Annotated in this window: 50 protein-coding genes (1 of these 50 cut by a window edge); 23 read left to right on the top strand and 27 right to left on the bottom strand. The window is 44.9% G+C overall.

Translation table 11 applies throughout. From position 1 onward, the window contains the following. The first annotated feature begins 475 nt into the window (after positions 1-475). Both OSC7112_RS21480 and OSC7112_RS21475 read left to right on the top strand, forming a co-directional pair. Positions 476-1,507, top strand: a complete 1,032-nt coding sequence (locus OSC7112_RS21480; RefSeq protein WP_015177874.1) for a glycosyltransferase family 2 protein — start codon at positions 476-478, stop codon at positions 1,505-1,507. Positions 1,508-1,635: 128 nt separating this feature from the next. Beyond that, positions 1,636-3,087, top strand: coding sequence for an NAD(P)/FAD-dependent oxidoreductase (locus tag OSC7112_RS21475; protein WP_015177873.1), 1,452 nt, complete (start codon positions 1,636-1,638; stop codon positions 3,085-3,087). Between the two features lie 60 nt (positions 3,088-3,147). Here the strand turns inward: OSC7112_RS21475 and OSC7112_RS21470 are convergent, their stop codons facing one another. From OSC7112_RS21470 to OSC7112_RS21415, 12 genes are all read right to left on the bottom strand, one after another. Continuing rightward, complete coding sequence (locus OSC7112_RS21470; RefSeq protein ID WP_223300662.1) at positions 3,148-3,426, bottom strand: HepT-like ribonuclease domain-containing protein; 279 nt, start codon at positions 3,424-3,426, stop codon at positions 3,148-3,150. 56 nt (positions 3,427-3,482) lie between these two features. Then, positions 3,483-3,830: a nucleotidyltransferase family protein gene (locus OSC7112_RS21465; protein WP_015177872.1), complete on the bottom strand. Its 348-nt coding sequence runs from the start codon at positions 3,828-3,830 to the stop codon at positions 3,483-3,485. A gap of 227 nt (positions 3,831-4,057) precedes the next feature. Continuing rightward, complete coding sequence (locus OSC7112_RS21460) at positions 4,058-4,540, bottom strand: hypothetical protein (protein WP_015177871.1); 483 nt, start codon at positions 4,538-4,540, stop codon at positions 4,058-4,060. Positions 4,541-4,659: 119 nt separating this feature from the next. Further along, positions 4,660-6,237 carry a GMC family oxidoreductase gene (locus OSC7112_RS21455; RefSeq protein WP_015177870.1) on the bottom strand — a complete coding sequence of 526 codons (1,578 nt, stop codon included), beginning with the start codon at positions 6,235-6,237 and terminating at the stop codon, positions 4,660-4,662. 54 nt (positions 6,238-6,291) lie between these two features. Next, positions 6,292-6,669 carry a hypothetical protein gene (locus OSC7112_RS21450; RefSeq protein ID WP_015177869.1) on the bottom strand — a complete coding sequence of 126 codons (378 nt, stop codon included), beginning with the start codon at positions 6,667-6,669 and terminating at the stop codon, positions 6,292-6,294. Between the two features lie 87 nt (positions 6,670-6,756). After that, positions 6,757-7,446 (bottom strand): alternative oxidase, encoded by a 690-nt coding sequence (locus OSC7112_RS21445; protein WP_015177868.1) that lies wholly within the window; start codon positions 7,444-7,446, stop codon positions 6,757-6,759. Between the two features lie 52 nt (positions 7,447-7,498). Beyond that, positions 7,499-7,780, bottom strand: coding sequence for a hexameric tyrosine-coordinated heme protein (locus OSC7112_RS21440; RefSeq protein WP_015177867.1), 282 nt, complete (start codon positions 7,778-7,780; stop codon positions 7,499-7,501). Between the two features lie 150 nt (positions 7,781-7,930). After that, complete coding sequence (locus tag OSC7112_RS21435) at positions 7,931-8,812, bottom strand: RNA polymerase sigma-70 factor (protein ID WP_015177866.1); 882 nt, start codon at positions 8,810-8,812, stop codon at positions 7,931-7,933. Next, on the bottom strand, positions 8,809-9,219 hold the full coding sequence (locus OSC7112_RS21430; protein ID WP_015177865.1) for a hypothetical protein: 411 nt from the start codon (positions 9,217-9,219) through the stop codon (positions 8,809-8,811). The genes OSC7112_RS21435 and OSC7112_RS21430 overlap by 4 nt, the downstream gene beginning before the upstream one ends. A 59-nt stretch (positions 9,220-9,278) precedes the next feature. After that, positions 9,279-10,226 carry an NAD-dependent epimerase/dehydratase family protein gene (locus OSC7112_RS21425; RefSeq protein WP_015177864.1) on the bottom strand — a complete coding sequence of 316 codons (948 nt, stop codon included), beginning with the start codon at positions 10,224-10,226 and terminating at the stop codon, positions 9,279-9,281. 103 nt (positions 10,227-10,329) lie between these two features. Then, entirely contained in the window at positions 10,330-10,851 is a 522-nt protein-coding gene (locus OSC7112_RS21420) for a GNAT family N-acetyltransferase (protein WP_015177863.1), read from the bottom strand. After that, entirely contained in the window at positions 10,842-11,138 is a 297-nt protein-coding gene (locus tag OSC7112_RS21415; RefSeq protein WP_015177862.1) for a type II toxin-antitoxin system TacA family antitoxin, read from the bottom strand. The genes OSC7112_RS21420 and OSC7112_RS21415 overlap by 10 nt, the downstream gene beginning before the upstream one ends. A gap of 326 nt (positions 11,139-11,464) precedes the next feature. Here OSC7112_RS21415 and OSC7112_RS21410 point away from each other — a divergent pair, with 326 nt between their 5' ends. From OSC7112_RS21410 to OSC7112_RS21400, 3 genes are read left to right on the top strand one after another with little or no spacing between them, the layout of a single operon-like run. Beyond that, entirely contained in the window at positions 11,465-12,826 is a 1,362-nt protein-coding gene (locus OSC7112_RS21410) for a branched-chain amino acid ABC transporter substrate-binding protein (protein ID WP_223300661.1), read from the top strand. Next, positions 12,793-14,103, top strand: coding sequence for a branched-chain amino acid ABC transporter permease (locus OSC7112_RS21405; RefSeq protein ID WP_015177860.1), 1,311 nt, complete (start codon positions 12,793-12,795; stop codon positions 14,101-14,103). The genes OSC7112_RS21410 and OSC7112_RS21405 overlap by 34 nt, the downstream gene beginning before the upstream one ends. A 47-nt stretch (positions 14,104-14,150) precedes the next feature. Continuing rightward, on the top strand, positions 14,151-14,417 hold the full coding sequence (locus OSC7112_RS21400) for a hypothetical protein (protein WP_006631847.1): 267 nt from the start codon (positions 14,151-14,153) through the stop codon (positions 14,415-14,417). A gap of 86 nt (positions 14,418-14,503) precedes the next feature. Here the strand turns inward: OSC7112_RS21400 and OSC7112_RS21395 are convergent, their stop codons facing one another. The 3 genes from OSC7112_RS21395 to OSC7112_RS21385 form a co-directional block, all read right to left on the bottom strand. Next, positions 14,504-15,556 (bottom strand): RNA-binding domain-containing protein, encoded by a 1,053-nt coding sequence (locus OSC7112_RS21395; protein ID WP_041623342.1) that lies wholly within the window; start codon positions 15,554-15,556, stop codon positions 14,504-14,506. 165 nt (positions 15,557-15,721) lie between these two features. Beyond that, positions 15,722-18,748: a tetratricopeptide repeat protein gene (locus tag OSC7112_RS21390; RefSeq protein WP_223300660.1), complete on the bottom strand. Its 3,027-nt coding sequence runs from the start codon at positions 18,746-18,748 to the stop codon at positions 15,722-15,724. 238 nt (positions 18,749-18,986) lie between these two features. Continuing rightward, a complete protein-coding gene (locus OSC7112_RS21385) occupies positions 18,987-19,559 on the bottom strand; it encodes a Uma2 family endonuclease (protein ID WP_015177857.1) in 573 nt (190 codons plus the stop codon). Between the two features lie 272 nt (positions 19,560-19,831). Here OSC7112_RS21385 and OSC7112_RS21380 point away from each other — a divergent pair, with 272 nt between their 5' ends. The 5 genes from OSC7112_RS21380 to OSC7112_RS21360 all read left to right on the top strand — a co-directional run bounded on the left by OSC7112_RS21380 (position 19,832) and on the right by OSC7112_RS21360 (position 24,799). Further along, positions 19,832-21,397 carry an ABC transporter permease subunit gene (locus OSC7112_RS21380; RefSeq protein ID WP_015177856.1) on the top strand — a complete coding sequence of 522 codons (1,566 nt, stop codon included), beginning with the start codon at positions 19,832-19,834 and terminating at the stop codon, positions 21,395-21,397. 143 nt (positions 21,398-21,540) lie between these two features. After that, positions 21,541-22,377, top strand: coding sequence for a class I SAM-dependent methyltransferase (locus OSC7112_RS21375; protein ID WP_015177855.1), 837 nt, complete (start codon positions 21,541-21,543; stop codon positions 22,375-22,377). A gap of 206 nt (positions 22,378-22,583) precedes the next feature. Further along, positions 22,584-23,351 (top strand): hypothetical protein, encoded by a 768-nt coding sequence (locus tag OSC7112_RS21370; RefSeq protein ID WP_015177854.1) that lies wholly within the window; start codon positions 22,584-22,586, stop codon positions 23,349-23,351. A gap of 11 nt (positions 23,352-23,362) precedes the next feature. Then, the gene (locus OSC7112_RS21365; protein ID WP_015177853.1) at positions 23,363-23,923 is read left to right on the top strand and encodes a hypothetical protein; all 561 of its coding nucleotides are present in this window, start codon (positions 23,363-23,365) and stop codon (positions 23,921-23,923) included. Positions 23,924-24,019: 96 nt separating this feature from the next. Further along, complete coding sequence (locus OSC7112_RS21360) at positions 24,020-24,799, top strand: ABC transporter ATP-binding protein (RefSeq protein ID WP_015177852.1); 780 nt, start codon at positions 24,020-24,022, stop codon at positions 24,797-24,799. Between the two features lie 238 nt (positions 24,800-25,037). Here OSC7112_RS21360 and OSC7112_RS21350 read toward each other — a convergent pair whose 3' ends face one another. Then, positions 25,038-25,880, bottom strand: a complete 843-nt coding sequence (locus OSC7112_RS21350) for a PEP-CTERM sorting domain-containing protein (protein WP_015177850.1) — start codon at positions 25,878-25,880, stop codon at positions 25,038-25,040. Between the two features lie 324 nt (positions 25,881-26,204). Here OSC7112_RS21350 and OSC7112_RS21345 point away from each other — a divergent pair, with 324 nt between their 5' ends. Next, positions 26,205-26,912, top strand: a complete 708-nt coding sequence (locus tag OSC7112_RS21345) for an ABC transporter ATP-binding protein (RefSeq protein ID WP_041623339.1) — start codon at positions 26,205-26,207, stop codon at positions 26,910-26,912. Between the two features lie 187 nt (positions 26,913-27,099). On the opposite strand, the gene OSC7112_RS21340 is transcribed toward OSC7112_RS21345, so the two are convergent. The 5 genes from OSC7112_RS21340 to OSC7112_RS21325 form a co-directional block, all read right to left on the bottom strand. Continuing rightward, entirely contained in the window at positions 27,100-32,595 is a 5,496-nt protein-coding gene (locus OSC7112_RS21340) for a response regulator (protein WP_015177848.1), read from the bottom strand. Between the two features lie 109 nt (positions 32,596-32,704). Continuing rightward, a complete protein-coding gene (locus tag OSC7112_RS40065) occupies positions 32,705-32,872 on the bottom strand; it encodes a hypothetical protein (protein ID WP_190274249.1) in 168 nt (55 codons plus the stop codon). 272 nt (positions 32,873-33,144) lie between these two features. After that, on the bottom strand, positions 33,145-33,792 hold the full coding sequence (locus OSC7112_RS21335) for a hypothetical protein (protein ID WP_041622670.1): 648 nt from the start codon (positions 33,790-33,792) through the stop codon (positions 33,145-33,147). Between the two features lie 12 nt (positions 33,793-33,804). Continuing rightward, positions 33,805-34,587, bottom strand: a complete 783-nt coding sequence (locus OSC7112_RS21330; protein ID WP_041622669.1) for a hypothetical protein — start codon at positions 34,585-34,587, stop codon at positions 33,805-33,807. A 24-nt stretch (positions 34,588-34,611) separates the two neighbouring features. After that, entirely contained in the window at positions 34,612-35,838 is a 1,227-nt protein-coding gene (locus OSC7112_RS21325; RefSeq protein ID WP_015177847.1) for an acyltransferase family protein, read from the bottom strand. A 532-nt stretch (positions 35,839-36,370) separates the two neighbouring features. Here OSC7112_RS21325 and OSC7112_RS21320 point away from each other — a divergent pair. Next, positions 36,371-36,733, top strand: coding sequence for a COG3415 family protein (locus OSC7112_RS21320; RefSeq protein ID WP_051041533.1), 363 nt, complete (start codon positions 36,371-36,373; stop codon positions 36,731-36,733). Positions 36,734-36,962: 229 nt separating this feature from the next. Beyond that, positions 36,963-37,181, top strand: a complete 219-nt coding sequence (locus OSC7112_RS37215; RefSeq protein ID WP_083888188.1) for a helix-turn-helix domain-containing protein — start codon at positions 36,963-36,965, stop codon at positions 37,179-37,181. 7 nt (positions 37,182-37,188) lie between these two features. On the opposite strand, the gene OSC7112_RS40060 is transcribed toward OSC7112_RS37215, so the two are convergent. Further along, the gene (locus OSC7112_RS40060) at positions 37,189-37,380 is read right to left on the bottom strand and encodes a hypothetical protein (RefSeq protein ID WP_190274248.1); all 192 of its coding nucleotides are present in this window, start codon (positions 37,378-37,380) and stop codon (positions 37,189-37,191) included. Between the two features lie 514 nt (positions 37,381-37,894). Here OSC7112_RS40060 and OSC7112_RS21315 point away from each other — a divergent pair. The 3 genes from OSC7112_RS21315 (at position 37,895) to OSC7112_RS21305 (ending at position 43,101) form a co-directional block, all read left to right on the top strand. Continuing rightward, positions 37,895-39,229, top strand: a complete 1,335-nt coding sequence (locus tag OSC7112_RS21315) for a type 2 periplasmic-binding domain-containing protein (protein ID WP_041622668.1) — start codon at positions 37,895-37,897, stop codon at positions 39,227-39,229. Between the two features lie 293 nt (positions 39,230-39,522). Then, on the top strand, positions 39,523-41,445 hold the full coding sequence (locus OSC7112_RS21310; protein WP_015177845.1) for an ABC-F family ATP-binding cassette domain-containing protein: 1,923 nt from the start codon (positions 39,523-39,525) through the stop codon (positions 41,443-41,445). 510 nt (positions 41,446-41,955) lie between these two features. Next, on the top strand, positions 41,956-43,101 hold the full coding sequence (locus OSC7112_RS21305) for a neurotransmitter-gated ion-channel ligand-binding protein (RefSeq protein ID WP_015177844.1): 1,146 nt from the start codon (positions 41,956-41,958) through the stop codon (positions 43,099-43,101). Positions 43,102-43,122: 21 nt separating this feature from the next. Here OSC7112_RS21305 and OSC7112_RS40055 read toward each other — a convergent pair whose 3' ends face one another. Continuing rightward, positions 43,123-43,413, bottom strand: coding sequence for a hypothetical protein (locus OSC7112_RS40055; protein ID WP_190274247.1), 291 nt, complete (start codon positions 43,411-43,413; stop codon positions 43,123-43,125). A 152-nt stretch (positions 43,414-43,565) separates the two neighbouring features. On the opposite strand from OSC7112_RS40055, the gene OSC7112_RS21300 reads away from it, so the two are divergent. Beyond that, positions 43,566-44,789, top strand: coding sequence for a hypothetical protein (locus OSC7112_RS21300; RefSeq protein ID WP_015177843.1), 1,224 nt, complete (start codon positions 43,566-43,568; stop codon positions 44,787-44,789). A gap of 457 nt (positions 44,790-45,246) precedes the next feature. Further along, positions 45,247-45,822, top strand: coding sequence for a TIGR04376 family protein (locus OSC7112_RS21295; RefSeq protein WP_015177842.1), 576 nt, complete (start codon positions 45,247-45,249; stop codon positions 45,820-45,822). 351 nt (positions 45,823-46,173) lie between these two features. Here the strand turns inward: OSC7112_RS21295 and OSC7112_RS21290 are convergent, their stop codons facing one another. Continuing rightward, a complete protein-coding gene (locus tag OSC7112_RS21290; RefSeq protein WP_015177841.1) occupies positions 46,174-47,070 on the bottom strand; it encodes a pirin family protein in 897 nt (298 codons plus the stop codon). A 240-nt stretch (positions 47,071-47,310) separates the two neighbouring features. Between OSC7112_RS21290 and OSC7112_RS21285 the strand changes: the two genes are divergently transcribed. Then, positions 47,311-48,522, top strand: coding sequence for an RNA-guided endonuclease InsQ/TnpB family protein (locus tag OSC7112_RS21285; protein WP_015177840.1), 1,212 nt, complete (start codon positions 47,311-47,313; stop codon positions 48,520-48,522). Between the two features lie 120 nt (positions 48,523-48,642). Here the strand turns inward: OSC7112_RS21285 and OSC7112_RS21280 are convergent, their stop codons facing one another. After that, positions 48,643-48,858 carry a hypothetical protein gene (locus OSC7112_RS21280; RefSeq protein WP_015177839.1) on the bottom strand — a complete coding sequence of 72 codons (216 nt, stop codon included), beginning with the start codon at positions 48,856-48,858 and terminating at the stop codon, positions 48,643-48,645. A 111-nt stretch (positions 48,859-48,969) separates the two neighbouring features. Here OSC7112_RS21280 and OSC7112_RS41875 point away from each other — a divergent pair, with 111 nt between their 5' ends. Then, positions 48,970-49,104 (top strand): hypothetical protein, encoded by a 135-nt coding sequence (locus OSC7112_RS41875; protein ID WP_263053539.1) that lies wholly within the window; start codon positions 48,970-48,972, stop codon positions 49,102-49,104. Between the two features lie 365 nt (positions 49,105-49,469). Here OSC7112_RS41875 and guaA read toward each other — a convergent pair whose 3' ends face one another. Further along, positions 49,470-51,071 carry a glutamine-hydrolyzing GMP synthase gene (gene guaA / locus OSC7112_RS21275; RefSeq protein WP_397319592.1) on the bottom strand — a complete coding sequence of 534 codons (1,602 nt, stop codon included), beginning with the start codon at positions 51,069-51,071 and terminating at the stop codon, positions 49,470-49,472. Between the two features lie 347 nt (positions 51,072-51,418). Next, positions 51,419-52,564 (bottom strand): cobalt-precorrin-5B (C(1))-methyltransferase CbiD, encoded by a 1,146-nt coding sequence (cbiD, locus tag OSC7112_RS21270; RefSeq protein ID WP_015177837.1) that lies wholly within the window; start codon positions 52,562-52,564, stop codon positions 51,419-51,421. 754 nt (positions 52,565-53,318) lie between these two features. On the opposite strand from cbiD, the gene OSC7112_RS21265 reads away from it, so the two are divergent. The 3 genes from OSC7112_RS21265 to OSC7112_RS21255 all read left to right on the top strand — a co-directional run. Next, on the top strand, positions 53,319-54,752 hold the full coding sequence (locus OSC7112_RS21265) for an MFS transporter (protein WP_015177836.1): 1,434 nt from the start codon (positions 53,319-53,321) through the stop codon (positions 54,750-54,752). 763 nt (positions 54,753-55,515) lie between these two features. Continuing rightward, positions 55,516-56,559, top strand: a complete 1,044-nt coding sequence (locus OSC7112_RS21260) for a T6SS phospholipase effector Tle1-like catalytic domain-containing protein (RefSeq protein WP_015177835.1) — start codon at positions 55,516-55,518, stop codon at positions 56,557-56,559. An 84-nt stretch (positions 56,560-56,643) separates the two neighbouring features. After that, positions 56,644-57,671, top strand: the 5' portion of a protein-coding gene (locus tag OSC7112_RS21255; protein ID WP_015177834.1) for a peroxidase family protein. Its footprint extends 619 nt past the window's final position; the window shows 1,028 of its 1,647 coding nt (coding positions 1-1,028); it begins with the start codon at positions 56,644-56,646; its stop codon lies off the right edge, out of view.

Genomic DNA, 57,671 nt, shown 5'->3' with positions numbered 1-57,671 from the left:
AGTCAGAAAATGTGCATGGAGTCCGCAGTCGCGATCGACACTTGGTGCAGGAGTCACTGGCGGATGAGGTGTGTAAAAGAAATTGTACCGCGCAAGTCCTGACTGTTTCCGGGTCTCCGTATAAGCGATGTTTGATTTTATACGGTGTGCCTATCTATAAAATCAAACTCTTGTGCGCTGCAACACAACCGCACCAAAATGCTGCTGGGGCTTTTTCCCAAGTTTACACAAACAATGATATATTTAAAGATTTTGTAAAGCTGTTGTGTAAATCAGGTTACTCTCAGCAAGATATGGCGTAAAATAGAGATTAAGAATGGGAAAAATCAAATCGAGAATACCAGCAAAAAATCTAGTTGAAGACAAACAGAAATCGAGTTATAAATAAAAAAGTAGAGCTGATTTTACCCTTCGTAAAGTAGCAACAATAAAATTCCCGCCAATTTTAGCCCCTGCAATTTAAACAATTTAGGTAATGATTTCTACCGCCGACCCCACTGTATCCGTTATTATCCCAGTCCACAACGGGGGCGCTTACTTCCGCACCTGTTTGTCAAAATTGGCTCAAGCTGTGCCCAGACCGATCGAGATTATTGTAGTAGCAGATGGCGAAAGCGACGGTTCCTGGCGTCTGGCCAAGGAATTCGGCGCCAAAGTCATCAGGATTCCCGAATGCGGGGGGCCAGCCCGGGCAAGGAATTTGGGTGCCCAAGCTGCAAAGGGAGATATTCTGTTTTTTGTGGATGCTGATGTCGCTGTTTGTCCAGAAGCTGTGGGCTATGCGATATCGGTGTTCAAAAATAATCCCTACTTAGCTGCTTTCATTGGCTCTTACGACGACGATCCTGGAGATCCTGATTTTCTATCGCAGTATAGGAACTTGCTGCACCACTACGTGCACCAAACAGGTAACGAAGAAGCTTCGACTTTTTGGGGGGCTTGCGGAGTGATTCGCAGGGAAATTTTTTTGCAAATGGGCGGCTTTAATGAGAGTTACCGCCAAGCTTCGATCGAAGATATTGAGTTCGGCTACCGTTTGAAACAAGCAGGTTATAACATTCGGCTGTGCAAAACATTGCAGGTGAAGCATTTAAAGCGGTGGGAACCGATGGGGATGGTGAAAGCTGACTTTTTCTACCGAGCGCTGCCTTGGACAGAACTGATTTGGCGCGATCGCCAATTGAATAACGACCTCAACTTGCAAGTTTCAAACCGCATCAGCGTGATTTTAACTTATGCAGTCCTGCTGGCAATTTTGGGAACGTGCTGGTCGCTGAGCTTTCTGCTACTGGCTGGTTTGCTGGCAATACCGCTGGTAGCAATTAATGCACCGCTTTACCGATTTTTTTACCGCAAACACGGTATCCTATTTGCCCTGAAAACTATTCCGTGGCACTGGCTTTTCTACTTTTACAGCGGACTGGCATTCGCGATCGGCACTGGTCGCTACTTATACCAAAAAAAGCCTGTGACTGGCAAAGTTAGCTTGCCGGTATCCGCTCAATAAATCAAGGCAAATTGTGCTTAAACATCAGGTCGATCGATAGTTTATCAGGGTATTCACGGGTGCATCTATCCCTTTGACAAGTTATAAATAACTGTAGAGTTTCGATTCAAAAGCTGGAGGTAGGCTGAGTGAAACATTATCCTGTTGCGATCGTCGGTGCAGGCCCTGCGGGTTTGACGGCAGCTTACGAGCTAGTCAAGCAAGGCATCATCCCTGTTGTACTAGAAAAAGGTGATAAAGTTGGGGGAATAGCTCGCACAGAAACCTACAAAGGCTATCGTTTCGACATTGGCGGCCACCGCTTTTATACTAAAGTTGAAGCCGTGCAGCAGTTGTGGCAAGAGGTGCTGGGAAATGAGTTTATTAAAGTGCCGCGATTGTCGCGAATTTTTTATCGAGGTAAATTTTTTAACTATCCGATCAGTGCCTTCAATACTCTCTTTAATTTGGGCATAATTGAGAGTACGCTGATTATTTTGAGTTATCTGAAAGTGAGAATTTGGCCGCTTAGGGAAGAAAAAACTTTTGAACAGTGGGTGATCAATCGTTTTGGGGAACGCCTGTATAAAACATTTTTTAAGACTTACACTGAAAAAGTTTGGGGCATTCCTTGTTCGGAAATTCAAGCAGATTGGGCGGCGCAGCGGATTAAAGGATTGTCCCTGACGACAGCAATTATTAATGCTTTGTTTGGCAGCAACGACACCAAAACATTAATCAAAGAGTTTGATTATCCGGCTTTGGGCCCGGGGATGATGTGGGAAAAGTTCGCGGAAGCTGTGGAGAATAAAGACGGCAAAGTTTATCTCGATACAAAAGTGATTAGCTTCGAGCGTGAAGGGAATAAAATTAAAAGTATTACTGCCGAGCATAACGGAGAATTAGTTCAATATTCGGCGGATAATTTTATTACGAGTATGCCGATATCTGCACTGGTAGCAAGGCTGAAGCCGCAGCCGCCAGAAGAGGTGTTGCACGCCGCGCGATCGCTCAAGTATCGAGATTTTTTGATTGTAGCGCTGATAGTCGATCGCAAGGATTTGTTTCCTGACAACTGGATTTACATTCACTCCCCCGAAGTCAAAGTGGGACGAATTCAAAACTTTAAGAATTGGAGCGCCGCTTTAGTTCCCGACGCCAGCAAAAGTTGTTTGGGAATGGAATATTTCTGCAGCGTAGGCGACGAGATTTGGGAAATGTCGGACGCGGAACTTGTCGAATTAGCAACTCGCGAGTTGGTTGGTTTGGGGTTAGCAACAACTTCTGATGTGCAAGATGGAGTTGTCATACGGCAACTTAAAGCTTATCCAGTTTATGATGGGGAATATCGAGGACACTTGCAGGTACTTGAAGGTTTTTTGAAGGGAATTGAGAATTTGCAGACGATCGGGCGCAACGGTATGCACCGATACAACAACCAAGACCATTCCATGCTGACGGGGATGCTGGCCGTGAGAAATATTCTCGGGGAAAAGCACGATTTGTGGGATGTGAATACTGAGCGATCGTACTATGAAGATTTTAGTGTCGATCGCTCAAAGGACAAAAAGGATTCGGATTTGATTTCGCAATCTCACTGATATTTGGCAACTGTTGCAATGAGGCGATCGCGCATCTTTTGTTTGTTTGTGGGCGATCGCTCAAATATCATCAGGTAACGGCGACAATAATCCCTCTACTTGTACCAGTAAACTAGGCAAAATACTGGTAACAATATTCCAAATAACTTCCGAACTCACTTGGTCATAGCGATGAACCAAAATATTTCGTAAGTTAATCGCATTTCGCCAATCAATTTCGGGATGGAACTGCTGAAACTCGATCGAAATTCTCCGATCGGCTTCGCCCAAAATCCCCAACTGCCGCTCTACGGCACTTTGCATCAAAACACTTTCAAGCCGGAGTCTCGCAAGAAGCATCAACCGTAAACTCCTGAATCCGACGGATTGCCTGCGCCATGTCCCAAAGTGAAGCACTATCCCGATCGCCCGCTTGCATAAATCACTCGATAGGTTTTCAAAATGTTCGATCGCCGATAGAGATTTTTTAACTGCTTTTTTTCCACCAAATCTACACAACGGTGAAATAAATGCTCTATTTGCTCCTGCATACTCCATAGATCGGATAGTGTGAGGCGGTGCGATGGCTCATATGTCACCAGTACATCCACATCGCTATCAGGGCGAAAATCATCCCGCAGCACCGAGCCAAACAGGGCAAACTCGACAATGTTCCAGCGCTGGCAAAATTGCGCGATCGCATCGAGAGAGACTTTTAGGCGATCGGTAACAACATATTCTAAATTTGATTGCAACTCAACCATCCGCGAGCTAACCTCCAATCTTGTAGCTAACGTCTTTTAATTGTAACATCCCAGGTCGGATTGACATTCTGATCCTAATGTTTGAAGTAACTTTTACTTCGGAAATAGCTGGCATCGTTGCCCAACAGTGTGAACCAAACCAGCAAATTTTATGGTGGTGAATGTGCCGCAACAATGGATAAGAACAAGAAGGACATTCGTGCATAATCTTTTACTTCTGCGATCGATTAGGGAAAAACAATTTTAGGAGCAGCCGTATGTCCCAAATAAATATAGGCAGCCGATCGCAGTACAATTTCGGAATAGAGAATCTTTTGGATGTCTAAACTCGGTGCACGTTTGGCTGCGAAGTTGTAAGCCGCGATTTCCCCATCCAAACTGAAGTCACTATTTGTCAAGTAGTGATCGTAATCGTGCATTCCCTGAAAAATAAATCCAAAAATAGGATTAGGATAAACAGCAGAATCGTAACTCTCAGCGGATACCCAAAGTTGCCCTTGTTTGATATCTGCAAACATTTCTTCTGCGTTTTCATAACGCATATAATCTGAAAATTGTAGATTTAAAGGCAATTGCTGGAACTCACCCATTAGCCAATCACAGAGTTGGGCGATGGTTTGATCTGAAATTTCGGGTGGCTTACTTTCTAGATAGAGTTTGGCGAGAGTTTCTACTTTTAATGCCGTTAAGTTTGCTTTTGTGAGAGTCATATCGCTCCCCTCCTAACCTTGAACTACCTTTATTCTGACAGTTTTTATCAACAACTGCTATGAGCTAGCTCATTTTTGAAAAAAAATAGTCAAGGCTATTTGATCGATCGCACTCCCTGTTAATTTGTAATAGCTAAAGGTACTTGCTGTGAAACGTAACCTGCGGCTTTAATTAAATCTGCTGCCTTTTCGCCGATCGCAATTGTCGGCGCATTCGTATTTCCTGTGGTGATTGTTGGCATGATTGACGCATCTACCACACGCAATCCCTCAACTCCATGTACGCGGAGTTCAGAGTCTACAACCGCCATTGAGTCAGTTCCCATTTTGCAGGTGCCGACAGGATGAAACACAGTGCTGCAAACTTCCCGAATGTAAGCTTCGAGTGCTTCATCACTCTGATTGTCGGCACCGGGAGCGACTTCCTCACCCCGAAACTCATCAAAGGCACTTGTCTGAAATAATTTGCGGAGTAATTTAATTCCTGCAGTGAGTTTTTGCACATCGGATTTACTTTGGAGATAGTTCATCCGAATAATTGGTGCATCTTTCGGATCGGGCGATAGCGAAGCGCTGCTGCCGAAGGCAGGACGTAAAAATACACTACCAATACTCTCAGGATGGATCAAACATACTAAACCAGTGAATCCCGAATCAGAACGAGGAGGGGATGTCAACAGAATAGGGCTGAAGATCAACTGTAAATCAGGCGCAACATCCAGATTACCCTCGCTATGCAAAAACAATCCGGCTTCAACGATACTACTGGTGATTGCAGGGTGTAAATCCTGAGTTGCCAGGTGTACCACAGGAATGAGAGGATGATCTTGGAGGTTTTGACCGACACCAGGCAAATCAACGATTACAGAAATACCCAATGATTCCAGGTATTCTTGATTACCAATGCCCGAAAGCATCAGCAGCTTAGGCGAATCGAACGCGCCAGCACTTAAAATCACTTCCCGGTTAACCCGGACTTGGTGCAGCGTTCCCTCGTGCATATATTCCACCCCAACGGCGCGGGTTCCCTCAAACAACAATCGAGTCACCAACGCTGCTGTCGTTGTTGTCAAATTGGGACGATCGAGAATTGGCACCAGGAATGCAGCAGCGGTACTGTGACGTTTTCCATCTTTAATCGTCATCTGATAGAGTCCTGCGCCTTCTTGGTGCATCCCGTTGAAATCAGGATTGTTGTGATATCCCATAGCTACAGATGCTTCTACAAATCGTTGGGATATCGGTGCCGGGGAAATTAGATCGGTAACACTCAACTCGCCATCGACACCGTGGTATTCGGAAGCACCTCGTTGCTGGTTTTCAGATTTCTTGAAATATGGCAATACATCTTGATAACTCCAACCGGGATTACCCAATTCTTGCCAGCGATCGTAATCATGAGGATTGCCTCGGACATAAAGCATGAAATTAATCGAACTGCTGCCGCCCAAGACTTTCCCGCGGGGATGAAAGATTTTGCGGTTATTGAGGTAAGGTTCTGGTTCTGTGAAGTATGCCCAGTCTACCTCAGAGCCTAGTAAGTTGAAGCATTCCAACGGGATTTGAATCTCTGGTTTCGTATCTGGATTGCCAGCTTCGAGCAACAACACGGTTGTTTCACTGTCTTCTGTCAGACGGTTGGCAACCACACAGCCTGCCGAACCTGCACCAATCACAATGTAGTCATAGTTCGTCATAACATTCTCCTGCTTCGTTGTATGTAATCGATTAATTTAGTCAGGCTAGAGAATTCAACTTTTCGTACAAGATTTCTGCATCAAGATACGGTTGTTTTTATACACCTCTAAAGTTCCAGACTTCGGGCTATCCAACGTGCCATCCCAAACCCAATATTCATAATTGCCCTTCCGAAACTTATAGACTCGAACGCCTTCTGTAGCTTTGCTAGTACCTCCGCCCAAACTTAAATTACCGTTGGAACTGGTCGAGCGATATAGCAGTTCACCTGAAGCCTTCTTTTTCCAAATATTAATGTTGTAACCACCCTGGCATCTTGTACTGAGGATGAGGTCAGCAGTAGAATCAGCAGACGCAGGTAAGGAAAAATTAGCTAAGGCACAGATTGGTAGAGCAAGGAGTAACGCTGATTTTTTCAGTAGTGTTTTCATAGTTCTTAACAATGTTGTAGAACTGATTGGACTGCAATCATTTATATCGAATTGCAACCCGGTTTTTAAGTATAACACCTCCTACAACTAACCCGTTTTATCTGCGTTGGCAGCGATCGCTTCAAAAACCGTATGGGGACTTTTGAAGGTTAGCCGCGCTTCTGGTTTCTGGAGTGCCACCATCGTTTTGACGTGTTCGTCTTCGTCATCACGAATGTTCGCGAACACGTCGTATAGATTATCCACCTTGGGACGACGAAATTCATGACTTAGTGCAGTCTGAACTTCATCAAACATATAAAGATCGCCATCGCGATAGAAATTGATTGCCACCTGGGGCGCAGGTTGAGCTTTCAGTTGAGCTTCGTAGGTTTTCAAGTATTCGTCATAGGTGTGATAGGCATGACCTTCAATCAGTTCCATCAGGTAGTAGGCGTAAGAAGGAAACAGCATATAAAGTGGCACTACCACCCAGTAGTAAGCGAATGCAACGTGTTGGGCGATGAAGCGATCGATCCAGAGGCGATCGCCTCCGAGTGATTCCATAATCAACAGATGGTGTAATTCGTTCCAGGTTTCAGCGAAGTGAAGTTTCAACAAGTCTGCTTTGCGCCAGTAACCCAGCGTCTCGTAGAGATGCAGCACTGATAGATAGGAAAAGTAAGGCACGCGGGCGATCGTTTCCAGCATATAAAACCGAGGATAGGAACGATTTCCGTAGACGACATCTACAAGGAAGACAAAAAAAGCAACTATTAATCGAATCAAAACTTTCACGGTGAATTCCTCAAAAATTTGAACACTGACCGAATCTGAAAATTTCGATATCCTATTTTCGCCAGTAATTGTTGGCAGCAGCGACAGTGGCAAATTCTAGAGCGACAACGTGACCAACTGCAATCAGCATCATGGCATCATTGCCATAAACCTCTCGTAACTGGTTGCGCTTTTCTTCATCAGGCTGAGTCATTTTGATAATCAGCCGTGCCATTTTGACTGCCAGTTGCCGTCCCTCTTCAGGCGTTTCTGTTAAAAGTGAGTTATTGGGAACCAATGTAACTTCGGGTGGCCTTACAACAGATGGATTGTTTGAAGTGATTATATTATCCATGTCAAAATCTCCTGAGTTAGTGTCTTTTTTAGAACAGCAGCATTGGTTATCCAAGACCTCCCTAATTCGATCTGCTTCGCTCGTAAAATGGCATTTCAATGGCTTCTATGAGCTAACTCAAACTTGAATCAACTCACCGAGAGTTTTCGGTTACTTCTCTAAAGATATCTCCTGGCAAATCCGCTCTAACTTTTCTGGATTCCGCACACTGTAAATAGAATGAATGCAGCCATCCACAATCTCAAACGTCATCACACTGTGAATGTGGCCATCCAGATATTGGATAATGCCTGGTTGTCCGTTGATATCGGCTAAGTGAGAGACACAATTAAGCAGCCATTTGCGACGAATGGCTAACAGCATCCGAGCCACCTTTACAGCTCCATGTATCGGCTTGAGGGCTGCAACGACCTTGCCACCACCATCTGAACAAAACGTCACATCCTTCGCCAGCACCAGCAACAAATCTTGTAAATCCCCCTTGGTGGAGGCATCTAAAAATAGGGCTGTAATCTGCTTTTGTTGAGGCCGAGAAACTGGGAAACGAGGACGTTGGTCGGCAAGATGCTGCTTCGCCCGCCGCAGGATTTGGCGACAGTTGGTGGGACTCTTGCCGATCATCTGACCGATTTCGTCATAGTCATACTCGAACACATCGCGGAGTAGAAATACTGCCCGCTCGATCGGAGATAAACGCTCCAGTACAGTTAAAAATGCGATCGAGAGCGAGTCTGCTAATTCCATTAGATCGGTTGAATTTTCGGATTGTTGCGTTAACATCGGTTCTGGTAGCCAGGTACCGACGTATTGTTCTCGCTGGACACGCGCCGATCGCAAATGATCGATGCAGAGGCGCGTGATGATAGTTGCCAGATAAGTCTTTGCCGATCGCACCGTGGAGCTCGCCGTCTGTTGCCAGCGCAGGAAGGTTTCTTGTACCATATCTTCGGCATCTGTGACAGTTCCCAGCATTCGGTAGGCGATCGAGAACAGCAACGGACGATGGTGGTTAAAATCATCCAGAGAACTCATAAAGCCCCCTGCTCTTGTTCCTGAATAGTTCTCAATGCCCACAAGCCAATTCCAGCTCCTAATCCATCCACAATTAATATCAGGATGGCTGTGACTTGGAACAGCAAACCCCAGCCTTCAAAGGCTACTTGAGAGACACGATCTGGACCGATGGCGATGAAATGATTGTAGAGCCCAAACAGGACCGATCCAGCCATTGAACTGAGTAAGAGCCAGCTACCAATGCGATAGAACTGTGTCCAAAGCAAAACGGCTGCAATGATGGGAATCAGAAAAATCACAATACCCACAAACAAACTCTGAAGGAGAGAGAGGGGAACTGGGATTTCCAAATGCGCTAAACCATGCAGTCCGTTTGCGATCGCATGGATGACCGCGATCGTTGTTCCATATTGAGCAATCTTCATTTTATTTCTCCCTGATTAGAAAGCTTTCCAGGCAACTCATAGTCTTAGCCCGATCGAGATTAAATTGTCAGTTGGCCCTCTTCAACGGAAGTTTTAACAAGCCATTCCAACGATCGCGGTTGAAAATTTAGTTCGCGTTTTGCCTTAGCATTGGATACACCTCGTAACTGGGTGCCGTAGTAGACAGCATCTGCACCGCTGATTCGCAGAGCATCCTCAACAGATACCTGCGGTGGCGGTGGAGCATTGAGCCACTGGGCATAAGCAGGAAGCCACACGCGCACCTCTAAGGGCCGATCGTCCGCAATTAGGTAAATACCGGGATTTCCCCGATCGACTGCCGCCACCGTCGCGAAGGCCGCATCCTCAATGTGAACCCAAGACCATACACCTTCGCCATTTCCGACGATCGGGAATTGTTGCTGCCGCACCTGTGAGGCAACGTCTCCATCGGTTGCGTACCAAGTGCCGGGCCCGTAGAAGAAGCCATAGCGCAGGACAATTCCTTCTAAAGTGGGGTTCCCTAGCAAGCGACGTTCAATCTCATTCAGCTTGCGGGTTCCGTCTGCAACTGCGGGCGAAGCATCTAAGGCTAGGGGTGTTTCTTCATCGGCCAATCCTGTACCCGGAGTTGCCAAAAATGCGATCGACTGCCTGATGTAACGACGCACGCCAGCCGCTTGCGCTGCAGCTAGGACATTTGCACCTCCTTCGAGACGGATGCGATCGTTGAGTGCTGCTGCCGCCTGCATTGTCTCAGGGGTGTAGGTTTTAGGCAGAGAGGTGAGTTGTTCGATTACAACTTCCGGTTGAGCGCGAATCACAGCAGCTTTGAGAGCACCTGCATCAAACACATCTGCGATCGCCGGTTCCACGCCTTGTTCAGCTAAAATCCGCGCTTTTTCTGGAGTGCGAGTCAATGCAACTACATCATGTCCTGCGCTGTGCAATTGGGCGATCAGCGGACGACCGATCGCCCCCGTTGCACCTGCAACCAAAATTCTCATCTAGGAACCTCCTGTTGAAGTCTGTGAGGTATTTATAGATAAGACGAAAGAGCATCGTTAGTTGTGACAAGATGATTTAACTCAAACTTGAAATGGCGATCTGTCACTTTAGCTCAAGTGAAGCAATGGCATCGCTAATTTTCACCATGAGTGTCATTGGATCGATCGGCGAAACAGTAAACCCGCACTTCTGATAAAACTGCTTCGCATCTTCCGAAATAGCGTGTACGAGAATTGCCCGTATCCCTGCAATCTCAGCAGCTTGCAAAGTGCGAAGAATTGCATCCCGCAGCAAAGCGCGTCCGATGCCGAGGCCTTGCCAATCCCGATCGACTGCAAGCCGTCCAATCACCATAACAGGAATCGGATCGGGCATATTGCGCCGGACTTTACCCGTTGCAGCAGTTTTTGCTATTGCTCCATTTGCAAGACAATAGTACGCAATGACTGCTTGACGATCGCACAAAACATAAGTCCGTGAAGCGCCCTCTGACTCATTTTTCAGAGCGCGGCGCTTGAGCCATTCATCTAACTGACTGTTGCCTGAATCAAAGGTCTCAATTTGATGTAACGAGTTCAGTTTTTCCGGCGGGCAGAGTTGGTCTAAATCTCGATCTAATCCCACGGAGATTTTGTTTTTAGTAATGCGTTTAGCTTCTGATTTGGCGTCGGCGGTGCATCCAGCAGCGCCAAAAACTGCTTAAATTTAATTTCATCTAACCCAAAAAAACAGCGGTCTAGAAGAACATCTTGAGCTTTTTGGTAAGCTGATTCAAGCATGAACTCCGATCGGCTCTTTCCCTGTAATTGGGCCGCGCGATCGATGAGAGCGCGTTGATTCGGCTTAGCTCGAATGTTGATTGTCACATCACGGGTCTGGCTGGCTGATTCTTCAGATGCTGGCGGGTGCATAACAGTTACCTCTGGCTAGACACAGTAGTAATTTGAGCTAGTAGCCCTAGCATATTTATATTATGATTTTTTGTATACACAATGTCAACACATTTACTGAAATCTGCGATCGCGGATCTATCTAGTTAACCGCGAGGGAATCGTGAACTCACGCATTGTACGGGCAGCCCCCGCCGCCGCTGATACAGGAGCGCCTAAGTCCTGATGTTGCCTTTCTAGGTCTGTTTTGATAGTTGACACAAATTTTTTAAACTTGTGCTAACTCTTGACTTACAGACTTACACAGTGAAAATATGCTAAGACGCCAGCAACAAACAAACCAACCTATGAACTTTTCCAAGAAGTCAGGGGGCAAAAGTGCCACATCCCCAACAATCAACTCAACACAGAATCTCGGCGCCGCAGGATTGCGGAAATTACTTTTTGCCGCCGGAATAGCCTCTCTGTGCGCTAGCTGTCAAAATCCTCCAGCACCCACCGCCACAACTCCCGGAGGCAGCCCCGGAACCAGTCCCGCAGCCACTCCCGTCGCAGTCAGCAGCCCCGGAGACCCAAATACTGTCAAAATTGTCTCCATGCTGCCCATGACAGGCAGCGCCTTGGGTCAAGCTCAAACAATGGTCAACGGCATCCAACAAGCCCTCGCCGAAACCAACTCGAAAGCTTGCGACGGCAAAATCCAAGTCCAATACGAAGTTTACGATGACGCCACCGCCGCCGCCGGCAAATGGGACCCGGCCCAAGTAACGTCAAACTCAAACAAAGCCGTCGCTGACGGTTCGGTAGTTGCCGTCATCGGTCACTATAACTCCGGTGCCGCCAAACTTTCCATTCCCGTGCTCAACCAAGCTAACATCGTCATGATCAGTCCGGCCAACACTTATCCGGGACTGACTAAACCAGGAAAAGGCGAAGCCAAAGAACCTAACGTTTATTATCCCGCTGGCACTCGTAATTTCACCCGCGTTGTCCCCGCTGACGACCTTCAAGGGGCTGTAGCTGGCAACTGGGCGAAATCTTTGGGCGTGCAAAGAGTCTACATTCTCGACGACCAAGAACTCTACGGCAAAGGCATCGCTGATGTTTTTGAAGCCACGGCTAAAAAGTTGGGAATTCAAGTCCTCGGAAGAGAGGGAATTGATATTAAAGCTAGCGACTATAAGGCGTTAATGAATAAGATCAAAGCTTTAAATCCCGACATGATTTACTTCGGTGGCACTACTCAAAGCAATGCCGGACAAATAATTAAAGACATGAGAAATGTCGGGATGGCGGCTGATGCAGTTAAGTTCATGGGGCCCGACGGCATTAAAGAGCAAGCTTTAATTGACGCGGCGGGCAAAGATGCCGAAGGAATTTACGCTACTTTTGGCGGCTTGCCTCCTCAAGAATTGACTGGTGCGGGCGCGAAGTGGTACGAAAGTTACAAGGCAAAATATAATGCTGAACCGGAAGCTTATGCAGCTTACGCCTATGAAGCTGCTAAAGTTGCGATCGGCGCAATTAATAAAGTTTGCAAAAATGACCGCGCTGCTATCCGCGAAGCTGTCTTGGCAACTAAAGATTTTAACGGGGTACTCGGCACTTGGAGTTTTGACACCAACGGCGACACGAGCTTGACTACAATGTCAGGCAATGTTGTTAAAGGTGGCAAGTGGGAGTTCGTGAATGCGCTCAAGACGGAATAATTAATCAGAAGGAAGAGGGAAGTTCGGCAACGGATGTAACCGATGTAACGGATATCGGGAAGAAGGAAGTAGGAAGAAGGGATAATAAAAAATTATGCCTTTTTCCTTCTCCCTCCAATGTCCCATGCCCAATTCCCAATTCCCAATTCCCAATTCCCAATTCCCAATTCCCAATTCCCAATTCCCAATTACTCAAAAACATGAAGAACTGGAAAAGTATTCTCTTATATCTAGGTGTAGTTTATATAGTTTTGCTATTAGGCCCGATCGCCGGATTTGATTTGCCAAAAATCGTTGGAGAAATAGTCAGCAATCCTGAAGTTTTTATCCAACAATTATTAGTTGGTCTTGTCAACGGCGCGCTGATTGCAATTATTGCTTTGGGTTACACTATGGTTTATGGCATTATTGAGTTAATCAATTTTGCTCATGGCGATTTGTATATGTTGGGCGCTTTTGCTTCCCTAACCGTGTTCGGGGCTTTTGGCATTCAAGACGGCGCATCTTTAGGTACTGCTATACCGGTGATGTTAGTCGCTTTAATTGTATGTTCGGTGTTTTGTGCTGGGCTGAATATTGTTGTGGAAAAGTATGCTTATCGACCTTTGCGAAATGCTCCTCGTTTGGCTCCTTTAATTTCAGCGATTGGAGTTTCTTTTATTTTCCAAAATATGGGTTTATTTTGGGGAGGATTGAAAGCTTTTATTCCGGTGATGGGTTCTAATTCTGCTGCGCCGAAAAGTTTTCCCGATTTGTTACCGCGAGTTGATATTCTCAAAGCTTTGGGAATTCAAACGAGTATTGTATTTACGACGAAAGATTTAATTGTGTTGGTGGTGGCGGTTGTATTGATGGTTTTGCTTCATGTGTTTGTGCAATACACTCGTCTGGGAAAGGCGATGCGGGCAACGGCTCAAAGCCGCGATGCTGCTAAAATTATGGGAATTAATGTGGATCAGATTATTGCTCTGACTTTTTTGATTGGGGGAGCTTTGGCTGGTTCGGCTGGGATTCTGGTTGGTCTGTACAACAATACTATTGTTTTTACGATGGGGTTTACAGCGGGTTTGAGGGCTTTTACTGCGGCGGTTTTGGGGGGAATTGGCAATATTGTCGGGGCGATGTTAGGAGGGGTTTTGATTGGGTTGCTGTCGTCTTTGAGCGATCAGTATTTGTCGAGTCGCTGGACTAATGCTTGGGTGTTTGGGGTTTTGGTGGTGATTTTGGCTTTTAGACCTGGGGGTTTGTTGGGCGAGAATGTTCAGGAGAAGGTTTGAAATTGCAGGGTGGAATTGATGGCAAGAGACATTTATCATAATGAAGTATGGCAAAGCAGGAAAATCCCCTCACTGGAGAAACACTAATCAAAGAAGTCTGTCGGCGGATTCGGGTTGCCCATAGCTACTGGGATGCTCATAATAACGCTGCCTGTCGGGGAGAGCGCGAGCGCGCATTAACCCTTTACAACACGCTGACCAAAGAACAAAAAGAACAGATTCCACAGGTGTTGCGGGTGTGGCTTCGTTACCGCAGTGAAAAATACTTTGGAGTACACCGAACGCCACCCAAGTCGAGACGAAAGTTGAAGTAGTAATTTCCTCGCATCGTTTTGAACCGATGAATCTTGACTAATTGAAGATGACCAGGAGGGTTTTTGTAATCTTGAAACAGATGGCATTAGAGGTGATTGTAGAATTCTTGGATATCAAGAGATTTTGATGTATTACCTGCTCGAATATAAAATTCCCGACCTTTTTTGCTCTTGACAAAAACTGGTTTGGTTGACTTTTTTGCCTCGATCGCGCAAACATTTTTACCTTCAATGATTTCAAAGCGAGTTTTGAGCAACTGTGTAAAGCTATTACCCATGGAATCGCCGACTAAGTGTATGATTGTCTGCTCAAACTGATCCAGACTCTTTTGGGAAAGTAAGGATAAATCTTTTTCTAAGCCAAAAATATTGCCGTTATCTTCAACACCAATAATTAATGTTCCTCCTTCACTGTTTAGGAAGGCAGCAATAGTTTTCAAAACATTTATCCTAAGATCCTCGTTTTTACAGTTTTGTTTGACATCCCATTGAAGAGTGCTTTTGTATTCTAACCGAGGACTTTCAGGCAACGTTATCAGCTCAGAAATAGGACGCTGATCGCCAATTTTTCGGATTGTGGTTAAAAATCTGCGGAGTTGCCTGTCTTCAATTCGTTGCTTTAAGGATTCCTCTGTATCTGCTGCATCAATGACTGTTTTGTTGATCACAGCAATATATTGACCAAAATAAGTTTGTTCCAGTGTTTCCAGATTCTCGGTGATCCACTGTTCGTTTTGGACATTGCCCCAACGGTTGAAATACGCGATCGCATCTTGAATCGACTCATGTAAAATATCAAAAATATTACCTTGCATATTTTTGGAAATGTAGTCCCACGCCTCCATTTTGAAGGCAGTTCGACAATCGGTCACTGTATCGTTTGCTGTCAAAATAATGACTACAGAAGAAAGATTTCGAGCTTTCACCTCATTGACAACAGCAAAGCCACTGTCGTCCTCCTCCATTCGCATATCTGCAATAATCACATCGAAGGGAGTGTTCAACTTTTCCTTTGCCTGGGTTGCACTCGTTGCGGTTTCAATCTGCTGATAACCAAACTCTTTCAACCATTCGAGCAACTCACTTAAAAAACGGGGGTTGTCCTCTACCACCAACAAATGAACGTCTTCGGTTTGCATTTTACCTATTCTCTCCCTCAGTAAGTAAGTAGGTACAAATAAATCTAACATGAATCGAGCAGGTTTTGTAGCAATAAACTCGCTCTTAATATAGACCCTAACTAAACTCGCCGCTTGTATGTTGAAAGAGGTCGGCGATCGAATATTATTTTTTTTTGCGCTTACCTACTTATAGGGAATATAAATTTCAAATTGGGCTCCATTATACCCAGTTTCACGGATGTGCCCATTCATCTTGGTCAAGGTTTTACGAATAATGAATAGCCCTAAGCCACTCCCTTTTCCTTCCTGAGAGGTAGTTCTTAGAGGTTGAAAAATCCAGTCTTTCTTATCTTCTGGAACCCCTTCTCCATTATCAACAAGCTCAATGAACAGATATTTTTGCTCACCCGGCATCGTTCTTCCTCTGATTTCTGGTGGATTTATGACATCTTGAGAAGTGATGCGAATGGTTAGATTCTGTTGATTTGAATTATGTTTAAGGGAATTTTCTACAAGTTCATTTAAGGCACTTTTAATTTTTTCTTCATCTCCATTAAATTCAGAATCACCGTTGTGAATGTCTAGAAGAATCTGAGCCCGATCAATTTGAGGCATTGTTTCCCATTTTTCAAATAGCTTTTTCACCTTAAAGCGATGATTTTTGATGGTAATACCTTCGTTAATTGCTTTTAAGTCACTGAGGGCAATTTGGGTGAGTTCTAGTTGCGTCAGTAACTTTTCAAATTGGGAATAGTGAGCATCACTTGGTTGCAATTTCCGCATTGCTCGTCGTGTCTTAGATTCAATGACAGCAAGCTGATTATTGACGAAATCAGAGATGTCATGGGCTGTTTTAGAAATGACTGCCAGAATGCGGCAATAGTCATCGTGAGGAATAGTTTCAATTTCAGACTTTTGCACTACCCGTCGTCTATCTACCTCTGCAAAAACATCCTCAATATCTTGAATGATGCCACTTAGCAAGGGATCTTCCCGTTCGGAACGGCGCAAAATTCTATAGGCAATTCCTTTGAGGATGCTGATCTCATTGGCAATTTTGTGATACATCGCCCTGTTGAGCATTTCGGTGTCACTCAACCCTATTTGGGTGTCAGTTTTGAACATCTCAAAATAGCCTTCCTCACTGAGATTTAAAGTTAGCATCTCCAGTGCCTGAGCATAGCGTGGAGAATCTTCTTTAATCTGTCGCAGCAGTTCAACTGCTCTTTCGCTATAAGGCTTGGTGGCAAGAATACTTCGGGAAATGTATAGCAGGGTTATCTCTTTATCATCGGTTCTGTCTTTGTCATCCGAATTGGCGATGGCTGCCTCGAAGTATTCGTTACCTTTCTCTGGTTGCTTAATTTGGTAGTATAGCCTACCTAAGTTAACTCGAATTACATTAGCTTGGTATGGAGTAAGAGCTTCGATTTTGATAGCTTTTAATTGGTCGATTGCCTCTTGATGTTTACCTACTTTCTCTAATACCAGAGCATATTGAAAATCAAGATAACTGCTGAGCGTCCTAGCATTTTGAGGCTTAATTTGAAGGGATAGCTCAAAGTATTGTAAAGCCTTCTCATATTGACCAGTTGTAGCTAAAGTATGGGCATAACAACTCAACGTTCTTGGATGATTAGGTTCAATCTGTATCGATCGCTCAAAAAACTGCAAAGCTTGATCGGGATGACCATTTGAAGCCAAAGCATTAGCATACCGACTAAGTGTTATCGGAGCATTAGGTTCAAGCTGTAGCGATAGCTCAAAGTATTGTAAAGCCTTCTCATACTGACCCGTAGAAGCTAAAGCAGTAGCATACCGACTAAGTGTTATCGGAGCATTGGGTTCAAGCTGTAGCGATAGCTCAAAGTATTGTAAAGCCTTCTCATGCTGACCCGTAGAAGCTAAAGCATTAGCATACAGATTAAGTGTTATCGGATCATTAGGTTCAAGCTGTAGCGAGCGCTCTAAGATTTGAACAAGCTTCTCATGCTGACCACTTGAAGCCAAAGCAGTAGCATACCGACTAAGTGTTATCGGATTATTAGGTTCAAGCTGTAGCGAGCGCTCAAAGTATTGTAAAGCCTTCTCATGCTGACCATTTGAAGTCAAAGCAGTAGCATACCGACTAAGTGTTATCGGAGCATTAGGTTCAAGCTGTAGCGAGCGCTCAAAGTATTGTAAAGCCTTCTCATGCTGACCATTTGAAGTCAAAGCAGTAGCATACCGACTAAGTGTTATCGGAGCATTAGGTTCAATCTGTATCGAGCGCTCCAAGAATTCCAAAGCCTTCTCATGCTGACCATTTGAAGCTAAAGCAGTAGCATACAGATTAAGTGTTATCGGAGCATTAGGTTCAATCTGTAGCGATTTATCAAAAAAATGCCAAGCTTTCTCGAACTGACCATTTGAAGCCAAAGCATTAGCATACCGACTAAGGGTTACTGCATCATCAGGTTTATTCTGTAGCGATTTATCAAAAAAATGCCAAGCTTTCTCGAACTGACCATTTGAAGCCAAAGCATTAGCATACCGACTAAGGGTTACTGCATCATCAGGTTTATTCTGTAGCGATTTATCAAAAAAATGCCAAGCTTTCTCGAACTGACCATTTGAAGCCAAAGCATTAGCATACGTGCGGACAGTTGTATTATTACTAGGTTCTATCACTAATAACCTTTCCAATATATCAAATGCTTTTGTATAATTTTCATTTTTAATCAAGGCCTCGGCATAAACATTTAAAGTAATTTTATTACCGGGTTCCCTTTTAAGCGCACTTTCAAGAATACCAATAGCTTTTTCATATTTTACTTGGGCTTTTTCATATTCTCCTTTCTCTTTTTCATATTCTCCTTCTTTAACCAAAGCTTTTCCATAACCCGTTAGTGTAACAACATTATAAGGTTCAAGTTGAAGTAAATCTTCATATATTATACTTAGAAGCTCCTTAGACCTATTAAACCTATTTGGATCTTGCAGGAATTTACAGTACCTACTCAAAACTTTTTTATCATTAGGATCAATTTGACGTGCTTTTTCAAATGAAATATAGGCTTCTTCATCTCGATCTACCTCTGGTAGAGCTAGAGTTTGACCATATTTGCTCCATACCTTAGCACTCTGAGGAAAATCTCTCAGCATCTGCTCGAAGATAGCGATCGCCTCGTCATACTTCTTTGCTTGTACGAGGTCTTCTGCCTGATTCATTAAGATTTCGAGGCGATCGTCGCTACTCATCGTGTCTGAGCTCCGGTAGCAGTGGGTGTAGTTCAATAATGGCGTTGCTGAATAAAGCTAAATGATCAAAGTCATCTCTAGTGTATTATATGAAGATCCCTCGCTGATAACAACCTCAAAACCTAGCTAAATTGCTAAAAACTGGTCATTACAATAGTTTCACATTTTGCTCTCACCAGATTCAGATACCTCATTATACAACGCCAAATCAAACATTCCCTGGTTTGAGCCAGCCAAAAACTTCGCCTAAAGTCAACTGCCTTTCCGGCATAAAATTGGGCATCGGAAGTATATCTGTTGGGTCTTGCAAGGAAATAGGCTGCTGCCTTGCGGGATAGGCTAAAATGTTTTTTTCATCGGGATCGAGCAACCAACCCATCTGACAACCGGCATTCAAACAGTGCAAAATATTGTTTGTGATTTTGGTTTGGCTTTGGGCTGGGGACAATATTTCTATTGTCCAGTCTGGGGGAGCATTAAATGTATTGGCAATTTCGCCGTCAGCGTCTAGGGGAATGCGATTCCAAACAAAAATCGCGACATCGGGAACAATAGAACGTCCGCCAAAGGTGCAGCGAAGTTCTGGTAGGGCTAGGGCAATTTGCGGTTTCTCTGCGATGTCGTTGGTGACTGTTACGAGTCTGCCTTGTAGTTTGCTGTGTTTTCCTTGTGGCATTGGTTTTTGGACGATCGCACCTTTGATGTATTCGCTAGCGGGTTTGGTTTCTGGGAGTTGCAAAAACTCGTCGAGGGTGATAGTTTTTTGAGGTGCTTGTACCATATAGCGATCGCCCGTTTGAAGTGTGTTGCGGTAACAGTTCCAGTATATTTGAAGTTTCGTCACTTTTGGTGCAATAATCGAACTCAAAAGACTCTAAACTGTAGCTAGCCCGATCGACCGTTTCCACGATAAGCAGTCGATCGCATTCATTGAGGCAGAATTTGGCACGGCCCGCGTCAGTCGCATCTATAAACTGCGATTTCTAGCATTCTTTCATCTAACTACTGACTGCTGACTAATAACTAATGACTAATGACTAATAACTTCTTCCTATGTCAAACAAGATAATTAAAGCAATTAAATCGAGCGGTATTTTAGGGGCGATCGCCTCTTTGACTGTTTTGTTATTCGGCGGTTGGAGTGGCACCGTAATCGGCTGGCTAATGGGTACCGCGGCTGGCTTTATTAGCTGTCGAGCTCAGAAGGTTTACAGCCCGAAAATGGGTGCTGTGATCGGCAGTTTAGCGGGTTTGGGATTGGGAGTTTGGCTGTTAGTTGCGAGTGTGATAGAAGGGGTTTTGATTAGACCTTTGTCTGGTCAACCTGCTGTTGCTTTGCCGACGACGCTGCTGTACGGGATTTGCAGTTTGACGATCGCAATTTTGACAGCTACGTTAATGGGTGCTTTGCAGGGTTTGCAGGGAGAACGCCAGCGGCTGGCAACTCTGGTGACATTAGCTTTTATTCTAATTCTGTTTCCCTTTATCGACATTCAGGCTCAAACCGGCTGGATTGCTACTGTAGTACAGATTCAAATCTTTATTATGTTGGCGCTGGGTTTGAATATTACTGTGGGTTTTGCGGGTTTGTTGGATTTGGGATATGCGGCGTTTTTTGCGATCGGCGCTTACACTACGGCTTTGCTATCTTCTGGACAGTTAAATATTGCTTGGAACTTTTGGGTGGTACTGCCGATCGCGGCCGGTGTAGCTGCGATCGCGGGCGTAATCCTCGGTATTCCGACACTGCGGCTCAGGGGCGATTATTTGGCGATCGTTACCCTCGGTTTTGGCGAAATTATCCCGGTTGTCTTTAGGAATTTAACGGCGATTCGGATTGACGAACCAGTCTCGAAGATTGTTGCTTCCCTGCTGGGGAAACCCGAGTTGGTGCTGTGTCTGGTTGGGTGCGATCGACCTTTTAACCTCACCGGCGGCGAAGCGGGCATAAACCCGATCGGGCGTCCATCTCTCCCCATCGTCGGCACTTTCAGCACCGGCAACTACTTTCCCTGGTACTACCTAATTTTGCTGCTAGTTGTCTTTGCTTACTTCATGATTTCGCGGCTGCGAGATTCCCGCTTGGGGAGGGCATGGAATGCCATGCGCGAAGATGAATTAGCCGCGAGTGCGATGGGCATTAACCTAGTCAAAACCAAACTTTCGGCTTTTGCGATGGGAGCGACGTTTTCGGGCTTTGCAGGTGCATTTTACGCCGCCTATATCAGCGCAATTTTTCCCAGCGTTTTCGATTTCTCGGTGTCGGTAATCATCCTGTGTATGGTGATTTTAGGCGGTTTGGGCAACATGACCGGGGTGATTTTGGGCGCTATCATTATCATGTCTGCCGATCGGCTTTATCTGCCACAATTAGCGCAAGTCCTCAAGGGTTTTCTGAATACTTTTGTACTCCCCAGGATTGCAATTCCCCAGTTACAAGACTTTCTGGCAACCAGTTTAGACCCGATTCAAATGCGCTTATTTCTCTTCGGCTTAACTCTTGTTGTCATGATGATCGTGCGGCCGGAGGGGCTGATTCCTGATAAGATCCACCAAGCTGAACTGCATTCTGATGCTGAAGCGAGCAATGAGTCTTTAGCAGATGCGAGAAGTCAATAAGTAGGCAAGGGCAAAAACCCTCGTATTTTGTAGGCAGGTTTAACTAAGAATCTAGGATGCAAGGGAGTTTATAAGTGTAAAATAAACCTCCCCATCTAATGTTTATTTGTAACCCACTACTTAGTAAGCGTGAAAGGTTAGCCATGAAAAATGTAACTGGTACGGCTTTTATAGTTGCGGAATTTAGAGCAGAAGAGAATGAAGAGGCAATTCCTCTTTACACTGATAATGTAGTAAAAATCTGGTTGAATGAGGAAACAAAAAAAATAGCTGACCAAATAGCTCAAAACTCTCCCGCCGCTAAAGAAATGGTTAAGTTGCGGACTAAATATTTTGATGATGTTTTGTCAAATCACATTTTAGGAGGTTGCAAGCAAGTAGTTATTTTAGGTTCGGGTTTGGATACTCGCGCCGCGAGAATTAATGGAGAAAAAGTCACTTATTTTGAAATAGACGACCGCGCGACTCTTCAATTAAAAGAAGAAACTCTCAAAGCGAACAAAGTTACTGCCAATGTTCGCTACATTCCCGGCGACTACGTAAAAGATGGTTTAATGTCCTTGCTGAAACAGAGTGCATTTGATTTCGCTCTACAGACATATTTTTTGTGGGAAGGCAACACTACCTTGCTTGACAAAAAAGATGTAATATTTGTATTAGAACAAATTCGCGACAATTTTCATAATTTCCGATTGTCTTTTGATTATATGTCGGAAAAGGTAATTTTGAGAACGACGGGCTACCAAGATATCAATGATTACATAGATAAATACGAAAGTATGTATGCACCCTGGATTACTGGGTTTGAAAACATTGCAACTTGGGCTGACGAACTGAATCTCAAAGTTATTGAAAACTTTTCGACTGCTGATTTACACGCACAATATCGCCCTGGACGTTCGCTAGAATCTAATCTTTTTAAGTTCTATTTTGTTTGTACTTTAGAAAATGCAGTAGGGTGCGTCAGTCCCGATATTTGACTCAACTGAGACAATTGACTGCTGACGCACCGCAGAGCACAGCAAAGACGATCGCACTTTGTCTGTACGCTAATGCCTCCAAAAGTATTTGCCAATGTCTCAGGTAGGCTAAACTAGGAATTAACCAGCTTGGTCGTCACGGCACCAGGATTAGCCATCCTCTGTATCGTCTGGCCAAGGCGGAATCCCTCCAATTATTCAAAGCTATGACTTTAGCGACAAAACAAATCATTGAAAAAAGCAATTACACCGAAGAAATTAAGGGAGTTGGAGAACAATTTGCAGCGATACAAAAATCCTTAGAAAAAGCATTCCAATCTCAAGATGCTCTGACACCAGAGGAGGGTATTAGAGAGCTGCTGTCAATGTACGAGCTTTATCTCCATATTGAATCAGAAAGCAATCCTTCTGATAGACATAAAAGCTTAGAACAACTTGAACGTAGCGTCGAAGCATTTAAGACAAAGTACAAAGACTTTGCCCCGAAGGAAGCTGTTGATGGCATAGAAAATGTACAACTTTGGGCTAAAATATCTAGAACAAGGATCTCTGCCCAATTATATATGCTTGCTGCATCTCTTGAAGACAACGAAGTAAAGCAACTAGGATTGTTTTACGCAGGACTCATTAATTTATTAGATATTGCAGAAAATTATCTAAGCTTCTTTACCAAAAGAGGTCGCGAATTAGCCAAAGATCTAGCTCAGACATTTATCAGCTATAAAACATTTGAAGATTATGCCAAGAAAAGACCAGCAGATGAAATCACCAGCCAAGCTATAGGCATAAGAAATGCAGCCAAAGCAATTTTGTGGGAAATTGATAGACACGACCGCCAAAAATTTTCGTATAAATCAATCTATGAAGAAGCCAACAATGCACTAAAAACAGATGATAAAGAAGAACTCCTTAAAACTCTGCGTTCCTGGCGTGAAGAGTACATTAATGAGCTTGAAAAGCTATCAGACAACTAGCAACCTAATTCATGAGTACGTTGATTTTTTTAGATACGGGTGTCCTCGGAAAACTCATACATCCCGATGTTGAGCAAAGCAAAACTAGGTTGGCTCAAAATGCTAAAAGCGAAGTTAAAGAATCGATTCTAGAAGCAATTGAATGCAATGAATGGTTAGAGACGCTAATAAATAAAGAATATTCTATAGCTATATCCGAAATCGTAAACTATGAAGCAAGGCGCGAGCATATCAGACGAATCCGCGATCGCAAATCTGGACTCGAAGAGAAACAAAAAGCTCTTAAAGCTATTGAAAGGCTAGATGCGCTAATCACAAAAAAAGGAGTTGCATATTTTCCAGTTACTTGCGAAGAGGGCAACGTAATGCAAGAAGCGGCTGAGTTATGGGCTTTTGCACACAATAATTCTTATGTAGCCTACGATGCAGACTTAATCATAGCCGCTCAAGCCGTCATTATTAAGAGAATAGGAATAGAGGTAATCATTGCAACAACTGATACCGAAGACTTTAACCGATTGCTACAACAGTACCACATCGAAGCTAGGCGCTGGAGAGATATTAAACCTTAGCTGAACTGTCTCTCATTTAATTTTCCAGTGTTTTTGTCCGAAAACTGAAGGGTCAACTTTTTAACAGCTTAACTAATATTAGGAATCACAACCAAAATGTCACTATTAGAAGCACAGCAACTTACAATGCGATTCGGTGGTTTGACTGCCGTCAACCAGGTTAGCTTAACCTTGGAAAAAGGCTCGATCGCCAGTTTGATCGGCCCCAACGGCGCGGGCAAAACTACTTTTTTTAATATGCTGACTGGTATCTACAAACCGAGTGGCGGTCAGTTGCTTTTGGAACAGAAGAATATCACGGGTTTGCCGCCAGATCGCCTGACTACTTTCGGCATTGCTAGAACTTTTCAAAATATCCGCTTGTTTAACAACATGACTGTGCTGGATAATGTTTTAGTAGGTAGACACTGCCGATTGAAAACAGGTTTGTTGGGTGCAATCCTCCGCCCTCCCGCTGTGATTGTAGAAGAGCGGGAAGCTAAGAAAAAAGCCTTGATTATGCTTGATTTTGTCGGTTTAGGTGCTTCTAAAGCCTCGGAGTTGGCAAAAAACCTTTCCTACGGCGACCAGCGCAGATTGGAAATTGCCAGGGCTTTGGCTTCCGATCCGAAAGTGTTGCTTTTGGACGAACCGACTGCCGGGATGAACCCGAACGAAACGGCTGATTTAACTCGCTTTATTTACCGAATTCGCGATGAGTTGGATTTGAGTATTTTGCTGATTGAACATGATATGAAGGTGGTGATGGGAATTAGCGATCGCGTCAGTGTTATGGAGTACGGTACTAAAATTGCTGAGGGAACTCCGGCCGAAGTTCGCGCCGATCCTCGCGTGATTGAGGCCTATTTGGGAAAAGAAGAAGATGGACATGGATAATGGGTATTGTGTGCCGACAGATCGGTCAGGTGGGCAGTGTGTATCCTCGGAAGAAGCGATATAATGTCCGGCCAATTAACCCTAATAAAATTAGGGCGGGTTTCAACAAAAATCTGTCATTGAAACCGATAATATTTATCAACCAGCCCAGGGCGACAGCATTTTATAACGAGCAATTCAACGGAAACGATAGGATGTGCACCTCGCACAGCCTACCGATTAACATTTGGGGTTTTTCCTAAACTTTTGATTTGACTCCCGACATTATTTTCTTGTGTTTTCTCTGCCTGACAAACAATCCTAAAAATATTGCAGTACCTAATACTGTGCTCGGTTCGGGAACTGCTTCTGCTTCTGCTTCTGTATTTGCGATATTGTTCTTAACTTCTACTAACCTTAAGTTAGTGGCGCTGTTGAATGTCCGCGAATATACCCCAGAAGTATACAGGAGGCTAGCTGCTGCACTTTCTTCAGCCATAAAATTAAAGTTAATTTGTGTGGGTTTAAAGCTGTTGCTAACGAAGGCATTTGCAGAAAAGCCACTAGAAGAGTCTAAACCGATGGCAAATTGAAAAGAGTCTAACAAAATGTTAGTAACAGTGTTAATCACCCAGAAAGATATACTGCTATTTGCCCTGGCCCGTTCGGATTGGGGGTTGTCAACTGATGTTAAAAGAGCTAAAAATGTCTGAAAAGTGAAGGAAAAAGTTTCTTCGGCATCAATGAAGAAGTCGCCGATCACTGCTGCTTGACTTTGGGCTAAACCGGAATAGTTATTTCCGCTGCCTATGACTTCACTTTGCGATAGATTTGCTGCCAGCAATTCGTGACAGTTAGATATAAAAAATGCCTCAGCGTTCGCTTGGCTAATGACTGCACCGCTATTAGCTATTGTCTGAGTGTTAGTGTTAGTAGATGTACCTGTGTAAGTCGGGGTGTGACTGAAGTTGTCAATCGCTACTTCTGCTGCAGAACCGGCTATTGTGGCAGCACTGCTGGGCGCAATACCTACACTCAAGCTGGTTACTAAAGGAGTTGCTAATAAAAATGCGATCGCTCCGCTACTGTGATTAAATTTCATGGTAAATCTCCTTAAATTTGAAAATTGAAAAATTTTAATTGCTGTTATGGGTAAGTTGTAGCGGTTGGTTTCGCTTACGTCTTAATACTACCTATTTACTTAGAGATTTTTGTAAAGCTACTGTCAAGAAATCTTATGTTTAAGTAAAACTTATGTAAAGTCGATCGCCACAGCTACTAAAAATACATCGTAGGGGAGCTAGGGCTGGTGTCGATCTAAGTAAAATTACTGCTTACTCTAAAAAAGCTTGATTTTAAATAAATGCAATAAAATTTTATAATTAGTCGGGATAATATAATAAAGCACAAAGCAGAGAGAGTAATGATGCTAGAAATTAAAGACATTCACACCTACTACGGAAATATCCACGCTCTCAAAGGAGTATCGCTAACAGTCTCGCAGGGAGAAGTTGTGACATTAATCGGCAGCAACGGGGCGGGGAAAACGACCACTCTCCGCACGATTCAAGGACTGCTGCGCCCGCGCCAAGGCACTGTATTATTTGAGGGAAAGCCTTTAGAAGCACTATCTACAGAGGCGATCGTCCGTTTGGGGATTTCTCAAAGTCCCGAAGGGCGGTTGATTTTTCCGCGAATGACGGTGCAAGAAAACCTAGAAATGGGTGCTTATCTCCGCAACGATACTCTCGGTATCAAGTCCGATATGGAAAAAGCATTAAATTTATTTCCTCGTTTGCGAGAAAGAATTAGTCAAAAAGGGGGAACTCTCAGCGGCGGCGAACAGCAAATGTTGGCGATCGCCCGGGCTTTGATGTCGCGCCCCCGCTTGTTATTATTGGACGAGCCGAGTATGGGATTGGCACCGATGTTAGTAAGTCAAATTTTTGCGATCGTCCGCGATATTAATGCTGAAGGAACAACTATTTTACTGGTGGAACAAAACGCCCGCATGGCTTTAAGTGTAGCCCACCGCGGTTATGTCATCCAAACTGGTCAGGTTGTAGTCGCAGGTAGTGCTAGCGATTTGCAGTCAAATGAAACTGTTCGCAAAGCATATTTAGGTGAAAGTTAAATATGGGCATGGGGCATGGGGCATGGGGCATGGGGCATTGGTTATTGAAACTGACAACTAACAGCCAAAAACCGACAAATAACAAATAATATCGTTTCCGGTTGCATCGGTATTGTTCAAACAGTCAACAGTCAACAGTGAACAGTCAACAATTCCGGAGGAGTGAAACCGGAATTGATATAACAAATTACCCTATTTGCGATCGCAACTTCCCCGTTTCCAATTCCGTCTCAAAAGCCGCCCGCACCTTTTCCCACTCCGCTTGGGCTTCCAACAGGCGATCGCGCGCCGTAGTCACATCAAAAACCTGTTCCCCTCCAGACTCAACCGCCAGGCGACCCATATACTCCAACTCCTTGCAAACAGCAGAAAAAGACACGGCTCCTAAATTGGCGCTGCTCGACTTCAGCGTGTGAGAAGCCAGCTTCAAACTATCAGCATCTCCGAGAAAAATAGCCTCCTTAATAGTTTCTAAATGTTGCGGTGCGTCTACCAAATATATCTTAATCAGCTCGCCCAAAAAATCTGGGTCTTCCTCATCGTCTAGCTCGCGGAGATTCTGCAAAATATGAAAATCAATCGGCGAATCGGCTCCCGGTTGAACGCTCGAAGATGTCGCAGCATCACTGTCAATGCGATTAGAAATATCTTGATTGTTTTGCTCAGTAACCGCATCCAATTCATCCCGATTCAGAGGTGAGCATTTGCTCAAGGCGATCGCCAACTCTTCCCGGCGTACCGGCTTAGTAATATAATCGTCCATACCTGCTGCCAGACACTTTTCGCGATCGCCCTGCATCGCATTAGCAGTCATCGCAATAATTCTCGGCTTCTTGTTAGCCGGCCATTCCTGACAAATGCGGCGCGTCGCTTCCAACCCATCCATGTTCGGCATCTGCACATCCATCAGCACAACATCGTAAGATTGCCGCTTCAGGGCCTCCAAAACCTCCAACCCATTAGCCGCAATATCAGCCCGATATCCTATCCTGTCGAGTAAATGCGTAGCGACTTTTTGATTCACCACATTGTCCTCAGCCAGCAAAATCCGAATCTGACTAGAATTAGTTGCATCCTGTCCGGCTGAATTCGCCGCAACCTGCCTCAAAACAGCAGGCGTCCGCTGCACGCGGTGCTGTTCTTGAGAATTTTCAAAATACTTCAATCCCGAAGTCACAGTCACCACATTTGAAACTTCTCCCCGGCCGCTTCTGCCAGTAACATATCCAAAAACTTGCAGCAACACATTATAAAACTGGGACTGTTTTAAAGGCTTAGTTAAAAAAGCAGAAAAATGTACTTCTGTAGTTTCAAGTTTTTTCCACACTTCTGCCTTACTTAAATAAGTAAACAGCACCAAAGGTAGTGCTATTTTGCGCGGGTTTTTAACTTTGATGACATTCGGATTGATACCATCGTCGCCCGACAAATTGCTCAGCTCAAATTTCCGAATCTCCACAGCCAAAGCCACACCGTCCATATCTGGTAGATTCATCGCCAAAATAGCTAAATCGAGCGGCGAGTTTCCTTTGATAATTTCCAAAGCCTCAGCACCCGAAGTTACAGCCACGGGTATCATTCCCCAAGACTCTGCCTGCCGGATCAAAACTTGCCGGTTAATGGCATGATGCTCAACAATTAACAAGCGCTTACCAGCGGCAAATTCGGGTCTTTTTTCCTCAGCCCGGATGTCATTCGCTTCAGCAGTCACCGTGAAATAAAAAATCGAACCCGAACCCGATATCGACGGCGGAGTAAATTCTGCAGGCGACCTTCCAGCGATACTTTGTCCGATCGCAGAAACTCCCGGTTGAGACTTAGAACTTCCCGGACTTACCTGGCTGACAACCCACATTGTACCGCCCATCATATCGCTCAAACGCTGGCTGATAGCCAGTCCCAAACCCGTCCCGCCGTAATGTCGCGTTGTCGAAGCATCCACCTGCGAAAAAGCTTTAAACAGGCGATCCATCCGGTCTGGCGGAATGCCAATTCCCGTATCTTGGACAGCAAATTGAATCTCGTATTGTCTCCTGCGTGCCAACTCTCCCTGGTTAATTAATAGCGGTTGTGGCTCTAGAATATTAATTTTTTCCGGCGAACTATTAGCAGCTATCTGTTCAATTTTCCTAGCCGTACAGCACACCACAATTTCTCCAGATTCTGTAAACTTAACTGCATTGCCCAGCAGATTTACCAAAATTTGGCGCAGCCTCGTGACATCTCCTAAAATGTTTTTCGGAACAGAATCATCAATAAAGTAAGCCAGCTCTAAACCTTTTTCTGATGCTCTCGGAGCCAATAATTCCAGAGATTCTTCTATACAGTTTTGCAGCTCGAAGGGGCTGCGTTCCAAATCCAATTTTCCAGATTCAATCTTGGAAAAGTCGAGGATATCGTTAATAATAGTCAGCAAAGCATCGCCGCTGGTACGAATTGTCTCCACAAAATCCCGCTGTTCTGGAGTTAGTTCCATATCCAGCAGCAAGCCCGTCATCCCGATTACCGCATTCATCGGAGTGCGGATTTCGTGACTCATAGTCGCTAAAAATTCGCTCTTAGCTCTGTTAGCAACTTCCGCCGCTTGTCGCGCGTGCTCCAAAGCTTCATTTTGCTCTGCTAACTGTCGCTGTCGCTGAACTTCCGTTTCTAAGAGTTGTGCTTGAGCTAAGGTAATTCCAACTTGAGCGGCAACATCTTCTAATAGTTCAATTTCGTCGGGATTCCACTGGCGAGTTGCATCGCACTGGTGCAAAGTAATAATTCCATTCGGTTCTCCTTGATAGGAAGTGCGAACAGCCAACATAGATTTTAATCCGATGCGGCGGCACATCGGCACCGAAGATTCCAGCAAAGGATCGGCAAACACATCGGGAGATGCCAGGGCTATATCCTCAGCGAGGAGTTTTTCTGTGTAGGGGTTATAAGTGACAGAAAGTTCTAAATCTAAAGCCGATTCGTGACCGGGTTCTAAGTATTCGGCGACGCAAGGAAGGTGGGGATAAGGTTCGGAAAGATAGGTGTGAATTGTACAGCGATTGACACCAAATACGCGGCCGATTTGGGTGGCGGTAGTTTGAAAAATTTCTTGAGTGTCTAAGGTCGATCGCACTTTTTGAGTAATTTGTTTGAGTAGTAAAACGCGCTGGTACTGACGTTGCAAAGTTCGCTCTCGCTCTTCGCGGGCAATTTCTGCACCGATGTAATTGCCCATCAACTTTAAAATTTCAAAATTCAGCGGTTTAAAAGGAGATTTAGTGGTGCGGGAAGTAAAGCTCAAAGTGCCAAAAACTCGCCCTTGCACTATTACCCTCGTCCCCACAAAAGCCTCCAACTTGCGGACGCTGTAAGCGGGGTGGTTGCGCCACTGAGTAGTGCCTGCTGATTCGACAGAAATAGGTTCGCTCGATCGCAAAACCTCTCGCTCAAAGGTTCTGCTCAAAGCAAAACCGTCTCCTTTAGCAAATCCAAAGGGAAAATCTTCCGGTACATAAGCCGCAATCACTTCGTAGCGATCGCCCAAAACCCTGCCCAACAGCCCGATATCCATCCCAAACTGACTGCAGCCCATTGCCAGCAACCGGATCGTTCGATCGTCAAAAGAGCCTTCCGAGCTCACCATTACTTCGTAGAGCGATCGAATTGCCCGCTCGCTTTCCCGCAGTTCCTCCACTCCTTCGAGGCGGTTGCAGACATCGTGCAAAGTCCCGAAAATTCCCGCTATTTCGCCTTGCGAATTCCGCCGGACTTGGGCAAATAGTTCCACGGAAACAAAGCCGGAATTACTGTGAATTCCCAAGGAGTTTTTCTCCGAACCAGGCTTGGACTTAAATCGCAGTTCTCGCCGTTCAAATTCCGACTTCCCGGACAGCAAAGACTCGAATAGATGTGCACATTGCTCGCGCTCATCTGGATGCACCCAATCTAAAAAATTAGTTTGCAAACTTTCGGAAACCGAAAAATTCGTAATTTCCGTCCAAGCGCGGTTGAGAAATTTCCAAACTCCCGCCACATCTATGTGGAAAATTACTGTTGCTTTCAAAGAGTCAAATAGATGGAATTGTTCTCGATCGCGATCGCGGTTTTTGACTTCAAACTCCTTGTTTAGAGTAATATCTGTATGAGTTCCTACTACCCGCAGCGGTTTGCCGGTAGCGCTGCGTAAAACTTGACCTCGGTTCAGCACCCAGATAGTGCTGCCGTCTTTACAGTACATCCGATATTCTGCTGCAAAATCCGGTGTCTTTTGGGCGAAGTGTTCTTCTAAAGCTGCCTTTACCGAGTCAATATCATCTCGGTGGATGCGACTCCACCATTCCGATCGGCGATTCGAGATTTCCCCTTCTTGGTAGCCCAGCATTTCTTGCCACCGCGCCGAATAAAAAAACTCATCTGTTTCGAGATTCCAGTCCCAAATCCCCTGATTGTTGACAGCAGGGGGGAGATTTGACCCCTCTACGAAACTGTCGCGAGAAATTTCAGCCATCTCGTGGCTATTTGCTGCCGTTCGCTGTATTTCTGCTGAGAGTTTTTTGTATTGAGCGTGGCTAGATTCTAGCTGGCGCTGCAAAGCGATCAAGCCAGAATGCAGAGATTTTGAATCCAGCGCTTGTAAAAGGATAGTTTTAGGATTGATAATCCCGATCGGGTGATTTGTTTCGTTGATGACTAATAAAGGCAACTGGCAGTAGTGTTTTTGCAGCAGCGCGACGGCTGCTTCGAGGGTAGAGTGCGATCGCACCAGCGGCGGCGAACTGCTGCAAATTGCTCCCGCTTTAATTTTGTTAGAGTCTCTTCCCAGGGCCTGCAACTGCACGATATCCCGCGAACTTACCACCCCAACCAGTTTGTGAATGTTGGGATTTGTAAATTTGGAATTGTGAGCCGCTGCTGTCGAGTGTTGATCGGGGGTTTCAGTGATTAATACATAACTAACATTGTGTCTAAACATCAGTTGCGCCAAATAGCGAACCGAAGAATTAGCAGGAGCGTGAATTATTCGCGAGGCTGCTATTTGAGGGATTTGATAAAGTTTAATTAAATTTGCAGGTAGCTCTACTTTCTGATGCAGAATTGGCAGCGGCGGAGGGAACGCGAAAGTCGCAGGTGGCGAACCGCTGCTAATTGCTTTTGGTGTCGATTCCCCAATTCCCTGCAACATTTGCACCAAGCTTTGAGAGCTAATTAAACCGACAAGTTCTTCAGCCTCGCTGACGACGGGCAAATGGCCGATCTGATTTTTCTCCAGCAGATTTGCTAAGGCAAAAAAGTCGGGAATTTCCGATTCTCGGGCTACAGTTACGGTTCTGATCATGATTTGCTCGATCGCAAATCCCCTCAAAGCAGCGCCGATCGAATTTAGCTGTACGACATCTCGCGTTGTAAAAATCCCCAGCACTGTCTGGCCGCCCGCATCGGGAGCTTTTGAGCCGTTGAGACGCAGCCCGTTGCCTCCTGCGTGTACCGCGTGCGGTACACCCTTGTAGAAACCCGACTGTTCCCGCAATTGTGGGGAAGTCCCGTTCGCGGGATTTCCGAGTTGAGAATTCCCGCGCGGTTCTACCACGAGGACGTAACTGGCTCCTGTGCTACTCATCAGCTCGATCGCCTTTTCTACGGGCGTCTCAGGGGTGACAGTGAGGGGATTGCGGTTGATGACCTGACTGAGGGAGGGAATAAACATCAGGGGACATAAGAGGATATTTGTTGGAAAAATCCGAAAAGCGGGCAGCAAGTTGATTGAGAGGCTTTACCCGCGAGATTTCCAAGCGCGCTCAAAGTTTCTGTACGATTCAACTCACCCATACTTCCAGCATATTGGCATTTAAAATTAATTCCGTGCCATATCCTGATAATTGACGGCTTCTGACTTTCAGAACCAATGCTATCTGCCAGAGGGCGGACATGAAGGCGGGCGGGTAATTCCTCGCCCAGCCTAACTGCTGCGGGTTTACGAGCAAGAATTTCTACGATTGTCTGGACTGCACCCTACTTTCTGCCCCTCAACGGAACTCTCGCTCGCATTCTGTTTGAGGCAAGATACCTGCACCCTACCAATTTACCAGCGACAGGAGGGGAATCACAACAGGACGACTTAGGTATGGCAACTGTGCAATTAGGGGTTAGAGGGTTCCAGGGTTCCAGGGTTCCAGGGCTAAACACGCAGAAAATAAATAATTCTGAGCATAACTAATTCTATCTTATCCCAATTATGACCCAGAGGATTTGAGCTTCAATTCTGGCGATCGAACTTGATGAGAATAGCGCTGTTCCCTGCGAGTGCAAAACTCGCATTGCCGCCCTTGGGCCTTAAGCTACCAACAACCTCATCCATTGTTTGAGAACTGAACTCCCGCACCGTGCCATTACCAGTTTTTATCAGCTCCGAAATATCAGCATTAACAGTGTAAGATGTTGCTCGGTCATTGACAACCAGCAAGTAAACATTCTTGCTAGCATCAAGAGTTGCAACTGCCATTAAATCCGAACTGTTAGTGATAGGAAAAAAGGTAGCTTTCCCGCCCTGCAAAGCCCTAATTCCCATCCGCAAAGCATAGTAGCCCGCGCGCCGTTTTCCCCCGTCCCCTAGCAAACCTTCCGCCAGTCCCAGCTTTCCCCAGTCGTACAAACAGAATATGTGACTGCCATCAATATAATTATCCCCCGGTTGGGAACCTCGAATCAAATTCTTAATCAAATTTAAAGCTAAAGATAAATCGCCGTAGCTAATTTCGTAAGTTCCCCATTCTCCTACCCAAAGTTGCGAGTTAGCGCGGACAGTACCGTTCATCCAGCCGCGCACTTTGCGGGTGTAGTTAGAAATATCTGCATCGTAGTTGTGGACATTGACTGTATCGAAATAATTCGGTATTTCCTGCAAAGCACTAGCGGGCTAATTGCTGCCGCCTGCGGTTTTCGGGCCGTGAATGCGGTAAGTGCGATCGGGCAAATAAGTTTTATAAACAAAGTCGATCGCATCTTTTGCCACCTTAACCAATTCAAAATAGTCAGCCCTAGTCCCGCCCCAACCCCGATCGCGATTGTCCGGTTCGTTGTGAATTTCCCAATCATCAACGCGGTAATCATTGCGAACATTCAGCCAATAAACCGTAGCAAAAACGTGTTCCCACCACTCGTTCCAATCTTCTCCTGTGCGCGGCGGATTAAGTTGCAGCGCCCAACTCGGCTTCCAGCCACTATCTACATTCCGAATACTCACCACCGGGCGAATATTTGCTTGTTTAAGACTATTAAAAATAGTTTTGGCATTGCCTTGCCAAACCGTACCGGGTTGTCCCGACCACCAATAATCGCTACCCTGGGGTGGATTAGTCATAATCCGATCCCAATGCGCCCAATTAATTATATTTGGATTTGTCTTAATTTCGTCAATAGATGGCCAACCGTATTTACCGTCGTCGTCTTCAGCTTCCCACCGGGACATCCCGCCGTAAATGCGGTAGGTATTAATTCCCAAATCTTGCAAATCTTTGATGTCGAAATTGATATTGCCCTCGACTGCACCGATGTAGCGAGTGCTGACACCCGCAGCAGTACCGGAAATTTTAATTGTTTCGATGTTTTGAGCAAAAGTTGTCGTTCCGATGAACAACTCTAGGCTGAGGGCAATTAAAAGGCCTATAAACAAATTCAGAATTCTAGTTTTTGATAACACGTGATTATTAACTACTAATTTTGGTTATTTTATGCCCGAGGTAAAGGAACCCATCGCTAACCTAACTCGACTTGTGATCGAGTTTGTTAGGTTTTGTAATAAAAAAGCATTAACTATACCAATTTCAATAATTAATACATAAAGTAAAATAGCACGGGTAGCCGTCAAAAGTGGAGGTTCACCTCGAACAACCACAGTAAAATATTTAGGTATAACAATTAACCCTATAAACTGCGTCAAATATAGTTCATAGGAAATATTAGAAATCCATGTTAAAAATCTCCTTGTCAAGTCTGAAAAATTCATTAAACTTCTACAAACATTAAAAACACTTACAAATATGCCAAATCCAATGAAAGCATCATAAAAAGACAGTCCAACAGGTAAAATCACGCCGAAAAATTTTATTTCATTGGAAAATGTGAAGGAACCCATAATACCCAACATTTCAAAAATTATTGCTAGGGCTATTGTGACTGGCTTAGTTAGGTAATTAATTAATAAAGTAGGATTACTTGCATAAACCTTTGCCATTGCCATTCCTAAACAAAACTCAAATAACCTTGAAATTGCTAAATACCCGGGATAAGTCATGTCGCCCAATATTGGTTTAAACAGGTTAAATCCTAACAGTAAAACTAAAAATGTATAGGTAACTTTAAGGATAAAAAAACTTAAAATAAAATGTTTGATAGAAACTTTCTGTAAAAACTTAAATATCAAAAAGAAACACAAATAAAATTGAATTAGTGGAAACATAAACCAAGAAAATGGTATTGCTTTATCGAGAATTATCCAACTTCTCCAAAATGACCACCAATCAAAGTAGCCATAAAATAAATCCGCTCTTAACCGAGGAATTATCAAAGATACAGCTAAAAGTATCCAGTAGGTAGGGTAGATCCGGAAAAATTTTTTACTCATAAAATTTATCCAGCTTTCATCAGGTTTTAAAATTCTTGAATAAGCCAGTCCAAACCCACTGAGAATGAAAAAAATATGAACTCCCTGATATCCAAGCAACAAAAATATATTCACCAAATCAAAAACTATATTGCCTACCCTATTAAAGGGTAGGGGAAAAAACTTAGCAATCGTCGAGGCTGGACCTACTACTTTTGCATACTCGAAAAAGTGGCTGTATCCAAAAAAAGGAGGCAAGAAATTGAAATACCAAAAATGAACCCCCACTACCCAGCAGGCAGCAAAGCCTCTCATCATATCTAATTCTTGAAATCGATTATACTTCATAAATAAAAATATGCGTTTAACTCAAACTTATAGCAACAGTCAAAACATTTACAATGTCAAGCCTAGGATGTACTCGATCGCTCTTAGGATGGAGCAAAAATTCTACTCTATGTTATAAGCGCCAGCCCTGTCAAGGTGCTGAAGAAGACCCTCAAACCCGTGAAATATCGAAGGCTGCGATCGTTAAATTTTCTTCTTTTAACAGGTGATTAAGAATAAACTAAGTTTATTGCCGATCGCCAGTCGGTAGGATGAGATAAAGTCGATCGATCGCACCAATAGGCTATGAGGGCAGTTTGCACCCACAAACTACTAGATTTCAAGCGTTTGAGGGAGTTATATACCAGGCTCGGCAGTCACGCCAAACAGGGCAGGTTATCAGCATCAAGCCAATCGCATTTGCCGCATAACCGCAGCGTGAATCATCCCTAAATTGCGCGCTGCGGTTATGCGGCGATGTTTTTCGATCGCGGATTATACAGCAAATTCCATGTATATATAATACATTATATTTAGTACCTAAGCGAAAAAAATGAAACCCTATTCTATCGAGTTGCGTGAGAAAATAGTTAAAATCTATGAACAAGGTGATACATCAATTAGGAAAGTAGCCGCCAGATTTGATGTTAGTAAGGGGTTTGTTCAAACAATTTTAAAATACAAACAAACGACTGGTCGCGTTCAACCCAGAAAACAGAGGGGAAGCCCCAAAAGAGTGTTAAACTCGCGCCGGACTGAATTGACCCAGATGGGAGAAAAATATCCGGAGAGCATCGTTGTCAGAATATTGGGAATATTGGCGTTTGAACTATATGAAAATGTGCAGTCGAAGTTAATTAATAATCTCCCAGCCCACAAACGGGCGGCGATTGAACCCTTGCGATTGAACCCTTGATTGAAACGGAAACGGCGCCACTATCCTCAATTTGTCACCGTATTCTCCGGACTTTAATCCGATAGAATTATGGTGTCACAACTGAAAGCTTTTTTACGTCAGTTATCGCCAACCACTACTAAGATGGTTGATATTTTAATTGCTACTGCACGCTTATTTGGTGAATAATAAGCACTTCAAAAACTGGTTAACAAGCTGCTGCTACTGTACTTCATAAACTTGGAATACGCTGTATCAAACCTCAAATCAATTTATCCCGCTCGAAGCAGCAAAACGTCTGAGAACCGATCGCCCTAAAATCACTGATTTGCTGCGTGGGAAACTATCTGAGTTTTCAATCGATCGCCTGTTCCGGTTCTTAAACGCCCTTGGTAGTGATGTGGAGATTCGGGTAATTGCCAAACCTGAATCTGATTCAGACGCTAAGACAAGAGTGATTGCTATTTAGGTGCGATCTAGCGAGGGTTTCCTATCCTAGTTTTAAAAGCATCGCAGAGATAGCGATCGCACTGGCGAAGCACAATAAAAAATGCCACTGTCGCGAAAAATAAGTGGTTAAGAGCGATCGTCAAGCCTGCTGCGATCGTAAATCCGGCTTGAATACTCCCTTTATCTATTACTATAGAAAGGCTAATTTTGTTTGTCAAGTAGCGATTTAAATATCCGAATTATCGAGGGTAAATCATCCGGATTGCGGTTCGATCGCCGCCCAGCAGCTTTTTAGATATTTGTGTTATTGTATTTTTAAGCATGGTTTATTGTGTTCGATCTACTCTAAATAATTCCCAAATGCGGGCATCTGATTCTTGAAACTCATGTTACTAATAAAACTGTGTTTTTGCGGTTCATTGTGAGTTTATCCGGCGGCGACTGTGTTGTGAATTAGAAGTTAAACGGCTCCGTGCGATCGTCAGAATCTAATTTAGAGTTTTGTACGGAATAATGTAATAGAGCGGTGTATCCAATTGTAATAGTAGTTGAATAACTACTGACAACGCACGAAAAAGCTGTCAGATATCACTCCGGCAGCAGATGCTGTATCAACAGCTTTGAATCCGTCTGTCTTTTCTACTACGTAAATTGCCTTGCAATGACTGAGACGCTACCTAATCAAGTAGATCGTCATCTAAGTAACACTTATTTTGGGAATAACACAATTTTATGAACGCACTAATGCAGATTATCGTCCACATTAGAGGTGGATTCTCTCCTGTTATGAGTTCTGTACTTGCGGTTGTCAAAAATTTTCGACTTGGGATAATTTTGGCTTTAGCGTGTCTTGCTTGTATTTTGAGTTATGTTCCTGCTGTTTCGCAAACTTCGCCAACTCAGTTACCTAATACCCTCAAACTGGGAGTTAGGACTTCTGTTTACCCGATCGGAAATAAGATTAATGTAAATTTTTTTACTCAATTTTTGCCTGAAAATAATTTTGTTAGACTTTTTTATGAAAATAAAATTCATAAACCAAATTCTGCTGAAGGGTTTTGCGGCACTTTTGGTAAAGAGCTACAGAAGGAGTTAGCTAGTAATGGTCAACAAATCAAAGTTATATATATTCCTATTGTGAATCAACATAAAGGAGTCGTTGCACCTAGATATGATGGCTTGAAAAGACGTATAATTGATATTGAATGCGGTCCAAATTCAATATCATCTGGTGAGCTTCCAACTGGTCAAGGTATTAAATTTTCTGAGCCTTTCTATGAAACAGGTGTGAAGATTCTATTAAAAGAAGAATTGGCTGAGGAGTTGAATTCAGGAGCTCGCGGGCTAAATAAGATTACAATTAGTGTAGTTAAAGAATCTACAACCTTAAAAGTATTGCAGAGTATAAAGGATATTAATCAATCTAAAATTGCTACTTCTGATAGTGGCGCTGAGGGTTTAACTGATCTAAAGGACAACACAGTACAGGCATTTGCTAGTGATGCACTTATTGTGGGGAGTATCCTTAGAGAGGGAGTTAAAGGAGAACGTAGCGACCAACCTTGGTGGAATATTTTTAACAGAAGAGTCGATCAACAAGGACAACCATTTAGACAACCATACGAAAATTTGGGATACACTATCTACCCAAACAACTCATCAAAAAAGACATATGTAACTGGCAACGAGCCAACAGAAAAGTATGCTATGGCAGTTCTGGAAAAGACGCCGTTTCGTGACGATCTACTTAATGCGATTAATAAAACTTTAGACAAATCTAAATTGTCCAGCGCAGGGCAGAAATTAAAAGAGTATGAAACAAGAGCAAGTGATTTATCATGGAATGGTTGGAAGAAGTTATTGCTTTTCATCAATACTTATATATGGGTGGTTTTCGTACCCGTTATTTGGGCTTTATTTATTCAGTTTTTAAGTCAGATTTTACACGAATCTTGGGTGACAACATTTACATGGGTATCGGGGATAACAGTATGTTTATCGCTGGGGCTAATAGTTATAATTCAGATTTTATTGATAGTTGTACCGCTACTTTTTCCAGGTTACTAACCGTTGCTGAATACAGTTGCTATATCTCAATAATTGGCTGTTATCAATGTCGAAAACAATCTCTATGAGACGCTAAATAAACTCAAATCTCAAATCGATAGACCCAGATAGAAGCAGCAAAACGCCTTGGAATGGATCGCCATAAAATCACTGCTTTGCTGCGGGGCAAACTATCTGGGTTTTCGATCGCTCGCTCGACAATGACTTACCATCGGAACGACAGACCATATCCATGCAGCCGGACTCGATCGAACTTGCGTTAAACTAAGTCAGGTAAATGACTTTCTATACTCATGACTATTTTTACTCTGCGATCGATCAAAAAAGACTTCGGCATCAAGGAACTCTTGACAGATGCCAGTTTCAGCCTGGATGAAGGCGATAAAGTCGGACTCATCGGCACTAACGGTTCCGGGAAATCAACCCTGCTGAAAATGATTGCCGGCTTGGAGTCGATCGACTCTGGCGATCGCTGGGTCAATCCTGGGTCTAAAATTGTCTATCTCCCCCAACAGCCGGATTTGGACGAAAATCACACTGTTTTAGAGCAAGTATTTGCTGACAGCGGCGAACAAATGGCTTTGGTGCGAGAATACGAGGAAATTTCCGATCAATTGTCCCACGGCAAAGGCGATACAGACAAGTTGATGGCGCGGCTATCTGCAGTGTCTGAACGCATTGATGAGGTGGATGCGTGGGATTTGGAAACCAAGGCTAAATTGATTTTGACTAAGTTGGGAATTCAAGATTTTGATGCGAAAATTGCCGACTTGTCCGGCGGCTACCGCAAGCGAATTGCCTTAGCAACGGCTTTGTTGTCCGAACCCGATGTGTTGCTGATGGATGAACCGACAAACCACTTGGATGCGCTGTCTGTAGAGTGGTTGCAGAACTATTTGAACGGCTATCGCGGTGCTTTGCTGCTGATTACGCACGATCGCTATTTTCTCGATCGCGTTACCAATCGCATCCTGGAGATCGATCGCGGCGACCTTTACAATTATGCTGGCAATTACGCTTATTATTTGGAGAAAAAAGCCTTAGCTGAAGAATCCGCCGCCAGCAGTGTTCGCAAACACGCGGGTGTATTGCGGCGCGAATTGGAATGGCTCAAACGCGGGCCGAAGGCGCGCAGTACCAAGCAAAAAGCCCGGATCGATCGCATTAAAGATATGCGATCCCAGGAGTTCAAAACAGCCAACGGCAAAGTCGAAATTGCCACAGCCGGCCGCCGGATTGGTAAGAAGGTAATTGAGTTACTGCATATCAGTAAAGCTTACGGCGATCGCACTTTAATTAAAGATTTTACCTACAATTTCACACCCGAAGACCGGATTGGAATTATTGGCTGCAACGGTGCGGGAAAATCGACGCTGATGGATATCATCACCGGACGCATTCAGCCGGATTCGGGTACTGTCGAAATCGGTACAACCATTCATATCGGTTATTTCGACCAGCATTCAGAGGATTTGACGCCGAACGAAGACCAGCGGGTTATTGAATACTTGAAAAGTGTGGCGGAGTTGGTGCAAACGGCCGACGGGGAAATCATTACCGCTTCTCAAATGTTGGAAAAGTTTCTGTTTCCACCGAACCAACAGTATGCACCGATTAACAAACTTTCTGGCGGGGAAAAGCGCCGGTTATTTCTGTTGAAAGTGCTGATGAGTGCGCCCAACGTGCTGATTTTGGACGAACCGACAAACGACTTAGACGTGCAGACTTTGGCGGTTTTGGAGGATTATCTCGAAGATTTTAACGGCTGCGTGATTGTGGTGTCCCACGATCGCTATTTTCTCGATCGCACGATCGACATGGTTTTCGCCTTGGAACCGGGCGGGAATTTGCGCTTGTATCCCGGCAATTATTCGGTGTATTTAGACTACAAAAAAGCGGAAGAAGCCAAGGAAATAACAGGGCAAAAACAAAAAGAAAAACTTACGCGCACCGTTGAATCTCACAATTCAAAATCCACAAGTTCCACTCAAAAATCTACAAAAGTTTCCTTTAACGAGAAGCGAGAATACGAACAATTAGAAAGTCAAATTCCGAAGATGGAAGCTGAAAAAGAAGACATTGAGAAGATTTTGTCTAACAATGCTCCGAGCGGGTTTGCAGAGATGAAGAAGTTATCGGAGCGTTTGGCTCAGTTGACGCAGGAGATCGATCGGGCGACTGAACGCTGGTTGGAGTTGGCGGAACGGGTGGGTTAATTTGGGGTTGCTGAAATTGGAAATATTTTAAGAGATGTTTTCGATGGCTTCACAAATTTAATGAGAAACGATCAAGAGCTTGGGAAGTATATCGATCTGAAAAGAAGATACACAGCACCCCAGGGCTGTTGACAAAAAATTGTGTCGGTGATATATAAAAGTTACCCAAAAACCGGGTTTTGTGACAAAAAAACTGCATTTGATCTTTTAATTAGGAGTAAAAAACCAGGTTTCTTTGGTATTTCTGCGTAACTCCTAGTACAAATAATCAATGCAGTAGTGTTACAAAAATTACCGCCAACAATCAACAACCCAATCCAGCATCAGGAATTTTCGTCAGTAATTTTGAGCAGAGTACATCTAACTTAAACCATCTTAGATGTAGAAATCCCGTTAATTCCGGTAATTGCTTGATTGCAGTTCAATCGCCATAGCTAACAATCCGGTTTCTCTGCCGATTCTGCTCAGCGACTGTAAAAAAAATCATCTTAGTCCGAGGAATACGATCAGATGAACAACAATCGACTGAAAGCTCAGACAATCTCAGCTCTGGTGAGCTTAGCATTAACTGCTGCCCTTTTTACCTATTCCCCAGTCGCAGCTCAAAATACTCCCACCAATTCCCCCGCACCCGCACCAAGGTCAACCACCGCAGCCACAGCCCCGAAAGCACCGCCCCTAGAAACTCCCAAAGCTGCCCTCAAAACTCCTCCCAACGCTGACAAGCCAACAGAAGTTGCTGTCGGTTTCTACCTCACCAACCTCGGTCGCATCAATCAATCAGATGAGACTTTTGATATCAGCGGTTATTTGTCCGCAACTTGGCAAGACCGGCGTCTAGCATTTGACCCGAAAGCAGTTGGCGATCGGGAAATGCGTTACAGTCCCGAAAAAATATGGGAACCAGCTTTAACGATTGTCAATTCTCAATCAGCAGCCAAAAAAAGCACGGTGGAATTAACCGCACAGCCGGACGGTACGGTCAATTATTTAGAACTTATTAACGCCACTATATCCTCTGACTTAGATTTGAGAAAGTTTCCCTTTGATTCGCAAACAGCTAAGGTTGTTTTGGAATCTTTGTCTTCTGATGAGCAACGTATAGTTTTTAAAACAAATTCCAAGTTGACTGGATACAGTACAGATTCTTTCCTTTCTTTATCCGAATGGCAAATTCTCGGATTCAACAGTACAGTCAATACTAACAAATTTGAAGTAGAAAATAAGAGCTATTCGCGGTACGTTTTTGAGCTAAAACTCAAGCGAAATTACCAATTTTACATCTTTAAAGTCTTTATTCCCCTGCTGCTAATTACGCTGCTTTCTTGGGCGACTTTTTGGATCGATGCTAACGCAGGTTTTTCCACTCAAATGAGTGTAGGGATGACCAGTACCCTCACGGCAATTACTTTTAACTTCACTGTTGCTAATGCTTTGCCTAGATTATCTTACTTGACTCTGCTAGACACCTACATATTTACCTGTTATATCTTTTTCTTTTTGTCGATCATGGCTAATGTCACCGTACATTTCTTGCTCAACAATCACAAAAATCCTGATTTCACCTCTGGGATGATGCGAAAGTTTCGCTGGATGTTCCCCTTAGCTTTTATGCTCTTTCAAGGGATAGTCATGACCGTATTTTTCGGATCGTGAAACTGAAATGGGGAGTTGGGATTAAAATTCTTGTCCAAAATCCAATGATGTACGATCGTCAATATTAACAATAATGTCGCTCGCACGTTGGATGGCAACATTCATCGCGATCGGGCAATCCAAGTTGACGCCAAGTTGATTAAATCGAGCAGGTGCGTCAAAGTTGGGTGCAATATGTCCTTTCCAGTCGCTGACACATGGCACCAGAAGGTCTTGACAAAAAACTTTTTTTGTGGTGTAAGTTAGTCTAAATCTCCCATGAAAAACCAGTAAGACACTCAGGTACAAAGACCAAAAGCGCCGTGATGGCACAATAACAAAGAAGTTTGTCAAAGACTAAACATTTGGTGAGCGGTGAGGTACAATTCACCTATTAAGGGGAATTGGTAAATTTTAAGATTATCCTGTAGAAGTCAAAAGCTAACAGTCTCAGGGTTGTCGAGCAGCGCGAATCAGAGAAAACTATGCCTCAAAAAGTAATCGCCGAACAGATGTCTTTGGAATCAGCGTCAGATCCGATCGCCGTGAGGGCGACGGTGGAAACAGTGCCAGCCGAAGCAGTGGCAGTAGAGTCCTACGCCGATCGGTTGATGGACGAACTGTTTGAAGGAGTCGATCGAGCATTCGACGGTAGCGGCGGACTGCCATCGGAACCAGTGCAGCCTGAATTCGTGGCGCTCAAGTCGATCTCGGTACCTCAAATAGTTTTGTCCCAGTTGGCACCCCCCCAGCCGCAGCGGGACGAAAAAGACGTAGAAGCGATCGCCCGCCAAGTCGCCCTAGAAACAGCCAAAAAACAGCAGTCCAAACAATCCTTCGACAGAATCCTGCTGGGAGCAGCCTGTGGGTCGCTGCTGCTAGTCATGGGGTTGTGGCTGGCAAGCCGGTCGGGACTCGTGCGCTTGCCCGCCGCGGCAAGCGCACCAGAGACACCCGCAGCAAGTGGCAAAAAAGCACCAGACACCCAGTTTGTCGAATACGTGCAGCGCTCCCTAGAAGCGATCGAACAAAAAAAAGCACCCCAACCTAACCCCCAACTTGCAGGAGTTCCCGGAGCCCCCACCCCAGGGACTCTGCCGAGCATTCCAATTTCCGGCGCGCCGCCGGCAACTGCAGGTCTTTCGACAGCAGTCAACCGCATTGCTAATGCCCTGGAACAAGCTGCCTCGCAGCCGGGAGCCCCAGCACCCCAAGTTGTGGTCATCCCTCCCCCCGCTCAGGTGACTGTGGCTCCGGCTGCTCCGGTAGCTGCGGCTCCGGCTGCTCCTCAAACCAGCGCAGTTTCCCCCTCGCCGGCTGCTCCAGCCTCCGGTCGTGCGATCGCCGCTGCAGGCACTCGCTCTCCCCTCGCCGCTTCCCCTTCCCCCTCGGAGTCTCCCCAGCCAAAGATTTTGGCTCGCGAAACCGAACCGGCACCAGCGCCTGCAGCCCAGCAATCGGCGCCCGCGCCCGAGCAATCCGCACCGGCCGTCAGCAGCGCCCCGACTTCCGCCCACACGCTGGTAGGGATTTTGGAGTTGGGCGATCGATCGGCTGCTTTGTTTGAAGTAGACGGCGTAGCCCGCAGAATTTATGTGGGGGAAAGCATCGGCGCTAGCGGTTGGACGCTGGCAGAAATCAAAAATCAAGAAGCAGTGATTCGCAAGGGAGGAGATGTGCGATCGGTTTTTGTCGGCCAAAAGTTCTAATCAGTCATCAGTTATGAGTCATTAGTCATTAGTTATGAGTTAGGTCATCGGTAATCAGTAATGGGCAGCGATCGGGCTGTACCTCACGAGCAGTGAAAACAGTTATAATATCAAATCCGTTAGGATCGGAATAGTAAATTCGAGTTGACTGTTGACGGTTGAGTGTTAACTGTTCGCGGCGTCAACAGTCAACCGTCAACAGTTAACATCGTTCCGGTGTAACCGGAAATGATATAATCTAGGAACCTGCAAAACGTTCTTAATTGCTGAAACCATTGCTCTTATTGCTTCTTCCTTCTATCCGTTAAATCGCTTCCCCAATTCGTTACCAAACTTTCTTCTGCTATAACTAACAACTAAGGATAGATAATCGATCTCCAGTGACTAAGAACCAATGACTAATAACTAATGACCAATGACTAATGACTCATAACTGATGACTGAGGAATTATAAAAAATGGGCTTATTTGATGATTTCAGCCGCTTTCTAGAAACCAGATTAGAAGAATTTTTGCGTAGCAATCCCCATCTGGAATTGCAGGCAATAGAAGAACAACTGAAGGAACAAGAAGAAGACACTCTGCGGTTGATTCTCGATATCCAAAAACAAGAGAAAAAACTGCAAGCCGAAATTCTCTCCGCCGCTCAAGAAATTCAGCGCTGGAACGAGCGAATCAACAAAGCTAAAGCTGCTCAAAGGCTCGATTTAGCTCAAGCCGCCCAAGAGCGGCAAGCAGCTTTGCTGCGTCAGGGAAATCAGCGCTGGGGTCAAATGCAAGGCTGCAAAGAACGGATTGAAAAAGCAAAAGAACTGTACCGCCAAATTCAAGTACGGCGAAAAGAAGTGCGAGCAAAAGCGGCAGAAGCTGCAACTCGAACTACCACTAAAACAGAGCAGAATTGGGATACAAAGGGTTGGAATCAGAGTTCTAACTATAGCAGTTTTACGGCTGCAGACCCTTTAGAAGAAAAGTTTCAACGCTGGGAAGCAGACGAAGAACTCGATCGAATGAAGCGGAATATAGGCCGATAGTTACGAAAGCCTCCCAATCCTTTAGGGACGGATTCACCCGGAACTCGGATTCCCAATGCAAATATTCGTCAACCCTCCATACGCTGCGGTATGGCGATCGCTCGATCGGACTTGATATAATTACCCTCCTAAAATTCTCGGGCCAATTAATCAATCATCCCTACAATATTGTCACCTAATTAATTAGCGTTGCATATTTACGGTACAAGCAAAAGCTCTAATCAACTAAAAAAAATCTATGATTTGTCCCGGCTGTCAATCCACCAATCTGACGGGGTGACAACCCCGTCAGGTGAAAAAGACGAATTCTGAATCAAAAAACAGTTTTTTAATTTAAATCGCTGCGGTTATTTACAACGGTTGCTCTGCTTGAGAAGGCGGCTCTTCTGGCAGCGGGATAAATTCTGTCTCTTGAGGAACCTGAGCAAACCGTCCCTCTCTCCAATCGAGTTTAGCTTGCTCAATGCGCGAGTGGCGACTCGAAACAAAATTCCACCACTTATGGCGCTCACCAACAGGTTCACCCCCAATCACAATACAACGAGCCTTGCCTGAAGCAGAAATGTTTACTTCAGTGCCGGAAGTGAAAACTGCCAACCGATGTTGTTCCAGAGGCACTCCATCAATAACAAGCCCCTCTGTTACGCTGTAAACCGCCTGTTCGCTGTAATGGCCCGGTAAGGTAAATTCTCTTCCAGCAGTCAGTTGCACGTCCAAATAAATCATGGGTGAAAATATTTGAACTGGGGAAGTGCGACCATAGGCCTCACCCGCAATCAGGGTGAAGGAAACTCCTGCGTCCTCCCAAACAGGCAGTTCAGAAGCCGGATGATGCCGAAACCAGGGGTCGGTTTCTTCGTATTCATCGGGAAGGGCTATCCAGGTTTGGATGCCATGCAGGATGGCTTCTTTGCTGCGATCGTCGTCAGGCGTGCGTTCAGAGTGGACAATGCCTCGCCCTGCCGTCATCCAGTTCACCGCACCAGGACGGATTTCTTGAACGCTGCCCACACTATCACGATGCAGCAAAACACCTTCAAACAGGTAGGTGACTGTTGCTAAGTTGATGTGCGGATGCGGCCGGACATCCACGCCCCGGCCGGGTGGAAACACCGCAGGGCCAAGATGGTCAAAAAAGATGAACGGGCCTACAAGTGCTAGAACGTCTGAGGGAAGCAAGCGGCGGGCTTGGAATCCACCCAAATCTTGAATGTGTGGCTCAATGAGATGCTGGATGGTATCCGTCATAATGTTTATGAAGTTGCGAACGCTAATCGTCTATGTCAAAACTGCATTATAAATAAAACCCTGAAAACCCCGCGACTTTAGTCCGGGGATGAAAGGGGTAAGGAGGCTTTAGCCTCCCAGTCTATTTTCTGAGCTCTCAGGATGGCGCTGTCAAGTAAAACCATGTAAATCTTTGTGAACAACTAGAGGTATATTAAGCCGACTCTGGTAGCATAAGACTATCGTGATGAGGTCGAAGTCATGTTAGTTTTTGAGTTCAAAGCATCGGGTAAAAAGCAGCAATTTGACGCTGTAGACGAAGCAATTAGAACGGTGCAGTTCATCCGCAACAAAGCATTGCGCTTTTGGATGGAAAACGAAAAAGTCAACAAATACGACTTGAATAAATACAGCGCCATTCTAGCGAAGGAATTCCCGTTTTGCGACGACTTAAACAGCATGGCCAGACAATCGAGTTCAGAAAGAGCGTGGTCGGCGATTTCACGATTTTACGACAACTGCAAAAAGAAAGTCCCAGGAAAAAAAGGGTTTCCGCAATTCCAGAAAGACAACCGCTCGGTCGAGTACAAAACTACGGGCTGGCGTCTGGCAGATGACCGGAAATCAATCACTTTTACCGATAAAAAAGGAATCGGCAAACTTAAATTAAAAGGAACCCGCGACTTGCATTTCTACCAGCGCAGTCAAATCAAACGAGTACGCTTGGTAAGGCGAGCAGACGGATATTATGTCCAGTTTTGCATTCAAGTTGACCGTTCTGAAAAGATTGAAATCACGGGTAACGCCATCGGGTTAGATGTAGGACTTAAAGAGTTTTACACTGACTCAAATGGCATTGCAGTTGATAACCCGCGTTTCCTCCGCAAGGGAGAACGCAGGTTGAAGAAATCCCAAAAACGAGTTTCAAAACGAGTCAAGGGTTCACAAAACAGAAAAAAAGCTAGAGCGATTCTAGGGAAGCGCCACCTCAAAATAAGTAGACAGCGTAAAGATTTTGCCCTGAAGTTGGCAAGATGCGTCATCCAGTCTAACGACTGCGTAGTCTACGAAGATTTGAGGATTAAAAATATGGTGAAGAATCACTCTCTAGCAAAATCGATTAACGACGCATCTTGGTATATGTTCCGAATTTGGCTGGAATATTTTGGCAAAGTATTCGGAAGAATTACGATTGCCGTACCAGCTAACGGAACAAGTCAAGAATGCTCTAGTTGCGGAACAATTGTTAAGAAAAGTCTCTCAACGCGAACCCACGCTTGTCGGTGTGGATGCGTATTAGATCGTGACTGGAACGCAGCTAAAAATATCCTGAGTCGGGGATTGAGTACGGCGGGGCACGTCGGAACTTGGATCTTAGATCCGAACGCTTGTGGAGAATTGACCGCTACCGATGTTGAAGTAATTCTGCACCGGCAAGTTGATTCTGCGAATCAAGAATCTCCTCGGCTTTAGCCAGGAGAGTGTCAAACAAAAAGCTATCGTTGTATAGGGCGATCGCCATATCAGTGACTGGTCTCAACTTTCCCAATCGAAAGCTGTTGTAGAGTGTCGAGTTCTCAACGAGCTTTCTGCTTACGAGACGATGGAGAGTTCATCACTGACTTGAATCCTACCTTTGACCAGGGAGCGAATCAGACGATCGAGTGAGCCGCGTTCTTCTTCACTGATCGACTCATCGAGGATGGCGGCCATTATGCCGTAGCGGTCAGCTTTGGTAACGCGGTGAGTATCGGTGACAGTGGCAATTAATTCGTTGATAGCGCCGGGAAGAAGATTAACTGGATACATGGGATTGTTTTGAACTCGACACCTTAATCATCTCGTGGTTTCTCCTAAGAGCAAGTGATGGTGCTGGTTTTTTTCCGTGATAATACTGAAAATCTTCGGTGAACCAAGTCTGTGTTACCAGTGATCGAAGTCACAACATTGAAACCAATGCAGCGCTGGAACAATTACAGCATATTCCATGTAGATGTAGATCGCGATCGACCTGGTTTCGAGCAACGGAATCACTGCCAGAGGGGAGAACTGTAAAGAAACCCGGTTTCTAGGGTGTACTTCATAAACCTGGAATACCCTGTACAACCGACATTCTGCCCTTGGGGCGACTCTTGAGGGAGAATTCCCTCACAATTGATGCAAACCTCATGGCTTGGTCAAAAATATCTGAATGTGACAGTCATATCATGTCCGATCGAGTGACCGCGATTAAAAGGGCGGGTTTTTGAGATTGGAGATTGTTGGCAGATATTTTGCGTGAGGGGAGCCCCTACCGTATTAGGGGTAATCTACCGGACATAATATCAAAGGGCGGAATGTGGGGAATCGCCCTTTTATCCAAAATCAAAATAAGTAGACAGACAAAAAATCAGTCCGCCTACTTAACCGCTAACTACAAATCACTCCCACTCGATCGTTCCCGGTGGCTTAGAAGTAATATCGTAAACCACTCGGTTCACCCCCTTAACTTCATTCACAATCCGGTTCGAGATCAGTTCCAACAAATCGTAAGGAACCCGCGCCCAATCAGCCGTCATCCCGTCTTCACTCTTAATAAATCGCAAGACGATCGGGTAAGCATAAGTGCGCTGATCGCCCATCACCCCTACACTGCGAATCGGTAGCAAAACTGCAAAAGCTTGCCAAAGTTCGCCGTACAATCCGTGGCGGTTAATTTCTTGGCGAACAATGAAGTCAGCATCCCGCAAAATATTTAGTCTGTCTGCGGTAACTTCTCCTATAATCCGAATCGCCAATCCCGGGCCCGGGAAAGGCTGTCGGTTCACAATTTCTTCGGGAAGTCCGATCGACCGGCCGACTTTTCGCACTTCATCCTTAAACAGTTTTCGCAGCGGTTCGATCAGCTTAAATCGCAAATCTTTCGGCAAACCCCCCACGTTGTGGTGGCTTTTAATTTTAACAGCAACTCGCTCGCCGCTTTTCGGGTCTGCATTAGTGTCAGCCGACTCAATCACATCAGGATAAAGAGTACCTTGTGCGAGGTAGTCAAAGGGGCCGAGACGCTTCGATTCTTCTTCAAATACGTTGATAAATTCGTGACCGATCCGCTTGCGTTTTACTTCAGGATCGGTAATCCCTTCAAGTTGAGCTAAAAACCGTTCGCGAGCATTAACATACTCAACGTCAATGTGGAATTGCTCTTTAAATAATTTTACCAACCGTTCTGGTTCATACTTCCGCATAAACCCTTGGTCGATAAACATACAGGTAAGTTGGTCGCCGATCGCCTTGTGCAGCAAGAAAGCCAAAGTAGAAGAATCTACACCGCCGGATAGAGCCAGCAAAACTCGTTTATCTCCCACTTGCTCTCGAATTTCGCGAATCGATTCCTCCACAAAAGTAGCTGTCGTCCAAGTCGGTTCGCACTCGCAAATGTGGTAAACAAAATTGCGAATTAAAGCTATTCCCCCGATCGAGTGAACTACTTCTGGATGGAACTGAACGCCGTACAAATTTTTCTCGTGGTGAGCAACAGCAGCACACGGAGTATTGTCAGTGTGAGCGAGGATCTCAAAACCCGTCGGCAGATCGGTACAGGAGTCTCCGTGGCTCATCCACATCGTGCTGCCCTCTTCGACATTTGTCAGCAAATCCGTAGGATCGTCAATAAATAGCGATGCCTTGCCGTATTCGGCTAACTTAGCCCGCTCAACCGTGCCTCCGAGCTGCTTTACCATCAACTGCATCCCGTAACACACTCCCAACACCGGTATTCCCAAATTCCAAATTTCTGGGTCGCAGTGGGGTGCTTTTTCATCGTATACAGAACTCGGGCCTCCTGAAAGAATAATTCCTTTAGGATTGATAGCTTTTAACTGTTCGGCAGTAGTGCGGTAAGAAATAACTTCTGAATATACTTGAGTTTCGCGAATTCGACGAGCAATCAGTTCGGAATATTGCGAACCGAAGTCGAGAATCACGATAATCTGGCGATCTATCTGCTGCCGAAAAGAGGTTGTGAGAACGGATTCAGTTTCTATTTGAGTAGTCACGGTTATTGCGTAATTGCTAAGTGCTAATTGGGTCGAAAGTAGCTGAGGTATCTGTCGCGGTCTCAGTACAATTCTCAGGAAGGCGAGGAACCATTGGTCGCTAGGAATAAATCTTATTTATACTAGATTGCAGTCAGCGATGTTAGTCGATTAATCGGGTACAGGGCAAGCATAGATTTACTTCGAGCCTTCCCCTAATTAATTGAATTTTTGCTTCAGAAATAACTTCCACAAGCAACCTAGTATAATTAAGGTCTAGGGACAGAGAATTATTATTTGTTAAATATTATCCCTGACCGATGTTTGAAACAGAATTCAGGGATATTCACACTACCTTAACAAATTTGGGTCAAAAATGTATCTCCTATGTCACTTTTAACAATAATTTTGCGATCGCGCCCGAACATCACCGATCCCACGGGGACGTGCAAGTTAGTGTGAGTAAAAATGCAATCCGATGACCGCAAGTCTATTTGTCGGGCGATGTCGCCGTAAATTCGATCGACCCAATTGCTCCCAAACTCGGCGTCCAAAGCCCGCAATTGCTTGAGAGCATCTTCCGCCGTCGCTGCGGCAAAAATTGCGGAACACGCATCGGCAGGCATTCCAGCTTTAGCACAGTAAGCTGTGAGAATTTCCCGGCGCGCGTCAGCGAGGTGGTGGTGAGTGTGAAAAATTCCCGCCGCCAATTTCATCAGTTTCCCGTGATAGCCAAACAGCAAAATTGACTGCACGCCCTGATATCCTGCTTCTACCAGCAGCGGGCCGAGCCAGTTAGCGGTTTTGACTAGCCTAGAGGGATTAATCCCCAGTTGTCGCGCCAAATCCAAACCGTTTTCGCCGATGCAGAAAACCAAACAGTCAAACAGTTCGGCTTTTTGTTGCAGTTGTTCGCGGTAAAGTTCCAACTGTCCGGGGGCACTGAGGGGTTGAGAAATGCCAGTTGTACCCAGCAGCGAAAGTCCTTCTACCACGCCGAAAGCTTCGTTAGAAGTCCGGGTGGCTAGTTTGCGCCCTGACGGCAGAATCAGGGTGACAGTAATTTTTTCTCCCCGTGCGAGTTCTAGGCTCAGATTCGATCGCAACAGTCGCATTGCGTAATCATAGATTGCCGCTCCTCCACCGACTGTGTGACGCCCTATACCTTCACCGCCGAGAATCACAATCTGCTCTCCCTCTCCCCCTCTCTCCCTCTCTCCCTCTCTCCACCTTCCCAATTCCACCATTGCCCAAACGGGGGTATTGCGAGTCAGATCGAGATTGTCCCCCGGATCGGAGCGAGTCACTCCTAAAGCGGTACCAGTTTTGAGTACAGACGCCTGTTCGATCGGAATTTCTGCTGTTATTTGCGGTTCCAGTAAATTTACTGATACGCTATCTAGCGAGTGAATACCCTCACGCAAGCACCGCAAAGCTGCAAGTGCGGCCGCACAGGCAAATACTGGCAGTGTATACCCGGATAAAGGTTGAGTTTTGGTCACGATCAAATGCAGAAATCCGTAAATTTGCCGATGATCGACATCACACCTTAGCAGTGATATCTCTCCAACGTTTAAGTTTAATTCTAGGGTTTGCTATTATCTGCAGTTAGAGTAATTTTTGTCAACTAGAATTTTGTCCTGTGAGTTGCCTTGAAGCAAGCAACGCTTTTTTGAGGTGCGTTAGCGTTACCTTTCGCGATCCGAAGGAAAGCCCGTCCCTACGGGGGCTACGCCAACGTAGAGGCTCGCCAATAACCCACTCCGAAGCTTTACCGGCACCTGGGGGCGATTTTCACAAAAAACCCGGAATCTCGATCGCGAGCGCTGGCACAGAACAAACAGATTCCAGGAATTAGGTAGAAATAGTTAGCAGCTATACTCGGCAAGTCGATCGTCTTTCATTCTATAGATTTAGCTAGCCCTAAAGGTTTCAGAGCGGAATGGACGATCGGGCGCGAAATTTGTTTTGGCCCTTGGGGCGGCTTGTTTGAGGCGGAATTCGAGAAATTTTTGGCAGGCGAAATGCTGCGATCGCTTCCTTGTTAAGCCCTAAAACCTACTTTTTTACAATTAGCAAATTTATATCTCCCAAGCGGTTGATGTCCTAGCGATTGCAAGTCATTTATATTGATATGAATTACCCGGACGTGCCAGTCCTACTTTCGAGCTAACCTCTTGAAGGTGGGGCTGGTTTTATCTAACCCTGTTACTTCAATTCTCCAATCTAAAATCTCCAATCTAAAATCGATTGACTATGGTTGAACCAGTTGCAGAGTTAAATGAACCTCTATCTCTTCAGACTCCAGACATAGTAGACCCGAAAATATTTCAGCTCGTTCTCCCTCCAAAAACCGATCTCAAAATTTCTAAACAAGAGGTTCGATCGACCCTGAAAGCCTCAACTCTAGACGGCGTTTTTGCCGCTGTCTTCGAGTCGGCGACCACCGGCGTGCTGCTGAGCAACTTCTTGCTGCAACTGGGGGCGAGCAGCGTGGAAATAGGTATATTCTCTGCTATTCCGATGGTGGTAAATCTCCTGCAACCATTAGGAGCCTACATCGCAGACCGGACAACCAGCCGCCACTGGTACAACCTATTTGTATTCGGCGTTTCGCGGCTGCTGTGGCTGGTGCTCGCGGTGGCAATTGTTTGGGGTTCCCAGCACGCAGACCTCCACCAACTGCTGCAATGGACACTGGTAACAGTCGTAGCAGCTAGCGTGCTGGCAGCTTTTGCCAATTCTAGCTGGTTCAGTTGGATGGCTGCCGTAGTGCCTCAGCGCTTGCGGGGACGCTATTTTGGCTTTCGCAACAGTGCTGTCAGCCTCATCACTTTGCTCGGAGTGCCGTTGATGGGATTGGGAGTGTCAACTTGGGGCGCAGATCCAATTTTTGGCTACGGTATTGTTTTATTGGTGGCTGTTTTGGCGGGAATGATTAGTTTGGGGTGTCAATCCTTCATGGTTGATGTGAATCCCCAGGTATACAAAAAAGATGCACTGAGCGATCGACTTACAGAGAAAAAAGCAAAGCAAATAACAGATTTTGTCCCTTCTGTGCTGAAAAATTCTAATTTTTTAATGTTTATTCTTTACTTCAGCATCTGGACATTTGCTATTAATCTCAGCGCGCCTTTTTTTAATATCTACCTGCTGAAAGATTTAAGCTTGGATGTGAGTTGGGTAACGATTTACACCAGCTTAAGTTCCGGGGCAAATCTACTGCTGCTGATGTTTTGGGGCAAGTTGGCCGATCGCTGGGGAAATCGCCCCCTGCTAATTGCGGTTGGGCTGGTGGTGGCCCTGACGCCTTTGCTGTGGTTGGGTACGGGCAATTACCCTTTTGCCCTGTGGGTGTGGCTGCCGCTGCTGCACTTGCTGGGGGGAACGACTTTAGGCGCGATCGGGCTGTGTACTAACAATATTCAAATGGAGATAGCGTCGATCGAGCAACCTTCGACTTATTTTGCGATCGGCGCAGCGGTTTCGGGATTAGCTGGGGCTTTGGGAACTACCGCCGGCGGCTTTCTTGCCGAACTTCCAGGCATGAGTTTGGGCTCACTGTTTGCCCTCTCGGCTGCTGTGCGGCTGGTAGGCTTGCTGCCTTTGGTTTTGGTGCGAGAACCCCGCAGCCAGTCGCTGCGGTCGATCGTCCCTACTTTTGGACGCTTCAAATTTAACCGGGGCTAGAAAATTTGCACACAAATTTACCGATCGAGAAACCAGAAAAACCTACAGATTGTTAAACAATTCAACCACATCGCAGAAAAACTGAGAGTGACTGAAACAAAAATTCACCTCAAACAGAGCATCGAACCTGCTACTTGTGCAACAAATAGCTCATTATTACAGCGGTTCTCAAAAAAGTGAGGTATGCCCGATGCCCACGGAGGCCGATGCCCACGGAGGCCGATGCCCACGGAGCCCCATGCCCGATGCCCACGGAGCCCGCGGAGTACCTCATCTTTCTGAGAAAGGCTATATCTTGCAGCCTACGGACAAATCGATAAAATATAGCTGTTCTAAAAACCGATCTGGCAGAGCGTAAATGTGTTTAAAGGTTTGTTAGCTATGGCGTCGGATAGCTACTTCTGTTAGGAGAATCGAGCATTTTCCCAGAACCAAAGCTACTATTTCACTCTCTAAATTTTTTACGTTTTAAGAGAATCGAGCATTTTCCCAGAACCAAAGCTACTATTTCACTCTGTTATTTATTGTTTAAGAAATATAAATAAATTTCACATTTTAATACAGCCAACTAGACTAGATGGTGTTTTGAGACTATCCTGACAATCGCAAAAGCTAAAGATTGCCAGCAAAATATCGATTTCCAGCAATCAACGATCGGCGAACGCTGTCAGGCGATAGAAACACCGGAATTGGCAATTCTCTTGTAACCGATTACCAAAGACAGCTCGCTCTCCAATGTCAAATTCAAAGAGAGAATATAAAAATGACGAAACCAGGGAAACGTCTGATAGTTTGCTGTGATGGAACTTGGAACAAACTAGATACTCAGTGCCCAACTAATGTGGTTAGGCTGGCCCAGGCCGTGAAACGGACAGCCAGTGACGGGGTTCCGCAGATCGTGTTTTATGACGAGGGAATTGGAGTAGACAGTAACAAGATTGTGGGCGGAGTCACTGGGCTGGGAATCGATAAAAATATCCAAGATGCCTATCGTTTTCTTTCTTTCAACTACGATCGGGGTGACGAAATCTATCTATTCGGGTTCAGTCGCGGTGCTTACACAGTCAGGAGTCTAGCGGGGATGATCTATTGCTCCGGTCTCCTATCCCGCCGTAACGTTACCATGGCATCACAAGCTTACGAGCTTTACCGTAAGCGAGAGATTTCACCAAAGCATTCGGAAGCAAAGAGTTTCCGCGAAAAATTCGGCAAAGATAAGGGCGATCGCGTCCCGATTACCTTGCTTGGTTGTTTCGACACCGTTGGAGCCCTTGGTATTCCTCTTGTACCCGCCTTGAAGAAGTTTGAGGGACAGATCAAAACAAGGTACAAATTCCACGACACCACTTTAAATAAGGATATTGAGAATGCGTTGCACGCCGTTGCGATCGACGAAATTCGCGAAGTCTTTGATGTTACCCTGATGAAGAAAAATCCTGATGCCCCGAACCAGAAGCTTCGTCAAGTTTGGTTTCCAGGCGAACATGGCTGCATCGGCGGTGGTACGCCAGAATACCGCGGGTTATCAGATGCTGTCTTGAAGTGGATGTTGGATCAAATCAGTGACTTTGAATTGAAGCTGGAATTCGATCCAGAAGCCATTGAGGATATCAAGCCTGATTATAAGGCTCCATTTCAAAACAATCCTGGGTTCTTCAAATTGGCAGGAATCAAGTGGCGCGAGGTGGGAGAGACCCTTGAGGATCTTCATGAAAGCGCGATCGAGCGATTGAAAAAACGCCAAGACTATCGGCCTAAGAATTTGCAAAAAATTCTCTCCAAAGTAATTGAAAATCCAGAAAACTGATCGAACTTTATCAAACTCTCAGAACCGAACATCAGAAGACTTTGTAATCTACCTAATCTACAACAATCGAAAGGAAAAGGAATCATGACAAGAGATACATCTAGAGATGGATTCAGCAACAAAGCTTTAGCATATACGTTGACTCATTTCAAACCAATTTGGAACTTAGTTCAAAGTTACGAGCCTCTGAAACGTAAACTAAACAAATTTTTTCTCAATAGCATCATTTACAAACTTCCAACTCGCCCGCTTCCCTATAGCTTAATGGGCTTAGATCCCAAAATTCCAGGGACAGATATTCCCAAGAAAACTGATACCTATATCTCTTGGGATTCACTGACAGACAAGACTTATACTGGGCGACATTTACCTCCCGATCCGGAATTTAACAAAGAAGGAAATTTACCACCACTGGACAAAGTAAAGACCTTATTCCAAAAAAGAGACGGAAAAACCATTTATTCGGAAAAATCGACTCTGCTTTTTCCCTATTGGGTGCAGTGGTTTACAGATAGTTTTCTCCGGATCGATCAGGAAAACCGCTTCAAAAATACCTCCAACCATCAGATTGATATGTGTAATGTTTACGGGTTGACCCGCAAACAAACAAATATGCTCAGAGCTTTCAAAGACGGTAAATTTAAAACCCAAAAACTCAAGCGCAAAGATGGCGTAGAAGAAGAGTATCCACTCTTTTATTATGCCGATCCCGAGCAGGGTATTATCGATCCTCAATTTGAAGGTCTTCATGCACCCCTTAATGATGAGAAAAGACAACCCCCCGAAAAGAAAAGCAAGCTATTTGCAATGGGAGTTGAACGGGCAAACGTCCAAATTGGCTATGTCATGCTCAACACTTTATGTATCAGGGAGCATAATCGAATTTGTGATGTTTTGTCCAAAAGCTATCCGGAATGGGACGATGAGAGGCTCTTCCAAACCGCGAGAAATATTCTCATGGTGATTGTTCTCAATATCATTATGGAAGAGTACATTTTCCACATTACGCCCTATAATTTTAGGTTCTTTGCCGATCCTGAAGCTTTTACCAAGGAAAGTTGGTATCGAGAAAATTGGATGGCGATTGAGTTTAGTTTTGTCTATCGCTGGCA

This window comes from Oscillatoria nigro-viridis PCC 7112, from assembly GCF_000317475.1.
GTDB classification, from domain to species: Bacteria; Cyanobacteriota; Cyanobacteriia; order Cyanobacteriales; family Microcoleaceae; genus Microcoleus; species Microcoleus nigroviridis.
Note: the sequence above shows the minus strand (reverse complement) of the source record. Positions and strands in the feature narration are given on the sequence as shown.

What these genes read in the sequence shown, in the direction of transcription:
- OSC7112_RS21315 (WP_041622668.1), top strand. Translation starts at nt 37,895, where the DNA reads ATGAACGCACTAATGCAGATTATCGTCCACATTAGAGGTGGATTCTCT.
- OSC7112_RS21375 (WP_015177855.1), top strand. Translation starts at nt 21,541, where the DNA reads ATGAAAAATGTAACTGGTACGGCTTTTATAGTTGCGGAATTTAGAGCA.
- OSC7112_RS21415 (WP_015177862.1), bottom strand. Translation starts at nt 11,138, where the DNA reads ATGCACCCGCCAGCATCTGAAGAATCAGCCAGCCAGACCCGTGATGTG.
- OSC7112_RS21400 (WP_006631847.1), top strand. Translation starts at nt 14,151, where the DNA reads ATGGCAAAGCAGGAAAATCCCCTCACTGGAGAAACACTAATCAAAGAA.
- OSC7112_RS21395 (WP_041623342.1), bottom strand. Translation starts at nt 15,556, where the DNA reads ATGCAAACCGAAGACGTTCATTTGTTGGTGGTAGAGGACAACCCCCGT.
- OSC7112_RS21365 (WP_015177853.1), top strand. Translation starts at nt 23,363, where the DNA reads ATGAGTACGTTGATTTTTTTAGATACGGGTGTCCTCGGAAAACTCATA.
- OSC7112_RS21385 (WP_015177857.1), bottom strand. Translation starts at nt 19,559, where the DNA reads ATGGTACAAGCACCTCAAAAAACTATCACCCTCGACGAGTTTTTGCAA.
- OSC7112_RS21440 (WP_015177867.1), bottom strand. Translation starts at nt 7,780, where the DNA reads ATGGATAATATAATCACTTCAAACAATCCATCTGTTGTAAGGCCACCC.
- OSC7112_RS21430 (WP_015177865.1), bottom strand. Translation starts at nt 9,219, where the DNA reads ATGAAGATTGCTCAATATGGAACAACGATCGCGGTCATCCATGCGATC.
- OSC7112_RS21305 (WP_015177844.1), top strand. Translation starts at nt 41,956, where the DNA reads ATGAACAACAATCGACTGAAAGCTCAGACAATCTCAGCTCTGGTGAGC.
- OSC7112_RS21260 (WP_015177835.1), top strand. Translation starts at nt 55,516, where the DNA reads ATGACGAAACCAGGGAAACGTCTGATAGTTTGCTGTGATGGAACTTGG.
- OSC7112_RS21350 (WP_015177850.1), bottom strand. Translation starts at nt 25,880, where the DNA reads ATGAAATTTAATCACAGTAGCGGAGCGATCGCATTTTTATTAGCAACT.
- OSC7112_RS21300 (WP_015177843.1), top strand. Translation starts at nt 43,566, where the DNA reads ATGCCTCAAAAAGTAATCGCCGAACAGATGTCTTTGGAATCAGCGTCA.
- OSC7112_RS21425 (WP_015177864.1), bottom strand. Translation starts at nt 10,226, where the DNA reads ATGAGAATTTTGGTTGCAGGTGCAACGGGGGCGATCGGTCGTCCGCTG.
- OSC7112_RS21470 (WP_223300662.1), bottom strand. Translation starts at nt 3,426, where the DNA reads ATGCTTCTTGCGAGACTCCGGCTTGAAAGTGTTTTGATGCAAAGTGCC.
- OSC7112_RS21435 (WP_015177866.1), bottom strand. Translation starts at nt 8,812, where the DNA reads ATGAGTTCTCTGGATGATTTTAACCACCATCGTCCGTTGCTGTTCTCG.
- OSC7112_RS21450 (WP_015177869.1), bottom strand. Translation starts at nt 6,669, where the DNA reads ATGAAAACACTACTGAAAAAATCAGCGTTACTCCTTGCTCTACCAATC.
- OSC7112_RS21480 (WP_015177874.1), top strand. Translation starts at nt 476, where the DNA reads ATGATTTCTACCGCCGACCCCACTGTATCCGTTATTATCCCAGTCCAC.
- OSC7112_RS21390 (WP_223300660.1), bottom strand. Translation starts at nt 18,748, where the DNA reads ATGAATCAGGCAGAAGACCTCGTACAAGCAAAGAAGTATGACGAGGCG.
- OSC7112_RS21290 (WP_015177841.1), bottom strand. Translation starts at nt 47,070, where the DNA reads ATGACGGATACCATCCAGCATCTCATTGAGCCACACATTCAAGATTTG.
- OSC7112_RS21345 (WP_041623339.1), top strand. Translation starts at nt 26,205, where the DNA reads ATGCTAGAAATTAAAGACATTCACACCTACTACGGAAATATCCACGCT.
- OSC7112_RS21340 (WP_015177848.1), bottom strand. Translation starts at nt 32,595, where the DNA reads ATGTTTATTCCCTCCCTCAGTCAGGTCATCAACCGCAATCCCCTCACT.
- OSC7112_RS21320 (WP_051041533.1), top strand. Translation starts at nt 36,371, where the DNA reads ATGAAACCCTATTCTATCGAGTTGCGTGAGAAAATAGTTAAAATCTAT.
- OSC7112_RS21460 (WP_015177871.1), bottom strand. Translation starts at nt 4,540, where the DNA reads ATGACTCTCACAAAAGCAAACTTAACGGCATTAAAAGTAGAAACTCTC.
- OSC7112_RS21325 (WP_015177847.1), bottom strand. Translation starts at nt 35,838, where the DNA reads ATGAAGTATAATCGATTTCAAGAATTAGATATGATGAGAGGCTTTGCT.
- OSC7112_RS21380 (WP_015177856.1), top strand. Translation starts at nt 19,832, where the DNA reads ATGTCAAACAAGATAATTAAAGCAATTAAATCGAGCGGTATTTTAGGG.
- OSC7112_RS21295 (WP_015177842.1), top strand. Translation starts at nt 45,247, where the DNA reads ATGGGCTTATTTGATGATTTCAGCCGCTTTCTAGAAACCAGATTAGAA.
- OSC7112_RS21410 (WP_223300661.1), top strand. Translation starts at nt 11,465, where the DNA reads ATGAACTTTTCCAAGAAGTCAGGGGGCAAAAGTGCCACATCCCCAACA.
- OSC7112_RS21285 (WP_015177840.1), top strand. Translation starts at nt 47,311, where the DNA reads ATGTTAGTTTTTGAGTTCAAAGCATCGGGTAAAAAGCAGCAATTTGAC.
- OSC7112_RS21265 (WP_015177836.1), top strand. Translation starts at nt 53,319, where the DNA reads ATGGTTGAACCAGTTGCAGAGTTAAATGAACCTCTATCTCTTCAGACT.
- OSC7112_RS21455 (WP_015177870.1), bottom strand. Translation starts at nt 6,237, where the DNA reads ATGACGAACTATGACTACATTGTGATTGGTGCAGGTTCGGCAGGCTGT.
- OSC7112_RS21280 (WP_015177839.1), bottom strand. Translation starts at nt 48,858, where the DNA reads ATGTATCCAGTTAATCTTCTTCCCGGCGCTATCAACGAATTAATTGCC.
- OSC7112_RS21360 (WP_015177852.1), top strand. Translation starts at nt 24,020, where the DNA reads ATGTCACTATTAGAAGCACAGCAACTTACAATGCGATTCGGTGGTTTG.
- OSC7112_RS21310 (WP_015177845.1), top strand. Translation starts at nt 39,523, where the DNA reads ATGACTATTTTTACTCTGCGATCGATCAAAAAAGACTTCGGCATCAAG.
- OSC7112_RS21465 (WP_015177872.1), bottom strand. Translation starts at nt 3,830, where the DNA reads ATGGTTGAGTTGCAATCAAATTTAGAATATGTTGTTACCGATCGCCTA.
- OSC7112_RS21370 (WP_015177854.1), top strand. Translation starts at nt 22,584, where the DNA reads ATGACTTTAGCGACAAAACAAATCATTGAAAAAAGCAATTACACCGAA.